We start from the raw sequence: 56,690 nt of genomic DNA on the forward strand, positions 1-56,690 counted from the left end.
GGTGGAGGGGCGGCCGATAGTCCTCGACGACGTGCCGGCCGGGTTCATCACCATCGACAGCGGGCTCAGCCAGTCCACGCCCGCGCAGATCGTCGTGCTGCCGATCCTGTTCGAGAGCCGCGTGCTCGGCGTGCTGGAGCTGGCCTCCTTCACCAAGTTCGGCGAGGTCCACCTCGACTTCCTGACCCAGCTCGTCGAGACCATCGGCGTCACGATGAACACCATCATCGCCAACTCCCGCACCGAGGACCTGCTGAAGGAGTCGCAGCGCCTGACCACCGAGCTGCAGGAGCGCTCCGACGAGTTGCAGCGCCAGCAGGAGGAGCTGCGCCGGTCCAACTCCGAGCTGGAGGAGAAGGCGGGGCTGCTGGCCAAGCAGAACCGCGCCATCGAGATCCAGAACTTCCAGATCGAGCAGGCCCGGCGCACGCTGGAGGAGCGCGCCGAGCAGCTGGCCGTCTCCTCGCGCTACAAGTCCGAGTTCCTCGCCAACATGTCGCACGAGCTGCGCACCCCGCTCAACAGCCTGCTCGTGCTGGCCAAGCTGCTGACCGAGAACGCCGAGGGCAACCTCACCTCCCAGCAGGTCGAGTTCGCCCGCACGATCCACGGGGCGGGCTCGGCGCTGCTGCAGCTCATCAACGACATGCTCGACCTGTCCAAGGTCGAGGCCGGGCGCATGGACATCCATCCCGCCCAGCTGTCGCTGCCGAAGCTGGTCGACTACGTCGAGGCCGCCTTCGCGCCGCTGGCGCAGGACAAGGGGCTCGCCTTCATCGTCGAGGTGGATCCCCGGGTGCCGCAGGAGCTGCGCACCGACGAGCAACGCCTGCAACAGGTGCTGCGCAACCTGCTGTCCAACGCGGTCAAGTTCACCCCCAAGGGCGAGGTACGGCTGCGCGTGGTGCCCGCGCCACGCGAGGTCGACTACGACGACGACACCCTGCGCCTGGCCGACGACCTGATCGCCTTCCAGGTGGTCGACACCGGCATCGGCATCGCGCCGGACAAGCTGGAGATCATCTTCGAGGCGTTCCGCCAGGCCGACGGCACCACCAGCCGCAAGTACGGCGGCACGGGTCTCGGCCTGTCGATCTGCCGGGAGATCGCCAGGCTGCTCGGCGGCGAGATTCACGTCGACAGCGAGCTCGGCGCCGGCAGCACGTTCACCCTCTACCTGCCGACCGACTACGCGGGCCCGCTGGTCGCTCGCGACGGCGGGGCGGCCCGCAGGCAGGTGCTGACCATGCAGGTCGAGCAGCAGAGCCCGATGGTCGTGCCCGAGCCGCCGATGCCGCTCGACCTGCCGCTGCCCGAGGTCGTCCAGCCGGCGAGCAGGCAGCAGTGGCAGGGCGACGACCCGCTCGACGGCGCCAAGATCCTCATCGTCGACGACGACATCCGCAACGTGTTCGCGCTGACCAGCGTGCTGGAGCGACACGGCTCCACGGTCGTCTACGCGGAGAACGGCCGCGAGGGGATCGAGCAGCTCGAGCGCAACGAGGACGTGGCGCTCGTCCTCATGGACATCATGATGCCGGAGATGGACGGTTGGGCCACGACGTCGGCCATCCGGCGCATGCCGCAGTTCGCCGATCTGCCGATCATCGCGCTGACCGCCAAGGTCATGCGGGGTGACAGGGAGAAGAGCATCGCGTCCGGCGCCTCCGACTACGTGCCGAAACCGGTCGACGTCGACCAGCTGCTCGAACGGCTGCGCGGTTGGCTCAGCCGAGGGCGGGTGTCCGACACGGCGGAAGAGGCGTAACACATGGCAGAACGGGCCAAGATCCTCCTGGTCGACGACCGCGAGGAGAACCTCATCGCCCTCGAGGCGATTCTCAGCTCGCTCGACCTGACGCCGGTGCGCGCCAAGTCGGGCGAGGAGGCGCTCAAGGCGCTGCTCGGCACCGAGTTCGCGCTGATCCTGCTCGACGTGCGGATGCCGGGCATGGACGGGTTCGAGACGGCGGCGCACATCAAGCGGCGCGAGCGTACCCGCAACATTCCGATCATCTTCCTGACCGTCGTCGACAGCGCCCCCGACTACGCCTTCCGCGGCTACGCGGCGGGCGCGGTCGACTACCTCACCAAGCCGTTCGACCCGTGGGTACTCAGGGCGAAGGTGTCGGTGTTCGTCGAGCTCTACAACATGCACAAGCGGCTGACCGAGCAGGCGGCGCTGCTGCGCGAACGGCTGGCGGGCGAGCTGCCGCCGGGCAACGGCACCGCCCAGCCCGCCGTGCTGCCCGAGCTGTCGAGGCGCCTGACGGCCGTGGAGGACGAGTTGGAGCGGGTGCGGGAGCTGGCCCGCAAGTCGGCCGACCCGTCGCTCTCCGCGCCGCTGTCGGATCTGTCCGAACGGGTGGCGCACCTGCGCGCGGGCTTCGACGCCCTCAGCTGAGGGCAGCGCCGGTCGTGGTCGCGCGGCCGGTCCCGCCGGATCATACCGTGAGCACGATCTTGCCGCCGGCGTTCCTCCCCTCGAGGAGGCGTAGCGCGTCGGCGGCCTCGGCCAGCGGAAGCGTCCGCGTGATCGCCGGGGCGATCTTCCCCGCCGCGACGAGTCCGGCCAGGTGGTCCAGGTCCTCGACGCTGCGCCTGACGATCAGCCCGCGCAGCTTCTGGCGCAGGAACGGCGAGGTGACGGCCACGGCGAGCAGCCGCGGCAGCGGGCCGAGCACCGCGCCCCGGGTGCCGTTGGAAGAGATGTAGACCCCCTCAGGGGCGAGCACCCGGCGGAAGGCCGACAGCGAGTGGTCGGCCGCCAGGTCGATGATCGTGTCGAAGCGGGTCGAGCCCCGCGTGACGTCCTCGCGCGTGTGGTCGATGACGTGGTGGGCGCCGAGCGAGCGCACCAGGTCCACGTTGCGGGTGCCGCAGACGCCGGTGACCTGCGCGCCGAGCGTCCTGGCCAGCTGGACGGCGAAGCTGCCGACCCCGCCGGAGGCCCCGTTGACCAGCACCGTCGTGCCGGGCCCCACCTGGCCGAGGCGTACCGCCTGGAGGGCGGTCGTGCCCGCGACCGGCAGGCTGGCCGCCTGCTCGAACGTCACCCCGGCAGGCTTGCGCACCAGGTTCGCTTCCGGCGCCGCCACGTACTCGGCGAAACCCCGCTGGTCCATCTCGCCGCACACCTCGTCGCCGACCTGGAAGCCGGTCACCTTGGCGCCGACCTGCTCCACGGTGCCGGCGATGTCGCGGCCCAGCACGGTCTTCCTGGGGCGGCGCAACCCGAACCAGGCGCGGGCGATGTACGGCGAGCCGCGCATGACCAGCCGGTCGGCGGCGTTGACCGAGGTCGCGCGGACCCGCACGAGCACCTGGTCGTCACCGATGGCGGGCCGGTCGACGTCGGTGTAGCGCAGGACGTCGGCCGGGCCGTACTTCTCGTAGACGATCGCTTTCACGGAGGCTCCTCTTGTCGGGATCAGCTCTCAGGACGGGACGGTTTCCGGGCAGGGGTGATCGCGCCGGCGGGCTCGCCCGGCGCGGCGGGAGTCGGGGCAGGGGTGGTCACGCCGGCCGGTCTTCCGGCGTGGCACGGGTCAGGACAAGTGGTCGCGCCGGTGGGCTCGCCCGGCGTGGCGGGGATCGGCTCGGGCGGGGTGGTCGCTCAGCGGCGGAGCGCTCGGGTGAGCCCTTCGACGACGGTGTGGATGATCGTGCCGACGGAGATCACGATGAGTCCGGTGTGGATCCAGCCGGGGACGCTCGACGGCCATCCCGCCGCCGCCACGAAGGCCGGGTTGAGCACCCGGTGGGTCGCCGCGAGCCAGATCAGCATGACGGCCGCGGGGACGCCGACGAGCGACCTCACGACGGCGACGGGAACGCTCCATTTCAGGTAGTACCCCGCGAAGGAGAAGCCGAGGCTCGCGATCACGAGGGCGATGAAGAGGTGGACGAGGCCGGTCTCCCACAGCCAGGGCGACAGCACGCCGACGGGGTGGCCGTTGGCGTCGGTCTCGGGGCTGACCACCGGCGAGAGCAGGATGAGCGTCGTGAAGAGGACCGTGAGCACGGTCTCGGTCACCAGCTCGCCGTAGCGGGCGCGGCGGCTGGGCGGTTCGGGGAGGGCTGCGGGGGTCCATCGCCGGGCCGCCGCCCGGCGGAGGGCGGGCGTGCGTTCGAGGATCGCGAAGACCAGCGTCGTCCAGAAGGCGATGTGGACGCCGGTGGTGAGCGCCGCGCCGAAGGTGTCGCCGAGCACGGTGAGAGGGGTGCCGCCGTTGAGTCCGCGCACGAGCCCGACGGTCGCGGCGACGACGGGCACGATGGTGGCGAGCAGGGCGGTCAGCAGCCGCGTGTAGTCGAGGAAGAGCGCGGGGCCGATGAGCTGGAGCGGGCGGTCGGCGTAGCCGGCGGCCAGCCGTACCGGATCGCCGAGCTCGGCCAGCACCGCGCGCTCGGCCTGGGCGGGATCGGCTCCGGTCTCCAGGTGGTCGTCGACGGCGTCGGCGATCGAGGCGCGCAGTTCCTTCTCGATGTCGGGGCGCTGCCGGGCGGGCAGGCGGCTCAGGGCCGCCTCGACGTAGCGGTCGGTGAGGCTGCTCGCGATGGTCATGACTCGCCTTTCAGGGTGCGCAGCGCGGTGTCGAGCTCGTCCCAGTCACGGCTCAGGGTGTCGGCGAGCGCGGTGCCGGCGTCGCTCGTGCGGTAGAACTTGCGCGGCCGCGACTCCTCGGTGTTCCAGTCGCTGGTCAGCAGCCCCTGCTTCTCGAGCCGGCGCAGGAGCGGGTAGAGGGTGTTGGCGTCGACGGCGAAGCCTTGCCGGTCGAGCAGGTCGAGCAGCGCGTACCCGTAGTTGGGTCGCTTGAGGATGAGCAGGCACGCGAGCACGACGGTGCCGCGCCGAAGCTCCTGCAGGTGCACGGAGAGCAGCTCATCGTCTAGCATGCGACTCACAATAGTGTGTGGCACACACTATTGCAACGCACGACCCCCCGGAGGGGGCGCAACGGGCCCCATCCCAGGGGTGGTGGTCTACCGGCGGGCGCGCTCCAGCGCATCCCAGAAGCCGCGGCGCAGCGCGTGGCGGACCTCGTCGTGCAGCAGGAAGTCGATCGGCAGCGAGGAGCCCTGCAACAACCGCGCCTCCAGGTCGGACGGCATGCGCGGCTTGCGGGCCAGCACGGCCTCCAGCCACAGCGCGGGCGCGTCGCGGGCTACGGACTCGCCGAAGTCGTGCCCCTCCTTGTGCGCCGCTTTCACCGCGTCGGCCAGGGTGGTCGCCCCGCCGGCGGCGGGGGCGGCCGTGGCGGCGACGGGGGCGGGCTGCGGCCCGGTGTACGGGCCGAGCTGCGACGGCTGGTAGGCGCCGGGCGGCGAGGAGTACTGGCCCGTGGTCTGCATCGGGCCGGTCGGGCCGTGCGAGACCGGAGGAGTGTGCGAGACGGGCGGAGTGTGCGACACCGTCGGACTGTGCGAGACGGCCGGCGCGGCGGGCGCGGCCGGCGCGGGCTGTACGGGCTGCACGGGCTGCACGGGCTGCGCGGGCTGCGGCTGCGGCGCGGACGGCGGCTCCGCCTGATAGCTCGGATAGGCGGGCAGCGCGGGCGGCGGCGTCTGCGCCAGGCTCGGCGCGGACGGCGCCGGCGCGGACGGCGTGGCCGGGGGCAGCTGCTGGCTCTGCGCGGGCGCGCCGGGCAGGTGCGCGGCGTGGTTGGCGGACTGCACGGCCGGCGCCGGAGACTGGGCCGGCGGTGCCTGCGTGCTCGGCGGAAGCGCGTGGGCGGCCTGGCCGTTGCTGACGGGTTGGGCGCCGTTGACGGCCTCGGTGGTGCCGGAGACGAGGTTGACGTAGGGCCGCAGGTGGACGCCACCGATCTCGATGAGGTCGTCGCTTTCCTGGCGCAGCGACCGCGACACCGCCCAGCCGCCGTCGGCGGCGATGTGGACGACGGTGACCCGGATGCCGAGATCCTGCGCGTCGCAGACCACCTGGGCCAGGTCCTCGTCGCCGCTGACCACGACCGCGTCGCAGATCGCGCTGTTGCGGGCCAGCGTCATCAGGTCGCGGTGCACCTGGGCGTCGACGCCCTCACGGCGGCCCGGCCTGATGCGCGAGAGGCGGAGCTTCAACCCGGGGATGTCGGCGAGCACGTCGTGCTCGGGCGTCCGCCTGCCCTCGACCGTGGCCTCGTACCAGTAGCACCGCAGCAGCGGCAGGCCCGTGCGCTCGCGCGACAGGTTGGTCATCAGCTGCAGCAGACCCGGGTAGTCCCACGAGACGGCCTCGCGATGGCGGGTCCCATGCACGGCCATCGCGCCGTCGGCCAGCAGATAGCCGGCGTCGACGAACAGCGCGCAGCGATCCACTGACACCGCCCCTTTCTTCTGGCCCGACCCCTACCGGCTCCGCACCGCCAGAGCCGGGCTCGGCGGCCCACTCTCAGGGTAATGAAGCATCTGATCGTTCGAGGGTGAATCCCGGCGAATCGGCGTGACGCCAGCGGATTCCCGCAGACCGTACCAGTTTGTCCAGTTCGCGGTCACGACCTGGCAGGCACGCTGACGGCCGCCACGCCGAACAGGACGACGTCGCGTTTCGTCGAGATCGTCAGTGCCGGGCGGTCCGGCAACTCGGAGCTGAAGGAGTCGACGTCGACACCGAACGTCATCCCCGCCGCGCCGTTGGCGGAGCTGTCGAAGACGTTGTCCGCGTCGCGGTCACCACCGGTGGAGGCGCCGGCCGACACCCGGTCGCCGTGGAGGTCGGCATCGCCCTCCCAGGTCACCAGCTCGATGTCGGCCGGGCTCGCCGCCGGGAACAGCCCGCCGAGCGGCAGCTCCAGTCGCGGCTGCGCACCGCCGACGACCGTGGCGGTGTCGAGGACCACCGCCTGGCTGTACGGCCGGCGCGGGTCGGTGGCGATCACCACGAGGCTCCACCCCGCGTGCTCGGAGACCCCCTCCCGCATCGGCGCGTCGGCCGCCCACCACGCCCCGGCACTCCTGCCGTCGCTGACCAGCTCCGTCACGTCGGCGAAGGCCTGGTAGGCCGAGCCTGTGGGCAGTTCCCGTTCCGTCACCTGGTCGGGGAGGACCGTCCGGTAGCGCCTGGACCCCGCCGCCCTGAACTTGATCGGGCCCGCCTGCCGCACGCTGGCCGACCAGTAGAGCCCCGCCCAGACGACCCGCCCGCCGTCCGGCAGCTCCAGCCAGGCACCGCTGGAGGAGTCCGTCGACGGCACGTCGTCGGCGTCGACGGACCGCATCGGCCACAGGTCGTTGTCGCGCCTGCCGCTCTCCCTTGCCAGCCGCGCCTCCCCGCATCCCTCGCGCTCGGGCGGGCAGGTCAGCAGCGTGTTGCCGACCGCCTTGACGACGACCTTGCCGTCCGTGGCGAACCGCGCGGCCGCCCCCTCAGCCTTCACCCCCGCGCTCGCGCGCGCGTCGACGTTGACGCCGCCCGAGGAGATCCGTACGGCCGGGCCCGTCCCCTCGGGAGCATTGGCGGACACCTGGACCCGTAGGAAGACGGCCGTCGACCGGCCCGCGGCCAGCGGGCCCCGCACGCACCTGGCGCCGCCGCCCGCCGGGGCGCACGACCAACCGTCGACCGTGCCGACGGGCTCGACGACACCGGCCGCGCTGCCCCTCGCCTGGGCGGGGACCAGCGTCACGCCTGGCGGCAGGTCGACCAGCGCGACGAGCTCGTCGCTGGCGGAGCCGCCGGTGTTGCGCAGCCGTACCGCGACGATGCCGGGCTCGGACTTGATCAGCGCGCCGAGCGGATGGATCGAGGCCCGGAGCCAGGGCGCGCCCTGCCGCTTGGCGGTGACGGGCGCGTCGGCGGGCGGCGGCACCAGCCGCGGCCGGAGTCTGGGCCTGGGCGCGGATGGTGCGGTCGGGGGTGGCGCCGGCGAGGACCTGACGGCGGCCGCCGGCTGCATGTGGGCGGCCGGCAGCGGCTTGTCGTCGGCGGCCAGGACCAGGACGGCCGCCGCCGCCACCGCCACGGTGGCGCCACCCGCCACCGCGGCCTGGCGGCCCTTGGGCACCCGCCTGATCCATCCGAGCGTGGACAGCAGACCGCTGTCCGTGGCGCCCGTCCTGGTCAGGCCCGCGACGTAGGCGGCGTAGGCGGGTCCGGCGACCAGGGGGCCGACGACGGTGCGCAGGCACTGGTCGATGTCGGCCAGGTCGAGCAGGATCTCCCGGCATTCCGCGCAGTCGTCGACATGGTGGTCGACGCTCCTGCTCTCCCGCTTGGACAACCCGCCCCGCACATGGACGTCCAGCCTGCCGAGCACGGGCCGGCACGGCTGGCGCGGTCGCCCCGCCAGATGCAGCTGCACGTACGCCTGGCGCAGCCCCTCCCTCGCCCGGTAGGCCAGCGCCGCCACTCCGTTGGCCGACAGGCCGAGCATCGGGGCGATCTCGGCGGGCTTGGCGCCCTCGACCTCGGTGTGCCAGAGCACGAGCCGCCAGCGTTCGGGCAGCGACTGGAACGCCCTGGCGACCAGTGACCTCTCCAGCCCGGCCAGCGCGGGATCGACGAAGGGCACGCCGGGGTCGAACGCCTCGATCTCCCCCGTGGTCACCTGGCGGCTCTCCACGCGACCCCTGTCGTAGACCGTGCGGCGCACGACCGTGAGCAGGTACGGCCGGAAGGCCGCCTCCGGCCCGCCGCCGCGCCCGACCAAATCAATGATCTTGGTGAAGGACTCCGCGACGACGTCCTCGACCGCGTCCTCGCCCCTGACCAGCTGGCGGGCCAGCGAGCGCGCGGCGCCGACGTGTCGCTGCCAGAGCTCGCCGAACGCGGCCGCGTTGCCCGCACGCGCGGTGCCAAGGAGATCCGCATCACTTCGCGGTGATTCGACACTCATAGTGACCTCACGATTACCTGGAGTTGCCGAACGCATCATTCCGCATTCCGCGTCATGACTAACCCCTAAGACCGTCTTTGACTGCGAGAGGTCTGCCGGAGAGGAGGAGTGGCGCTTCCGTCGGCCGAGCGCCGCGCATCAGATGGGTGAGAAGGATCCGCAGAGACTGTCCGTGCTGTGGCGCGCGGCCAGCATGGCCGCCGGCTGGGCCGTACCCGGCGACTGGTGGACGCCTGCCGTCGAGCAGACGATCAGGGCGGTGACCGGAGGGCAGGGCCTGGCCCGCGCCTGCATGGCCCTCGGTGACGCCCGCGCCCGCGCAGGCGTCGGCATCGCCGAGGGCATGACGGACCTCGCCGCGCTGTTCCACGCCCGCGGCGAGGCAGGGCCGCCGCTGGCCGCCCTGCGCTCCTTCGCCAGCGGATGGGTGGAGGCCGAACTGGCGCCCATGGCGGACCTGCGCTGCGAGGACCCGCTGACCGGCCTGGTCGGCCTCGCCTACCTGCGCACCCGGCTGGCCGAGGTCTACCGGGAGGGCGTCGCCCGCCGCCACCGCCTCGTCGTCGTCACCCTGACCGTCACCGACGCGTGGGACCGCATCGCCGCCATGCTGCGCCTGGCCGCCCTGCTGCGGGAGGTCTTCCCCCGCGGCGAGACCCTCGTACGGCTCGGCCCCGCCCGAGCGGGCGCGCTGACCACCAGGCCGGCGACCCGGCGGCTGCGGCAGGCCGGCGCCGTCGACGTCCTGACCCTCCCCGACCGCTATGGTGACGCGCTGGCGACCCTAAGCTTGTGGGCATGAGTGACCGCGAGAACCTGCTGGCCGAGATCCTGAAGAAGGCCGTCGTGCACGGCAAGGTCGTGCTCTCCTCGGGCATGGAGGCCGACTTCTACCTCGACCTGCGGCGCATCACGCTCGACGGCACGGCCGCGCCGCTCGTCGGCGGGGTCATGCTCGACCTCACGGCCGACCTCGACTACGACGCTGTCGGCGGTCTCACGCTGGGCGCCGACCCCGTCGCCGGTGCCATGATGCACGCGGCCGCCGCGCGGGGCCGTGCCCTCGACGCCTTCGTGGTGCGCAAGACGCAGAAGACGCACGGCATGCAGCGCCGGATCGAGGGCCCCGACATCGAGGGCCGCAGGGTCCTCGTCGTCGAGGACACCTCCACCACCGGCGGCTCCCCGCTGACCGCGGTCGCCGCGGCCCGCGAGGCGGGCGCCCACGTGGTCGCCGTCGCCACCATCGTCGAGCGCGGCGCGGCGGGCAGGATGGCCGAGGAGGGCATCGAGTACCGCAGCGCCTTCACCTTGCAGGACCTGGGACTGAACGGCTGAGGGAGCCCCTCTCCCGCGGGCCTCACCCCGCGGGGTCCTGGGCCGAGCGCGTGACGGAGAACGTCTCGCGCTGACCCGCCCTGCCCGGCGGGCGGGGTTCGCCGTTCACGGTGACCTTCACCGTGCCGGCGTCCTCGAGGGCGACGTCGAGCTCGGCCTCGAAGAACGAGATCTCCTCGCCGCTGGTCAGGTCACGGTCGTTGAGCACGTCACCGCCGGGCACCCTGACCAGCACCGGCGGGCAGGTCTGCGCCGCGCACACGATGGAGAGCGTCGGCACCCGGCCCGAGGCCGTGACCGTCTGCCGCGGCGTCGCCGACGGCCGCGGCGCGGGGTCGGCGACCGACAGCACGGCCATGAGCGAGCGGATCCCGAGGAACACCAGAGCCACCAGCAGGACGGCCCCCACGCCGATCAGCGCCAGGCGGGCCGTCCCCATCGGATCGGTTCGATGCCGTCCCACAAGGGGGAGGGTAGCCAACGAGGTGGCCGCCCTCCGAGCGGCATCACGGAATGCGGTGGTGTTTGCCCTGCGGCTCGGGAACCGAACGGCCGCCGGCCCTGCGGCTCTTCACGACCTCGACGATGATCGGGATCACCGAGATCAGCACGATGAGGAAGACGCCGGGCAGGATGTACTTGTCGATCTGCTCCGGGTCGACCTGGTTGCCGAGGAAGTGGCCGATGAACAGCATGCTCTCGACCCACAGCAGGCCGCCGACGACGTTCCACACGAAGAACGTGCGCGCCGGCATCTCCAGCACGCCCGCGACCGGGTTCATGAACGTGCGGACGATGGGCACGAACCTGGCGATCACCACGGCCTTGGCGGGACCGAACTTGTCGAAGTAGTACTCGGCCTTGTCGACGTGCTCGCGCTTGAACAACCGCGAGTCGGGCTTGTCGAACAGCTTGCGCCCGACCTTCGCGCCTATCAGATGGCCCAGTTGCGCGCCCGCCACCGCGCACAACGGGGTGCCGATGACCAGCACGGGAAACGACAGCGGCTCGATGCCGATGCCCTTGGCCGCCGCGGCGGAGCTGAAGATGCCCGCGGCCACCAGCAGCGAATCACCCGGCAGGAAGAAGCCGATCAGCAGACCCGTCTCCGCGAAGATGATGGCGAGCACGCCGATGGTCGCGAACGCGCCGAGCATGGTGAGCCACCATTGCGGGTCCACGAGGTCCAGGATCGATTCCACGGGGTGAGCCTACCTGGAGGGTGGCCTTCATCGGGCGTGCGTTGTCACTACCCCAGCGGGTAAGGAGCCGGAATACTGGGCACGCAGGCCGAATACATTCCAGGGAGCTGAACCATGCCTATCGCGACTCCAGAGGTCTACGCCGAGATGCTCGACCGGGCCAAAGCGGGCGGGTTCGCCTACCCGGCGATCAACGTGACCTCGTCGCAGACCTTGAACGCCGCCCTGCGCGGATTCGCCGAGGCCGAGAGCGACGGGATCATCCAGGTGTCCACCGGTGGCGCCGAGTTCCTCTCGGGCGCCACGGTGAAGGACATGGTGTCCGGAGCCGTGGCCCTGGCCGAGTACGCCAAAGTGGTGGCCAAGAACTACCCCGTCACCGTGGCGCTGCACACCGACCACTGCCCCAAGGACAAGCTCGACGGCTTCATGCGGCCGTTGATCGAGCTGTCCCTTGAGCGGGGTGGCGACCCGATCTTCAACTCCCACATGTGGGACGGCTCCGCCGTACCGCTGGAGGAGAACCTGTCGATCGCGCGCGAGCTGCTCGACAAGTGCCACCGGGCGAACATCGTCATGGAGATGGAGATCGGCGTCGTCGGCGGCGAGGAGGACGGCGTCGTCGGCGAGATCAACGAGAAGCTCTACACGACGGCCGAGGACGCGCTGGCCACCGCCGAGGCCGTCGGCATCGGCGAGAACGGCCGCTACATGCTCGCCGCGACCTTCGGCAACGTGCACGGCGTCTACAAGCCGGGCCACGTGAAGCTGCGCCCGACGGTGCTGAAGGAGATCCAGGAGGCGGTCGGCGCCAAGTACGGCAAGGAGAAGCCGTTCGACCTGGTCTTCCACGGCGGCTCCGGCTCGCTGCTGGAGGAGATCCACGAGGCGATCTCCTACGGCGTGGTGAAGATGAACATCGACACCGACACGCAGTACGCCTTCACCCGGCCGATCGCCGACCACATGTTCCGCAACTACGACGGGGTGCTGAAGGTCGACGGGGACGTCGGCAACAAGAAGGCCTACGACCCCCGCTCGTACGGCAAGACGGCGGAGGCCGGTATGGCGGCCAGGATCGTGCAGGCCTGCCAGGACCTGAAGTCGGCGGGCACCAAGCTCTGACGACCGGGCGGTGACGAGCCGGTCCGCGGGCGGACCGGTGCGGTGACCCGCTGACCCGCGGGCGGACCGCGGGCGTGCGAGGCGCCCGGCGCGTGACGCCGGGCGCCTGCGGGTCCTCGGTCAGGCGCGGACCAGGACGGTCTCGCTGCGGGCAGGTGATCCCCGATATGTGCGGCCGGCCCGCCGGTGCGCGCCTCGGCGGGTCCGAGCTGGTCGGCGGGTCGTGCGGCTGCCCGGATGTGCCGTTCTCCGCGTGCGATGTCCGCGTCGCACGACCCAGGTCTTTTATAGAGGTATTGGGTTACTTATCCCTTTCATCCGGCTTGCAGGGGCGGACCGTCACGCCTGCGGGGGCGGCGGGCCGGCCCACTGGTGGGCGCCTCCCCGGTGGACGGCGGCGTAGACGCGGTCGCGCAGCGCGCCCTAGCAGTCAAGATCTCCGCGCGTCGTGACCGCACGGACTCAGTCGAGCAGACCCGCCGCCCTGAGGTCGTCGAAGATCAACTGGTCGACGGGCGCGATCCGGTCGCGGTCGGCGTACGTCAGCCAGACGACCTCCTCGATCTCGCTGCCGGGCGCGAGCGTGCCGCGGTAGTCGCCGCTGTAGCAGGCCATGCGGACCAGCACGCCGTCGGGGTGTCCATGCGCCTGGGCCTCGTAGACGCCCAGGCCCGCGATGGTGTCGGGCTGGATCTCGACGGTGAGCTCCTCCTCGATCTCCCGCAGGAGCGTCTCGGTGTCGCTCTCGCCCTCTTCGCGCTTGCCGCCGGGAATGTAGTAGACGTCCTTGCCCCGGGAGCGTGTGCTGAGGATCCTGCCGCCTTCCAGCCGTACCCACGCCACCTTGTCGATGACCGTCGACATCATGCTCCCTCCCGTGCCCTGAGCCGCTTCACCGCACCTTACCGACCGATGATCGTCGCAGGGGTGAAGCCGGACAGATCGGCCCTATCCGAGCTTGACCTGGAGCGCACTCCACGTCCCAGACTCCCGTACAGGAGCCCGGACGAACGGGCCGTACCGGAGGAAGACCATGAAGTACCGCACCATCGGCACCGACCCGTCGACCCGTCGCGAGGTGAGCGTCCTCGCCCTCGGCGCGATGCTCTTCGGCTCGGTGACCGACGAGCAGACCTCCTTCGCCGTCCTGGACCGCTACGTCGAGGCCGGCGGGACGTTCATCGACACCTCCGACAACTACGCCTTCTGGGTCGACGGCGGGCAGGGCGGGCAGAGCGAGGAGCTGCTGGGCCGGTGGCGGCGCAGCCGCGGCATCGGCGAGGAGATCGTCATCGCCACGAAGCTGGGAGCGCGGCCCCTCGCGCCCGGCACCAGCTACGTCGACAACGCCGAGGGGCTGTCGGCGAAGGTCATCAGGGAGTCGGCCGAGCGCAGCAGGGAACGCCTCGGCGTGGACCGGCTCGACCTGCTCTACGCGCACATCGAGGACCGCGCGGTCCCGCTGCGCGAGACGGTCGAAGGCTTCGCCGAGCTGGTGGCGGAGGGCACCGTGGGCCTGCTCGGCGTCAGCAACCACGCGATCTGGCGGGTGGAGCGGGCCCGCGCCATCGCCGCGGCGGCGGGACTGCCCGGCTACGAGGTCCTGCAGTACCAGCACAGCCACCTGCGCCCGCGCTTCGACGTACCCGAGTCGATCTTCGTGGACGGCAGCCTGGGCCACGCGGGAGCCGAGTTGCTGAGCTACCTGCGGGCCGAGCCCGGCCTGACCCTGGTCGCCTACTCGCCGCTGCTCGGTGGCGCCTACGCCAGGCAGGACAAGCCGCTGCCGCGCGACTACGACCACCCCGGGACGCCCGCCCGGCTCGCCGTCCTGCGCGAGGTCGCCGAGGAGACCGGGGCGACGGTGAACCAGGTGGTGCTGGCCTGGCAGATCGGCGGCGGCTTCCCGGTGATCCCGCTGGTGGGGGCGTCGTCGGTGGCCCAGCTGGACGAGAGCCTGGCCGCGGTCGACCTCGAGCTGACCGAGGACCAGCGCGTACGGCTGGACGCGGTTCACTAGACAGGGAGGGGCGGCCGCGACCGTCACAGGTCCGGCCGGCCCCGCGCCGGTGAAGGTCCGTGTACTGCGACAAAGATCTCCTAGCCACTTCCGCCGCCCGACGGGTATGACTTGTCCTATGGATAACCTTCTCGCCGGGCCGCCCCCGACTCACCTGCCGGACGTGCCCGAGGCCCGAGAGGCGCTGGAATCCGGCGCTAAGGCGTCCGACGTGGCGGCGCGCTACCCCGCCTACCCGGCGGCATGGGCCGCGCTCGCGGACGAGTACTTCGCCAACGGTCACGCCGTCACCTCCTACGCCTTCGCCCGCACCGGCTACCACCGTGGGCTCGACCAGCTGCGCCGTCACGGGTGGAAGGGGCACGGGCCGATCCCGTGGGAGCACGAACCCAACCGCGGCTTCCTGCGCTGCCTGTATGCCCTGTCCAGGGCCGCCCAGGCGATCGGCGAGAAGGACGAGGCGGAGCGCTGCTCGCAGTTCCTGAAGGACAGCAGCGCCGAGGCCTACGACGCGCTCACCAAGAGTTAGCGCTTGGGACGTTTGGGCATACTCGGGTAGTCTCTCCACGCAAGAGCCCCTGTCGCGCTTGCGCCAGGGGTTTTCGTTTTGCTCGGGAGAGATACCATGCCGGCTGTCGTTGTCTTGGGCGCCCAGTGGGGCGATGAGGGCAAGGGAAAGGCCACCGACCTCCTCGGCGGTGCCGTCGACTACGTGGTCCGCTACCAGGGCGGTAACAACGCGGGGCACACGATCGTCATCGGCGACCAGAAGTACGCGCTGCATCTGGTGCCCACCGGCATCCTGTCGCCTGACGTGATCCCCGTGATCGGCAACGGCGTGGTGATCGATCCCGGCGTGCTGCTGTCCGAGCTGGACGCCCTGGCCGCGCGCGGCATCTCCGCCGAGCGCCTGCTGATCTCGGCGAACGCGCACCTGATCATGCCCCACCACAAGGCGCTCGACAAGGTGACCGAGCGCTACCTCGGCAAGGCCAGGATCGGCACGACCGGGCGCGGCATCGGCCCCGCCTACGGCGACAAGATCTACCGGATGGGCATCCGCGTGCAGGACCTGCTCGACCCGGGCATCCTCGCCAAGAAGATCGAGGTGGTCCTCGGCGAGAAGAACCAGGTGCTGACCAAGGTCTACAACCGGCGCGGCATCGACGCGCAGCAGGTGCTGGAGGAGTACCTCGGCTACGCGGAGCGGCTCAAGCCGCACATCGCCGACACCTCGCTGGTGCTGAAGAAGGCGCTGGACGAGGACAAGTTCGTGCTGCTGGAGGGCGGCCAGGGCACGCTGCTCGACATCGACCACGGCACCTACCCGTTCGTCACGTCGTCGTCGCCGACCAGCGGCGGGGCGTGCGCCGGCGCGGGCATCCCGCCGAACCGTCTCACGCGGGTAATCGGCATCCTGAAGGCGTACACGACCCGCGTCGGCTCGGGCCCGTTCCCGACGGAGCTGACCGACGAGGTGGGCGACTGGCTGCGCACGACGGGCGGCGAGTACGGCGTGACGACGGGGCGCAACCGCCGCTGCGGCTGGTTCGACGCGGTCATCGCCCGTTACGCCACCCGGATCAACGGCGTCACCGACTTCTTCCTCACCAAGCTGGACGTGCTGTCGGGCCTGGAGCGGATCCCGGTCTGCGTGGCCTACGACGTCGACGGGGTGCGCCACGACGAGATCCCGATGACGCAGACGGACTTCCACCACGCCAAGCCGATCTACGAGGAGTTCCCCGGCTGGCAGGAGGACATCTCCAAGGCCAGGTCGTTCGAGGACCTGCCGCCGAACGCCCAGGCGTACGTGCGGACGCTGGAGGAGCTGAGCGAGTCGCGCATCTCGGCGATCGGTGTCGGCCCCGGCCGCGACCAGACGATCGAGCTGCACTCCCTGGTCTGACCGGGCCTCCGGTCCCCGCCGTCACGCCGTCCCGAAGGGGGCGGCCGACGATCCCGGCGTGACGGCGGGGCGGCGGCGGCGCTGGAGCGGCGTGATGGACGGGCGCCGGCCGGTGACCACGGTGCGCCTAACTATGCGATAGCCGTACAAGATAGAAAGAAGCCGAGAGAGCGGGACAAACAGCTACCGGCGTGGCTGTCGCGCCAAGGTGCCGGACGGGCGGTAGGGTCCCGGTGTGCATGCCGAAATTCACGGTCACCGGGGTGCGAGAGGTCTCTGGCCCGAGAACACCCTGCCCGGGTTGAGCCATGCCATGGAGCTGGGCGTCCACGCGCTCGAGCTCGATGTCGCGCTCACCGCCGACCGGCGCCTGGTGCTCACACACGACCTCACCGTCTCCGCCGTGACGAGCGCGGACACGCGGCCGCTGACCGCACAGGACCCGCTGTTCCCCTACGTGGGCAAGCCGATCAACACCCTCACCCACGCCCAGCTGCGCATGCTGGACGTCGGCGTGCGGCTGCCCCGGCATCCCGACGACCCGTTCGCGCTCACCCAGAAGTCCATGCCGGACACGCGCATGCCGACGTTCGGCGCGGTGCTCGGGCTGGTGAACGCCTACGACGCCGCCACGGTGCGGCTGCACGTCGAGCTGAAGTCGGATCCGACCAGGCCCGAGCTGACGCCGGACCCGCTGGAGTTCACCGAGCTGGTGGTGGCCGAGCTCGACCGGCACGGCAGGCTCGGCAACGCGGCCGTCCTCAGCTTCGACTGGCGGATCATCGGGCACGCGGCCCGGCTCGCGCCCGAGACCCCGCGGTTCGCGCTGATCGAGCCCGACACCCTGCACTGGCACGACGACCTGGGCGACGACATCCCCGCCGCGGCGCGCGCCGCCGGCGGCACGGCGCTGTCGCCCGAGCACGTGATGGTGGACGAGACGCTGATGAGCCAGGCGGCGGCCGCCGGGCTGCCCGTCGTGGTGTGGACGGTGAACGACGCCAGGACGGCCGCGCGCCTGCTCGACCTGAACGTGGCGGGCGTCGTCACCGACTACCCGGACCGGATGCGCGCGTTGTGGGAGGAGCGCGGGCTCCCCCTCCCCCGCCCCGTCAGCCCTCTCAAGCCGGTGGGCGTCTGACCTTCGGCTCGGGCGCGACGCCCTCCGGCCGTTACGGCGGAGGGCACGCGCGGCTCAGAGCCAGCCGTTACGGCGGAAGCCGCGGTACAGCAGCGTGCAGGCCATGACCATGACGCCGATCACCACGGGGTACCCCCACGTCTGCCGGAGCTCCGGCATGACGTCGAAGTTCATCCCGTAGATGCCCGCGATCATCGTGGGCACGCTGATGATCGCCACCCAGGACGAGATCTTGCGCATGTCCTCGTTGGCGAGGGTGTTGGAGCGGGCGAGCGCCGCCTGCAGGATCGAGTTGGCGAGCTCGTTGCTCGACTCGACCTGCTCGCACACCCTGGCCAGGTGGTCGCTGACGTCGCGGAAGTACTCGCGCATCTCGCTCGGGATGACGCGGCGCTGGGGCAGGGTGGCCATCGGGGCCTGCAGCGGGGTGACGGCGCGCTTCATCTCCAGCATCTCGCGCTTGAGCTGGTAGATGCGGTTGATGTCGCGGGAGCTGACGTCGGCGAAGACGGTGGCCTCGACCTCTTCGAGCTCGAGCTGCATGAGGTCGGCGACCTGGAGGTAGCGGTCGACCACGTGGTCGGAGATGGCGTGCAGGACGCCGGTGGGGCCGCGGTTGATCAGCTTGGGCTTGTCCTCGAGCTTCTCGCGCACCTCCGACAGCGGGCAGTGGCGGCCGTGGCGCACGGTCACGACGAAGTCGGCGCCGAGGAAGACCATGATCTCGCCGGTGGCGATGATCTCGCTGGTCGCGGTCAGCTCGTCGTGGTCGAGGTAGGCGATCGTCTTCAGCACCATGAACAGGGAGTCGCCGTAGCGCTCGATCTTGGGCCGCTGGTGGGCCTTGACCGCGTCCTCCACCGAGAGGGGGTGCAGGCCGAACACCTCGGCCAGCCACTCGACCTCGGGCGCCTCTGGCTCGTGGAGGCCGACCCAGACGAACGCCTTGGGTCCGTCGCTGTCGAGGTTGTGCTGCCGGACGAGCTTGAGCGACTCGACGATGCCGTCAGCGTCGATCTTCTTGCCGTTGACGTAGGCGCCGTACTCGACGATGGAGTCAACGGGGGGAACGCAGGAAGCACCCAGCGGCTTGGCCAGCTGGCGCGCGGTGTGCACGGGCACGGGGTGACGGTTGATGCGACGGAAAATGGTGGACGAGCGCATGGCAGTCCCTTCCCGCCCGACCTGGCACGGTCCACGCAGGACGAAAGATCACCTCAATCTGGAGATGCGTGGAGGCACGATCAGGCTGCCGAATTGGAGTGGTCGGGGGTGCGCACGATGATCGTGCGCGGGCGAGTACTGCTCGGATCACCAGGATTCATCCCGGACCACCTCCAATCACACAAGACGCCGCAAAGCCGACCCAAACTACCACAGGCCGGTAACCCCCCACACCTTACTCGGGTCAGACCGGCTGATCGCGTAGAACGTCACAAAGATTCGTCCCGATTCCCGCACATCCGCTCCTCGACCACGTGGCCACGCCTCCGTCCGTCCCGTGGCGCGGACCGCCCCGGGGGGCGCTTCTCGACGGTTGCGGGAGCGGTGTCCCCGCGGCGGCGAGAAGGCCACGCGAGTGTGAGGGGCGCAGTGCGAGCTGGGAGAATGAGCGGGTGCGCGTTCTTGTGATTGGATCCGGCGGGCGGGAACACGCCCTGTGCCGCTCGCTCAAACTCGACCCCCAGGTTTCCGAGCTCCACTGTGCGCCGGGCAACGCCGGCATCGCGGAGATCGCGACCCTGCACGACATCGTCCCCACCGACTCCCAGCAGGTCGCCGGGCTGGCCGAGAAGCTCGGCGCCGACCTGGTCGTCGTCGGGCCCGAGGCGCCGCTGGTGGCGGGCGTGGCCGACGCGGTCCGCGCGAGCGGGATCCCCTGCTTCGGCCCCGGGCGCGAGGCGGCGATGATCGAGGGCTCCAAGGCGTTCGCCAAGGAGATCATGCAGGCCGCGGGCGTTCCCACGGCGCGGTCGCGCACCTGCGCGACGCGGGAGGAGGCCGAGGCGGCGCTCGCGGAGTTCGGCGCGCCGTACGTGGTCAAGGACGACGGGTTGGCGGCCGGCAAGGGCGTGGTCGTCACCGACGACCACGCCGCGGCGCTGGAGCACGCGGAGGCGTGCGAGCGGGTGGTGATCGAGGAGTTCCTCGACGGCCCCGAGGTGTCGCTGTTCGCGCTGTGCGACGGCGCGACGGCCGTGGCGCTGCAGCCGGCCCAGGACTTCAAGCGCGCCTACGACGGCGACCAGGGCCCGAACACCGGCGGCATGGGCGCCTACACGCCGCTGCCGTGGGCGCCCGAGGGCCTGGCGGAGCAGGTGATGCGCGAGGTCGTGCACCCGACCGTGAGCGAGCTGGCGCGGCGGGGCCTGCCGTACAACGGGGTGCTCTACGTCGGGCTGGCGCTGACGTCGAAGGGGCCGAAGGTCGTCGAGTTCAACGCGCGCTTCGGCGACCCCGAGACGCAGGTCGTGCTCGACCGCCTGGAGACGCCGCTGGCGGGGGTGCTCATGGCGTGCGCGACGGGCACGCTGGCCGAGCAGCCGCCGCTGGCCTACCGCGCCGGCTCGGCGGTGGCCGTCGTCGTCGCGGCGGAGAACTACCCGGCCGACCCGGTGAAGGGCGACGTGATCACCGGCCTGGAGCCGACGGAGCACGCCTACGTCCTGCACGCCGGCACGGCGGTCAAGGACGGGCGGACGGTCTCCGCGGGCGGCAGGGTGCTGGCCGTGGTCGGCACGGGTCCCGACCAGCAGAGCGCCAGGAACAACGCCTACGAGCTGGTCGGCAGGGTCAGGCTGCGCGGCTCCCACTACAGGACGGACATCGCCCGATGAAACACCTGCACTCCGGCAAGGTTCGCGACCTCTACGAGACCGACGAGGGCCTGCTGCTGATGGTCGCCTCCGACCGGATCTCGGCCTTCGACCACGTGCTGCGCCCCGACATCCCCGACAAGGGGGCGATCCTCACGCAGCTGTCGCTGTGGTGGTTCGAGCAGCTCAAGGACATCGTCCCCCACCACCTGGCCGGTCCCGCGCCCGACACGCGCAGCATGGTGTGCAAGCCGCTGCGCATGGTGCCGGTCGAGTGCGTGGCGCGCGGGTATCTGGCGGGCGGGGGCCTGGCCGACTACCGCCGCGACGGTGCCGTCTCCGGCGTACGGCTGCCGCAGGGCCTGGAGGACGGCTCGCGGCTGCCCGAGCCGATCTTCACCCCGTCCACCAAGGCCCCGGTCGGCGAGCACGACGAGCCGATCTCCTTCGACGAGGTGGTGGCGCAGGTCGGTGAGGAGACCGCGCACGAGATCCGCAGGATCACGCTCGCCGTCTACGAGAGGGGCGCGGAGATCGCCCGCGAGCGCGGCATCATCCTCGCCGACACCAAGATCGAGCTCGGCTGGGACGCCGACGGGGTGCTGACGCTGGGCGACGAGGTCCTCACGCCTGACTCCTCCCGCTTCTGGCCGCTCGACGAGTGGCAGCCGGGCCGCGCGCAGCCCTCATTTGACAAGCAATATGTCCGTGATTGGCTAACTTCGCCGGAATCTGGATGGGACAAATCATCCAGTGAAGCGCCGCCGCCTCTTCCCGCCGAAGTGGTCGAGCGGACGCGCCGGCGCTATGTCGAGGCGTACGAACGCCTCACAGGACTCTCCTTTACCGGGTAGTCACGGGGCGAATCGGCCGGGTCACGCGTCCACAGCGGCTACTGTGGGCGCGGTCGAATCACTTTTACCCAGATCACTTTTACCGAGGGAGAGCGGAAGCGAATGGTCCGTTACCGCGTGCGCGGTGGCAACGCACTGCGTGGAACCGCGTTCATCCAGGGCGCGAAGAACGCCGTGCTGCCCATGATCGGCGCCGCCCTGCTCGCGGCCGAGGGCCGTACGGTTCTGCGCAACGTCCCGATCATCGAGGACGTGCGCCGGGCGGTCGAGCTCGCCCAGGCCGTCGGCGCGCACGTGGAGCTCCACGAGGCCGAGCGCACGCTGGTCATCGACGCCTCCAAGCTGACCAGCCCGATCCTGCCCGCCGAGATCGCCAGGCGCTTCCGCGGTTCGGTCCTGTTCACGCCCGCGCTGCTGCACCGGCTGGGTGAGGCCGTGGTCGAGGGCGTCGGCGGCTGCAACCTCGGCAGCCGCAACCTCGACTTCCACTACCTCGGCTACAAGCGCCTGGGCGCGATCGTCGACGAGAGCGAGACCGTCATCCACGTCAAGTCCTCCGGGCTGACGGGCGCGACCCTCTACCTCGACACCCCCTCCCACACCGGCACCGAGAACCTCATCATGGCCGCCGCGTTGGCCAGCGGCACGACCGTGATCGAGAACGCCGCGCTCGAGCCGGAGGTGCTCGACGTGATCGACATGCTCACCAAGATGGGCGCGAAGATCAGCGGCGGCGGCACCGGGTTCATCACCGTCGAGGGCGTCAGCGAGCTGCGCGCGGTCGAGCACACCGTGATGCCCGACCGGCTCGACGCGGGCGTGTTCGCCATGGCGGCGGTCATCACCGGTGGCGAGCTCAACCTCGTCGGCACCGGCCTCGACCTCGGCGTGGTCCGCTACAAGCTCGAGCAGATGGGTGTGGAGTTCGCCACCCAGGGCGCCGTGCTCAGCGTCCGCTGCCACCACAGCCCGCTGAAGCCGATCAACGTCATCACCGACACCTACCCCGGCTTCGCCACCGACCTGCAGTCGCCGATGATGACCGTGGCCTGCTTCGCCGACGGCATCAGCTACATCCACGAGCGCATCTTCGACGGCCGGTTCGCGCTGGCCGGCGAGCTCAACAAGATGGGCGCCGACGTCAGGGTCAAGGACAACGCCGCCACCGTCCACGGCCACACGCCGCTCACCGGCACGCGGGTGACGGCCCACGATCTCCGCTCGGGAATCGCGCTCGTTCTGGCCGGGCTCGCCGCCGAAGGCGAGACGGTCATCGAGTCGGGCTATCTGATCGATCGTGGCCATGCGCATCTGGCCGAGCGAATGCGGGCCTTGGGCGCGGATATTATCCGCGAAGTTTCTCCGGCCTGAGCTGCTGAAACTCATTCCAGAGTCGCTTTCTGGAAAATTTGGGCGTGACATTATGGCCCTCGCGAGCGATCGTTCCAAAAGAGAGCACTGCAATGGACGGCAGGATGGGACGAACATTGGTCGAGCGGACCGAAGAGCCTCACCGAGTATCACGCCCGGGCGCCATGACACCGGACCTCACTATCGGTGTGGTCGGACCTCACGATCTGGTCGAGCGCGTGATGCTGATGGGTCATGCCGCGGCACCCCTTCCCTGCCGCCTCGTGGCCGCCGCCTACCGCGACGAGCAGGAGGCGGCGGACAAGGTCACCAGGCTTGGACCGGGGGTGGACGCGTGTCTGTTCGCCAGCCCGGTTCCCTATGACCTGGCAAGGCGGTCAGGGGTGCTGACGATGCCCGCGACGTATGTCCAGCTCGGCGGCGCCGCGCTGGTCGCCGCGCTGGCGAAGGCGGCGATCGACCCGCGGCTCGACCCGCAACGGGTGAGCATCGACGTGGTGTCACGCGCCGACGTCGAGGAGGCCTACACCGATCTGGGCATCCCGGCGACGGACGTGCACAGCCGCGACGAGCCGGGCGCCACCGGCACGATCGCGGCCTACCACGAACGGCTGGCCCGGCAGGGCGCGACGACGGGAGCGCTGACATGCCTTCCCGCGGTCGCGGACCGGCTGCACACCGCGGGCGTGCCCGTGATCAGGATCAGACCCACATCGGCGGCCGTGCGGTCCGCGCTGCATACCGCGGCGCTGCTCGGCGCCCACCACAGATTGGAGGAGTCACAACTCACCGTCGTACTCGTCGAAGTACCGACACTGCGGGAGCCCGTGCGCCGCGCGGCGCCCCGCTACTGGCGCGACGAACTGCGCCTGTCACTGCACCGCCTACTGGTCCAGGAGGCCAACAGGATCAACGCCACCGTCTGGCCCATCGACGACCACAGCTACCTGATCATCGCCACCCGTGGCTCGATCGCGTCCGCGACCGACGGCTTCCGGGTGCTGCCGTTCGCCGCCAGGGTGCGCGACGAACTCGGCCTGGCGGTCGAGGTGGGCGTGGGCATGGGCCGTACGACACATGACGCGGAATCCCACGCCCGTGCGGCGCTCGCGCGTTCGCAGGCGGGCAAGCAGGCACAGGGGTTCGCGGTCGATCGCGAGGGGAGAGCACTGATCCCCGCGCCGAGGATGCCCCCTCAGGGCTCGACGCCGCTCAAGCCGAAAGGCGTCGAGGTGCTCGCCAGGCTTGCGGCGAAACTGGAGGGGGGCGACACCGTGGTGGACGCCGAAGGGGCGGGGAAGATGCTCGGAGTCACTCCGCGCACCGCTCGGCGGTTGCTGCGCACGCTGGTTGACGAGGGACTCGCGTGGCCGCTTCCGCCGAACCGCACGCCCCAGCCGGGCCGTCCGCGCCAGCTGTACCGGTTGATCGTGGAGAAGCTCGGCCCGCGCTGACGTCACCACCAGTCCGGTCCGCCGCCCCCCTTCCCCTTCTCGGGGCGGCGGACCCCTACCTTTTTCTGGGTTTCGTACGGCACGCCCGGCCCCGCGCCACCCCTGGCACGGGGCCGGCGTCTGTCCAAGGGATACGCGTCACCGGGAGTGCGGGGCCGGGGTTTCCAACGGCGCATCCCCCGGGCTTGCGTGGGCGGCGCTGATCGCCTGGTCCGGCGGTCGTCCCCCCGGTGGGGGTGCCGTACACCGTCACATGGCCACTCGTTATTGTCAGTAGCTATGACACAGAACACCACTGACAAGCGGCTGCTCATCTGGGTGGCCCTGGGCATCGTCTACGTGGTGTGGGGGTCTACCTACCTCGGCATCGCCGTCGCCGTCGAGACCATCCCGCCCATGCTCAGCGGGGCCATGCGGTTCATCACGGCGGGCATCCTGCTGGGCGGGTTCCTGCTGGCCAAGAACGGGACCGCGGCGTTCAGGATGACCCGCAGGGAGTTGGCCGGCGCGGCGCTGGCGGGGCTGCTGCTGCTGACACTCGGCAACGGCCTGCTCGCCGTCGCCGAGCAGCACATCTCCACCGGCCTGGCGGCGCTGCTCGTGGCCTCCGTGCCGCTGTGGCTGGTGATGTTCCGGTTCCTGGTCAGGGACCGGCCCCAGGTGCTCACCCTGGCGGGCGTGCTGATCGGCCTCGTCGGCGTGGCGGCGCTGTCGCTCACCGGCGGGCACGGGGCGAACTCGACGACCGGCACCATCATCGTGCTGATCGGATCGCTGTCGTGGGCGGTGGGGTCGTTCCTGTCGAGCCGCATCTCGATGCCGGCCAACCCGTTCGCCGCCAGCACGGTCGAGATGATCGTCGGCGGCCTCGGACTCGCGGTGCTCGGCACCGGGCTCGGTGAGCGGATGGACCTGGCGGCGATCTCCGGCCGGTCGTGGGTGGGGCTGGCGTACCTGATCCTGGTGGGGTCGCTGGTCGGGTTCACCTCGTTCGTCTGGCTGCTGGGGAACGCGCCCATCTCGCTGGTGGCGACCTACGCGTACGTCAATCCCGCGGTGGCCGTCGCGCTCGGCGCGCTGGTGCTCAGCGAGCCGGTGACGCCGCGGATCCTCGGCGGCGGTCTCGTCATCCTGATCGGCGTCGCGCTGGTGATCTCAACCGAGCGGAAGCGACCCCAGAGCGTCGGCGAACGCGTCGACGATGGCGGCGACGTCCGCCTCGGCGTGAGCGGTGGCCAGGAACCATAGGCCGCGCGGCACCAGACCCTCCATGAGCTGCCTGCCACGCGGCACGAGACCCTCCGCCTGGAGTGACCACGCGAACCCGGGCCGCCTCCCGGCGGGACGGCCCGGACGGTCCCGTCAGGACTGGCGGAAGTCGGCCGCCGCCCGCAGGAAGGCGTCGTTGGCCTCGGGGCTGCCGATCGACACGCGCGCCCCCTCACCGGGGAACGGCCGCACCGCCACACCCTCGACCGCGCACGCCGCCGCGAAGTCCGTCGTGCGCTCGCCGAGCCGCAGCCACACGAAGTTGGCCTCCGTCGGCGGCACCGTCCAGCCCTGCGCGACGAGCGCCTCGCGGACCCTGGTGCGCTCCTTGACCACGAAGTCGACCCGGTCCAGCAGTTCCTTCTCGGCCTGCGTCTCCAGCGAGGCGACGGCGGCCAGCTGCGCCAGGTGGTTGACCGCGAACGGGACGATCGTCTTGCGGACGGCCGCGGCCACGGGCTCGTGCCCGATCAGGTAGCCCACGCGCAGCCCCGCCAGGCCGTACGCCTTGGAGAAGGTGCGCAGGACGCACACGTTGGGCCGGTCGCGGTAGAGGGTGAGCCCGTCGGGGACGTCGGCGTCGCGGACGTACTCACGGTAGGCCTCGTCCAGCACCACCAGCACGTCGGCGGGGACCTTGTCGAGGAACGCCTCGAGCTCGGCGCGCCGGATGGAGGTGCCGGTCGGGTTGTTCGGGTTGCAGACGAAGATCATGGAGGTGCGGTCGGTGACGGCCGCCGCCATGGCGTCCAGGTCGTGGTCCTCGCCGGCCAGCGGCACCCGGACGGAGGTCACCCCGGCCAGGTCCGCCAGCAGCGGGTACGCCTCGAAGGAGCGCCAGGCGTAGATCACCTCGACGCCCGGCTCCCCGAACGTCTCGAACAGCTGCTGGGCCACGGTGACCGAGCCCGCGCCGAGCGCCACGTGCTCGGCCGGCACCCCGTACCTGGCGGCGATCATCTCGGTGAGCTTGACCGCGCCAGGATCGGGGTAGCGGTTGATCTGCCTCGCGCCCTCGGCGATCGCCTCGACGACCGACGGCAGCGGATCGTAGGGCGACTCGTTGGAGGAGAGCTTGTACGACCTGCCGTCGGCGCTCACCACGGCCCTGCCCGCCTTGTACGGGGGCATAGTGTCAAGAATCGCACGGAATCGAGGCATGGCCTCATGTTAGTCGGCGGGAACGGCAGGCTTCTCGCTGGTCCGTCTCCGTACGGCAGGCCGCTACTCCTTGAGCGAGCGCAGCATCGGCGGGTGGAGCAGCTCGGCCGGCCCGCGGCGGTAGAGCTTGGCGGGACGGCCGCCGTCGCGGGTGGTGGTCCCACCCGTCTCGACGAGGAACCCCTCGGCCTTGGTCACCTTGCGGTGGAAGTTGCGCGGGTCGAGCGGGCGCCCCCAGACGATCTCGTAGACGCGCCGCAGGTCGGCCACCGTGAACTCGGGCGGGCAGAAGGCCGCGCCGAGCGAGGTGTACTCCAGCTTGGCGCGCGCCCGCTCGATGCCGTCGAGCATGATGCGCCGGTGGTCGAAGGCCATGACGTTCAGCTCGGAGACGGGCACCCACGCCATGTGCGCCTTCTCCGAGGCGGGCAGGTCGGGAGCCAGCCCCAGGTAGGCCACGGACAGGACGCGCTGGCGCGGGTCGCGGTCGGGGTAGCCGTAGGTCTGCAGCTGCTCCAGGTGGACGGGCGCGCCGGGCAGGCCCGCGCGTTCGGCCAGGATGCGGCGGGCGGCGTCGGGCAGGTCCTCGTCGAGTTGGATGAAGCCGCCGGACAGCGACCATCGGCGCAGGAACGGCGGGTTGTCACGGCGCCACAGCAGAGCCGAGAGCGCCTGACAACGGACAGTGAGGACGACGAGGTCCACGCTGACCGGAACGGTGGGGACCATGCCAGGCACGTTACACGCTGACGCGCACGTGCAACGGCTCGGTGGCCTCCAGGCCCGCCGGTGAGCGCACCCCGACCTTGACCCAGACGCCGAGGGGCACCTGCGACCAGTCGAAGGGCACCCAGGCGACCACGATGCGGTCGGCCATGGCCTCGTTGGGCGCGTCGGTCGCGGAGATCAGCAGCTCGGCCGACCCGCCCGGCCAGGTCATCGTGATGGTGCCGCCCGGCTCCAGGTTGTAGCCGCGGACCTCGATGCCGTCCTCCTCGTTCGGCGAGGTCCTGACCGCGTCGACCGCGATGGGCCGCCGGTGGTCGGCCGTGACCTGCTCCTTGAGCGGGGAGTCGCCGCAGGTGAAGAAGTCGCTCCACATGTAGGAGACGACCTTCTGCACGTACCTGCCGGTCATCGCGACCGCCGCGTCGAGGCGCTTCTTGTCGGTCGCGCCGCGGGTGCCCTGCGGCTGGCACGGGGTGACGGCCGAGGGCTCGAACGACTCGACGTTCGCCCACAGGTCGACCTCGAAGCCCTCCTCGACGAGTTGCTCGCGGGCGAGGGCCATCTCACGGTAGTAGTCGCGGGTCGAGCCGTGGTAGGCGGTGTCGTAGGTGGTCTCGCCGACGACCGGGCGCAGGCGCGGGTCGACCTCGTCGTACCGCTGGTCGGGCCAGAACAGGCCGACCTTGCCGGTGCCCCTGCTGTCCTGGGGGGCGATGATGCCGACGCCCGACTTGGCCAGCGCCTTGAAGCCCTCGGCGACCTGCTTCGGGGTCTGGCCGAACCCCACCCGCTTGCGGGCGTCCATGTAGGGACTGACCAGGATCGGCTTGCCGGGCAGCTCCTGCTCGATGATGACGTGCTGCTCGGAGTAGACCTGCAGGGTCGGGTTGGTGGCCATGGTGGCGCCCATCTGCAGCTCGAAGGGCTGGTAGAAGCCGCCGAGCGAGGCCCTGTCCTTGAAGCGGTCGCCGTAGTCCTGCAGGATCCTGCGGGTCAGCGTGACGAGCACGGGCATGTGCTTCTGGCTGGCCCTGGTCGCCACGTCCGAGTCGCGCGGCGCCATCGGCAGCGAGGGGAAGACCTGGATGCCGAACGTCTCGCCGAGGTCGAGCAGCTCCTCGAGGCTGTCCTTCTTCGCGCCGGCGATCAGGATCAGGTCGTAGGAGCGTCCCGTCTTGCTGAAGTCGCAGGTGGCGTCGTCGGAGCCGTCGGGCGCGGCGATGAGCCGGTAGTAGACGCGCTTGTGGCTCTCGATGGCGCGTTCCATCTGGGGGCAGCGGAACAGGCCCGGGCCGAACGCCTCGTCGGTCCGGTACACGAAGGTGCGGCCGATCCTGTTATCCGGGTTGGCCCGCCTGAGGTCGTCCTCCGCCTCGGTCCAGCACCCCTCGCAGTCGGTGTAGCGCGGGTCGACCTCGCCGTCCCTGGTCAGGATCTGGCCGTCCCTGACCGGCCGGTACTGCAGGCCGTACCCGATCCTGATGACGGTGTCGCCGCCGGCGGCGTGGATCTCCTCCATCTGGTGCCGCCACGTGCACGGGTTGCTCGACGGGGTGATCCAGTAGCCGGTGATCGCGTACGGCTTGACGTCCTGCAGGTCGAAGGTGCCGCAGGAGTCCCTGAACTGCTTGGCGGTCGGCTGCGGCAACGCCTTCTTCGACGCGGAGGGGGCGGCCGAGGTCCGGGTGCCGCCCGCGGTCGGCTCCTTAGCGGGAAGGACCATGACCACCGCCGCGATGGCGGCCAGGATCGCGGCACCCAGAAGCACAGTGAGCCAGCGCACGTTCAGGAACCTACCGCCCTCGTGATCAGCAGGGGATAAACGCTACTTCTTGACGCCGGCCCAGGACTCCAGCTGGGCGACGAACCTGCGTGCCGAGTTCGGCCAGTGGTGGTTGGCGCGGGCCGCGGCGTAACCGCGGGCCCCCATCGCGTGCCGTTCGCGCTGGTCGTCCCTGAGTGACAGGACGGCCTGCGCCACGGCCTTGGGGTCCTCCCACGGCACGACCACGCCGCTGGAGTACCGCTCGACCAGCTCCACCGCGCGCGGCGAGGGAGTCGTTATCACGGGGATCCCGTGCGCCATGTACTCCACGATCTTCGTGGGCATGGAGTGGCGGTAGTTGGGCTCGTCGTGCAGGAGCGACAGCCCGGCCAGCGCGCCGTCGAGCCGCTTCAGCGCCTCGTCGTTCGGCATGAAGTCACGCCACTCCAGCACGCCGTCGGCCACCGCCTGGTTGAGCGCGGGCCGCGACTGCGGGTCGGCGTAGCCGATCAGTTCGACCGCCACCTTGTACGGCTGCAGCAGGCGGCCGACCTCGATCGCCTCCTGGACGCCGCGCGCCCTGGACAGCCAGCCGAGGTAGACGACCCTGTCGTCGCCGGGCGGCGTCACGTCGTCGGGCACCCACGTCTCGTTGGGGACGATGAGGTGGGCGTGCTTGAACCTGCCCGCGTAGGCGGTCTCCGCCAGCAGCAGGTGCAGTCCCCGCTCGGCGGTGCCCTCCAGCAGGCGGGCCAGGAAGCGCACCGGCGGACGCAGGAACGACGGCAGCCAGGGCTTCAGCGACAGCGTGGCCGGGGTGTCCTCGTGCACGTCCCAGACCACGGGCGGCCTGCGGCGCATGCCCCAGACCGAGAACAGCAGCTCGGGGTCGTGGATGAGGACGAGGTCGACCTTGTCACGCAGGCGCTTGAACGCCCTTCGCGCCTCCCACACCGCCCGGACGCGCTTGCGCTGGGCCGCCCTGGGCAGGTCGATGGCGTTCACCCACGGCCTGGCGACCACGCCGTGGGCGGAGAAGGACGCCGCGTACGTGACCTCATGACCGGCATCCACGAGAGCGCGGATCTGCCGGTGCAGGATCCGGGCGTCCTCGGGGTTATGCACCACCGTCATGACGAGCACGTGCACTGCGCGCAGCCCCCTGTCGCTACAGCCGCTCGACGCGTTCACCCTCGGCGAGCACGCCGCGGGTGTCCAGCACGAGCTTGGCGTTCTCCTCGACCATGTCGAGGTCGAAAGCGGCGTGCTGCTGCAGCAGCAGCGTCACGTCCGCATTCACGACGGCCTCGGCCAGGTCCTCCTCACGCGGCACCGCGGTGCCGTCAACCGACCACTCCTTGACGTACGGGTCCACGAACGTGAGCTCCGCGCCCAGCTCCAGCAGCGCCCGGGCGACGGGCAGGGCGGGGGTCTCGCGCTCGTCGGCGATGTCCGGCTTGTAGGTGACGCCGAGCAGCACGACCTTGGCGCCGTTCACGGCCTTGCGGTGCCGGTTGAGCAGGCGCTGGACGCGGTTGACCACGTACGCGGGCATCCGCTCGTTGATCTCCTGCGCCAGCTCGACGAACCGGAACGGGTAGCCGAGCTTGCGGACCGTGTACGACAGGTAGCCGGGGTCCACGGGGATGCAGTGCCCGCCGACGCCGGGTCCGGGAAGGAACTTCTGGAAGCCGAACGGCTTGGTCGCCGCGGCCTCGATCGCCTCCCACAGGTCGACGCCGAGCTCGTCGCAGAAGATCGCCATCTCGTTGACGAGGGCGATGTTGACGTGCCGGTAGGTGTTCTCCAGCAGCTTGGCCATCTCGGCCTCACGGGTGCCGCTGACCGGCACGATCTGCTCGATGAACTGGCCGTAGAAGGCGGTGGCCCGGTCACGGCAGGTGTCGGTGTAGCCGCCGACGACCTTGGGGGTGTTGCGCAGGCCGTACTTGGGGTTGCCGGGGTCGATGCGCTCGGGAGAGAAGGCGAGCTGGAAGTCGACGCCGGCGACGAGGCCCGAGGTCTCGAGCAGCGGCCTGGCCACGCCGTCGGTGGTGCCGGGGTAGGTCGTGGACTCCAGGACGACGAGGGTGCCGCGGCTGAGGTTGCGCGCGACCGCCTTGGTCGCGCCCTCGACCGCCGACAGGTCGGGACGGTGGTCCTCGTCCAGCGGCGTGGGAACGCAGATGACGATCGTGTCGCTGGCTGCCAGCACCGACTCGTCGAGCGTGGCGCTGAAGCCGTTGGCCAGCATGTGCTCGAGGTCGGCGTCGGTCAGGTCGTCGATGTAGGACTGACCGGCGTTGAGCGCGTCGACCTTGCGGGGGTCGACGTCCACGCCGACGACCCGCAGGCCTGCCGCCACGGCCTCCTTGGCCAGCGGCATGCCGACGTAACCCAGGCCGATGACTGCCAGGTCGAAATCCGTCACGACATCGCCTTAGAACACTTCATGGTGGCAAAGGTTATCTCAAGTCCACCTAGCTCACGCCTAATGCGACTGAACCCGTCAGAACCGACAGCGAACTTGTAGGTCATCGTTCTTCAAGCGTTCGGTAAAGGTCACGATAAGTCTCGGCAACGCGGCTCCATGTCCGCTTTGCTGCCACTTCAGCCTTTCCAGCCTCACCCATCTCAGCTCGCCTGGCCGGGTCCTGTCGCAGGTCGGACAGCGCCTTGGCGAGCGCCTCCGGGTCGCCGGGCGGGACCAGCAGACCCGCGCCCTCGGAGCCGACGAGCTCGGACAGCGCGGGCAGATCGCTCAGCACGACGGGCTTGCCGAGCGCCATCGCCTCGACGGGTTTCAATGGCGTAACGAGCCGGCACACCCTCAGGTCCTCGCGGGGGCAGACGAAGATGTCGATCGCCGCCTGCGCCTGCAGCGCCTCCTCGGGGCCCACCCGGCCCGGCAGGATGGCGTTGTCGAGGCCGAGCTCCTCCACGAGCGCGAGCAGGTTGTCCCGCTCGGTGCCGTCGCCGACGATGAGGACCCTGACGTCCTTCCTGAGCAGCGCGCCCGCCCGCAGCAGGGTCGCGAAACCCTCGTAGGCCACGATGCTGGAGACCGAGCCGACCACGATCTCGTCGTCGCCGATGCCCATCGACCGGCGGAAGGCCGCGCCGTCGTAGTCGGCCGTCAGCAGCGAGTCGTCCACCGCGTTGGGCGCCAGACGGATCTTCTCGCGCGGCACGCCGCGCTCCACGATCTCCTGCGCCATGGTCTCGGCCAGCGTGACCACCGCGTCCGCCTCGCGCATCAGGAACGCCTCACGCTCGCGCTGGAGGACGTGCCGCTCGCTGCCGATGCGGATCGGGTCGCGCGAGGCCCAGGTCTCCTCCAGGAAGCCGCGCACCTCGTAGACGAACGGCGTGCCCGTCCGCTCACGGACCGCGTACGCCATCGACCCGTTGCGGTGGTCGGTGGCCGCGTGCAGCACCTGCGGCCGCAGCGTGGCGACCAGCTCGGTGACGCGCTCGGCGCCCAGGATGATGCGTCCCCGCGTCTCGAACGGCATCTCCTGCCGCCCGTCCGGCAGCAGCCGGTGGTACGGGATGCCGTCGAGCTCCTCGAACGGCGCGGCGTCCGCGTGCCCCTGCAGCATCGGCCAGCCCCAGCTGGTCACGACGTGCGGGTCGAGGCCCTTCGCCTTCTGCGCGGTCACGATCCGGTGCGTGCGCACCGTGTAACCCGCCTGCGTGTACGGCAGGGCGTTGGTGACCATGTGCAGCACCCGGCCGGCCACGCGCTCGGTGATCGCCACCTTGGGACGCGGCGGGATCGGGTCAGGGCTGATCGCGGCCAGCTCGCCCCGGTAGTAGGCGGCCCTGCGCTTCACGAAGGGGTACTTGGCGTGCGGCTCGAGGACCTCGGCCGCCTCGGTGACGCGTCCGGCGTCCCAGTGCGCCTTGGCCTCGTTCCACGGCGCCTTCACCACGCGCATGCCGACCTTGCGGACGGCACGCCGTACCTTGCGGGCGGCCGGCCAGGCGACCCGGCCCACGACGGGGCGCAGCCTCGGCGGGAGCGCGTCGGCGGCGGCTTGGGCGACCCGGACGGGGTCGGATTTCACCTTCGCGACGACGACGCGGGAAACGATGACCGGATGCTGGATGAAGCCCTTGAGAAGTCCACCGACTCCGGCCCTGGCCGACTTGGCGGAAACCTTTGGTCTGGCGTCGGATACCACGCGGTGACCGTACCATAGGCAACGTTTTTCCCCTTCCGCTATGAAAGGCGAGGTAGATGAGGGAGAACCCCCTGGTCCTCCATGTCCTCGGCGCCCGTCCCAACTTCGTGAAGGCCGCCCCCGTGGTCCGCGGACTCGACGAGCTGGGCGTGCGGCAGGGCATCATCCACACCGGTCAGCACTACGACGCGCTGATGTCGGACGTCTTCTTCGCCGACCTCGGACTCCCCGCACCCGTCGCGAACCTCGGAGTCGGATCGGGAACGCACGCCAAGCAGACCGCGGCCCTCCTCGTCGGCCTCGAGGAGGTCTTCCTGGCGCAGGAGCCCGACCTCGTGATCGTCTACGGGGACGTCAACTCCACGCTGGCCGCCATCCTCGTCTGCGCCAAGCTCGGCGTCGCCACCGCCCACGTCGAGGCGGGCCTGCGCTCCTTCGACCGCGGGATGCCCGAGGAGGTCAACAGGATCGTCACCGACTCGCTGTCGGACCTGCTGTTCGCCACCTCGCCCGAAGCGCTGTCGTACCTGGCCGCCGAGGGCGTGCCCGCCGCCAGGACGCATCTGGTCGGCAACCCGATGATCGACAGCCTCTTCGCCGCGCTCCCCTCGCTCGACCCCGCGCCTGTCGTCGAACGGCTCGGCATACCTTCTCGTTATGCCGTGGCCACGCTGCACCGCCCGGCGAACGTGGACACGCCCGAGGCCGCCCGCGAGCTCGTCTCCGCCGTCCTCGAGGTCGCCGCGCAGGTCCCGCTGGTCGTGCCGATGCACCCGCGCGGGCGCGCCCAGCTCGCCGCGGTCGGCCTGGTCGACGGGCCCGACGTCAAGGTCGTCGACCCGCTCGGGTACGTCGACTTCCTCTCGCTCGTGCGGGGCGCCGCGCTGGTCGTGACCGACTCGGGCGGCGTGCAGGAAGAGACCACGATGCTCGGCGTGCCGTGCCTCACCGTCAGGCCCAACACCGAGCGGCCGATCACCGTCACCCACGGCACCAACAGGCTCGTCACCCCCGCGGCGCTGGCCGCCGCCGCGTCCAAGGCGCTGTCCGACGGGGCCACGACCCCGGCCGGGGAACTGCCCGTGCTGTGGGACGGCGCCGCGGGGCCGAGGATCGCGCGGGTCATCGCGTCGTGGCTGAAGGGGGAGAACCTCTCGCCGGCCTCACGAAACGGGCGGCAGTAGCCGTACCATGACAGACCTCCTTTGACTTAGTGAGGACGAGCGGATGTCTTCAGAAGAGCCGACCTTCCAGCGACTCGGGCCGATCAACTGGCTCCCTGAGGAGCGCAAGCTCGTCGAGAGGTACGAAGAGGAGATCAAGGAGCTGCGGCGGCGGCTGGAGATCGCCGAGGCCCGCGCCGAGTACGCCACCTGGAAGCTGCAGGCCACGCAGACCAAGCGCGCGTTCAAGCTGGGCGAGGCGCTGACGTCCAAGAAGCCGGGCAAGGTCGTGGCGGCGGTGCGCTCGACCGAGAAGGCGCCCGCCGCGCCGACGCCGGTCTCGACGGTCACCGAGGCGGCGGGCAACCGCCCGCCGCTGGTCGAGGTGCCGACGGTCAAGTGGCCCACCGGGCCGATCAACCGGCCCGACCTGAAGGTCGCCGTCATCCTGGACGACTTCTCCAGGATGGCCTTCCGCTACGAGTGGGACCAGATCGAGTTCGGCCTGCGCGACTGGCCGGAGATCTTCGCCGAGAAGCGGCCCGACCTGCTGTTCTGCGAGTCGGCCTGGCACGGCAACCAGGGCCGCTGGCGTTACCAGATGACCGGCACCAACGCGCCCAAGCAGGAGCTGCGGGACCTGGTCGCGTGGTGCCGCGCCGAGGGCATCCCCACGGTCTTCTGGAACAAGGAGGACCCGCCCAACTTCGACTTCTTCATCGACACGGCGAAGCTGTTCGACTACGTGTTCACCTGCGACGGCGACATGATCCCGAAATATCGTGAAGTTCTGGGACATGACCGGGTGGACGTCCTGCAGTTCGCCGCCCAGCCCCGCGTGCACAACCCCATCCAGCAGAAGCAGGGACGCCTGCACGACGTGGTCTTCGCGGGCATGTACTTCCGCGACAAGCACCCCGAGCGCCGCGAGCAGATGGAGACCGTGATCGACCCGATCAGGGAGCTCGGCCTGCACATCTTCGCGCGCAACGGCTCCGTCGACGACAAGTACGCCTGGCCCGAGAAGTACCGGCCGCACATCGTGGGCGAGCTCCCCTACGACCAGATGCTCGCGGCCTACCGGATGTACAAGGTCTTCCTCAACGTCAACTCGGTACTCGAGTCGCCCACCATGTGCGCGCGCCGCGTCTTCGAACTGTCAGCGTGCGCCACCCCCGTCGTCTCCGGCTGGTCCCGCGCCATCGAGGAGACCTTCGGCCCGCTCATCCCCATCGCCCGCGAGCCCATCGAGTCCTTCAACCAGGTGCTCCACCTGATCAACAGCCCCGAGCTGCGCGCCCGCATGGGCCACCTCGCCATGCGCGAGGTCTTCGACAAGCACCTGTTCTCCCACCGCGTCGACCAGATCCTCGGCCTCATGGGCCACCCGGTCGAGTCGCGCTCGCGCGCCATCTCCGTCGTCCTGCCGACCAACCGCGCCGCGCAGATCGAACACGCCATCAGCTCCGTCGCCCGGCAGCGCCACCGGCCGCTCCAGCTCGTCATGGTCCTGCACGGCCTCGACATCGACCCCGTCGTCGTCGCCGACAAGGCCCGCATGGCGGGCATCTCCGACGTCGTCGTCCTGCCCGCCGCCGCCGACATGTCCCTGGGCGCGTGCATGAACCTGGGCATCGCCGCCGCCGACGGCGAGCTCGTCGCCAAGATGGACGACGACAACCTGTACGGCGAGCACTACCTGTCCGACCTGGTGCGGGCCTTCGACTACTCCGACGCCGAACTCGTCGGCAAGGGCGCCCACTACACCTACTTCGAGGGCACCAACACGACCATGCTCCGCCTGCCCGGCCTCGAACACCGCTACACGTGGCTGGTGCAGGGCGGCACGTTCCTCGGCAAGGCCGACATGTTCCGCTCGTACGGCTTCGCCGACATCACCCGCGGCGAGGACACCCACCTGGTGCGGCGGCTGAAGGAGGACAAGGTCAAGATCTACTCGGCCGACCGGTTCAACTTCGTGTACTGGCGCAGCGCCGACTCGGCGATGCACACGTGGCAGGCCGACGACATCAAGCTGAACCGGGTCGCCCAGTTCTCCTTCGTGGGCCACCCGGAATCCCACGTCATGCTCTGACCCGCACGAGCGCCCGACGGCAGGGGCCGCCACGTCGGGAGACGCCCACGCCGTCGACCTCGGCCGCTCCACGCGGCCGACGCACGTCCGGGGACGTCACACTACGGCGTACGGCGTCGGCGCGGACGCGGGCCGTACGGCTCGGCGTGGGCGTGGGCTGTACGGCTCGGCGCGGACGCGGGCCGTACGGCTCGGCGCGGACGCGGGCCGTACGGCTCGGCGCGGACGCGGGCCGTACGGCTCGGCGCGGACGCGGGCCGTACGCGTGACGTCGCATCAGCGGGTGGTAGAGGGGCCCCGTCGCCGAGCGAGCCCCTCCAGCACGATCGGTCAGCGCTCGTCCGGCGGCCTGAACAGGACTCGTTCTTCCACGTAGCAATCGCAGTTGCCGCAGCCTGGGACCACGTCGATCTCCCCTCACCCGTCTTCCTCGACCGTACGACAGGCGGCCGTCTCCCGGGCTGACCGCGAGGGTCAGACTCGCGTTCTCACCCTCGCGTCGATCGGCAGGACGGTGCGTGGGGCCGGCCGACCGTGGCAGCACCGTCAACGGGACGCCGCTGGTGCTGTGGGACTGCCACCTCGATCTCACGCTCGTCCGGGTGACTCCCGGGCGGGCCCTGGGAGGACCTGCTGAAACGGCGCGTGCGCATGGGGGTGAGCTTCTACGTCGCCCCGAAGGGCGCGGGCCCCAGCATGATCGGGCTGGCCGGGGCGACGGCGGAGGGAGAACCGCTCCTGACCAGGTGCATGGCGCCGGCGCCCGACTCACCGGTGATCAAGGGCGGCTACACCCTGGAGGAGAAGGGGCCGCTCGGCTGATCCCACGCCTCGGCGCCCGCGAAGACGAGACCGAGCTCGTAGGCGAGAACCGCCGCCTGGGTGCGGTCGCGGGCGCCGAGCTTGTCCAGGACGTTGCGGACGTGCGTCTTGACCGTCTCCTTCGACACGTACAGCGCGGCCGCGATCTCGGCGTTGTTCTGGCCGTGGGCGATCTGCCGCAGGACGTCCAGCTCGCGCGGGGTCAGCTCCACCGGCGCCCGCCACGTCGCCCCGGCGCTCCCCGCCGAACCGCGCCACCATCCACGCCCCGGCAGCCGATCGCCCGCACGCCCGCCCAGTCCTGATCGGCGGTTCCCAGCACGCCCGCGCCCCGCCTGGCCGGCCCGGCCCAGGTCGCGTCCCGTCTGACCGGGTGGTCGCAGGTCAGGTCCCGCCGGCTCCTTCACGGTCGAGCCGCTGGTCCCCTGTCCCGGAACGCGTCCGGGTGTACGGGGGCCTGCCGTACCGAGATGGTGGGTGGCGATGCGGCGCAGCGCGTCGGGGAAGAGCACCGCGTCGCGGGAGTGGACCAGCCGGACGGCGTCCACCAGCTCGCTCGCCGGGGCGCGTTTGAGCACGTAGCCGGCCGCGCCGGCGCGCAGGGCACCCCAGACCAGCTGGTCGTTCTCGAACGTCGTGACCACCACGACCCGGGTCGCGGGCGAGCGGCGGGCCAGCTCCTGGGTGGCGGCGAGGCCGTCCATGCGGGGCATGCGGACGTCCATGAGGACGACGTCCGCGCCGAGACCTGCCTCGACGGCCTCGCGACCGTCGGACGCCTCGCCGACGACCGCGATGTCGTCGTGGAGGGAGAGCATCGCGGCCCATCCCGAGCGGATCAGCTTCTCGTCGTCGGCCAGGACGACCCTGATCACAGCGGCAGCGTCGCCTGGATGCGCCACGTGCCGTCCACCTCCTTCTGATGGGTACAGGTGCCGCCGACGAGGCGGGCCCGCATCCGCATGCCGGTCAGGCCGCGCCCGGCCCTGCCGGAGGACCCTGGCACCCCCGGCGCACCTGGTGGATCCGACGCCCTCAGCCCGCCCGACGCACCGGACACCCCCGGCGAACCCACCACGCCAGGCGCGCCCGGCGCACCGGAAACGCCCGAGACGTCCGGGATGACCGCCACTTCCGGGATGACCGCCACGTCAGGGGTGCCCAGCGCGTCAGGGGTGCCCGGTACCTCCGGGATACCCGGCGCGTCCGGGATGCCTGGCATATCCGGGATGCCCGGAGGGGTCGCAGTGCTGCGGGGAGCCGTGGCGGCCGTAGGAGCCGATGTCGCGTTCTCCACGGTCAGCACCAGGGTGTCGGTGACGGCGATGTCGAGGGTGATCGGCCCGTGCCCGTGACGGAGGGCGTTCGTGAGCGCCTCCCTGGTGATCGCGTAGGCCGCACGGGAGGTCGCCCCCGGCACCCGGTCGAGACGATCGACGCTCGCCCGCACGTCCACACCACGGGTGAGCGTGCCGAGCGCGTCCAGCGTGGGCCCCTGCCCGGCGTCGCCGTCGTCGAGCACCCCGAGCAGCACGTCGAGGTCCTGCTGGGCGTCGCGCGCGGTGGCCATCAGGTGCTCGAGCGACCGGCCGGCGGTGGCGACGTCCGTCTGCCTGCGCTGCAGCGACGCCTGGGCGGCCATGGCCTGGACCAGGACGACGCTGAGGGCATGGCCGACCGAGTCGTGCAGTTCCAGGGCGAGGCTCTCGCGCCGGCCGAGCTCCTCGATCGTGCGGGACGGCTCGGCGCGCAGGAGGCGGCGCGCCGCCCACCGCTGGGCGAACCCGGCGGCGACCAGCGCGGCCAGCGTGGCGGCGGCCAGGAGAGGTATCGGGGCCATCGCGCCGGGATTCGCGGTCCAGAGCCCCAGGTCGCCGAGCTTGACCAGCCCGGGTGCCAGCAGCAGGACGCCCGCGCTGAGCGTGGCGCCGCCGTACAGGTGCAGGCTCGTCAAGGCGAGGAGGTAGAGGCGGTCGGCCCGCTCGGGCACTTCGACGCCGAGCAGTTCCGACAGCGCGGCCGCCTCGATGCGCCGCGTCAGCGGCACCGTGGCGAGCAGCACCGAGGCGGGCAGGCACGCCGCCCACAGCGCCAGGACGCGTCCCGGCGTCACCTCGGCCATGATCACTATGCCGAGCGCCACGGCCGCGGGAGTCAGCAGCGCGGCGCCCAGCAACTGGTAGGTGCCCGCTCCGACGGCGCGGGCGATACGGCCTCTCACGTGGAGCGACGCTAGCCGACGCGGCGTGGCGTGGCCTCCCTCGTCAGGGGGAGGTGTGCCGGTGCGGGCGTTCCTAGCGTGAGCGGCATGACGAGAAGGGATCGCATCCTGGGCGCGGCGCTGTCGCTGGCGGTGACCGCTGTCGGGATTCTGTGGTGGACGACTCCGGCGAGCTACCCGTTCGGCGCCGGAGACCGCGTCAAGGTGTCGCTGTCGCACCTCATCGAGCACGGGGTGGCCGGTCCGATGACCGTCGCCGCCGGGCTCGCGGGGCTGGTGACGATCTTCGGGCCGCGGCCGGTGGTGCGAGTGGGGGCGGTCGCGCAGTTGCTCTTCTTCGGCGTGGTGATGTCCGACGCCGGCATCATGTCCCTCTTCGCGTACGGCCTGGCGGTGCTGGGGCCCGTCGCCATGCTCGGCGTCGTGGTCATGGCCGGCCTGCGCGGCAAGCCGTACGGCGTGGCGGGCCTGGCCGCGCTGGCCGCCCTGGTGGTCGCCGACGTGCTCACCGGGGCGGGCGCGCTGACCACGGTGGCGACCTACCTGGGCAACGTCGCCGGAAGTTTCGCCTCCTACGGCGGGCGGCTCGCCTGGACGCTGGCCAACGCCGCCGCGTGGGCGGTGTGGGCGGTGATCGCGGTGAGGTCCTTCCGGCCGGCGGAGCCGCCGCGGTGGACGAGGCCCGAGTCGGTCGCCCGGTGGGGGCGCGTCGTCACGATCGGGGCGGCGCTGTGCCCGCTGCCGTACGCGCTCTACCGGCTGACCTGGCTGACGCCCTGGGCGACCGACTCCGACGTCACCGGGCCGAACATGGACGCGGCCCTCCGGATGCAGGGCCTGCTGCTCGCCTTCGCCGGACTGATCGGCGCCGTGCTGACGCTGGGGCTGATCAGCAGGTGGGGCGAGGTGTTCCCGCGCTGGGTGCCGATCTACCACGGGCGTCCGGTTCCGGTACGGCTGCCCGTCATCGCCGGTGGCCTGATCACGGGGGTCTGCTTCCTGGCCTCGCCGGGCCTCGCGATCGACGCGGTCCTGCGGGGGCAGCCGCTCACGCTGCTGCTGTGGCCGTACCCGCTGTGGGGGGCGCTGCTGGGCGCCGCGGTCCTCGCCTACTGGCTGCGCCGCCGGTCAAGCACCGGCACAGCCCCCGCCCGAGCAGCGGCATAGCCGCCCACCCGGTACGCCCCGGCAACGGCAGGAACAGGGGTGCGGCCGCCCATCCGGAACACCGCAGCGCAACCCTCGCTCACAGCCCCCGGTCGCGACGCTTCCTCACAGCACCCCCGGTCGCGACGCTTCCTCTCACAGCACCCCCGGTCGCGACGCTTCCTCTCACAGCACCCCCGGTCGCGACGCTTCCTCTCACAGCACCCCCGGTCGCAAACGCTCCTTCATAGTGCAGCTGCGCGTAGCGCGGCGCGGGCCTGGGACATGGCCGCCAGCCGTTCCGCCACCTGGTCACCGGGTGGTGCGGCGCCGCGCTCGGCCTGGCGGCTCAGGATGACCAGCTCGGTGGCGGCCCGCTGGTAGTCGGCCATCGCGGGCCCGGCGCCGAGCCGCCGGGCGTGGTGGAGGGCCTGCCAGCGGCCGTGCGGGGAGGAGAGCATGGCGATGTCGCGCGGCGTGACCAGGCCCGTCGGCTGGTAGCGGGGCAGGTGGCGGCCGATCGCGGCGACCAGCCCGCGGTGCTCGGCGGTGATCGCGCCGGCCAGGACGATGACGGCCGCGGCGCACGCCACGGAGACCGCCCTCTCGCCGGCGACGGGGGCGTGTCCGGTCGGGACGGAGAGGATCGCGTGGTTCCACAGGCTGTGGAGAAGGACGGCGGCCGTGCCGTACAGGGGGACGATCAGGACGCTCGTCCGGCTCCGCGAGACGGCCGCGTAGCCGGCGCCCAGCCCGAGCAGCGCGCTCCACAGGGGGTGGGCGATCCCCGACCCGAGCCCGTGCTGGACGAACGCGTGCAGCAGGTCGCCCTGCCCGCCCCGCGCGAACACGGCGAGGTGGTGACCGGCGCTCTCCACGGCCGCGAACCCCAGCCCGGCCATGGCGGCGTAGACGATGCCGTCGGTCAGCGTGGTGATCGCGCCCTTGCGCCGCCACAGCAGCCACCCGAGCACGGCGCCCTTGGCCACCTCCTCGACCGCCGGGGTCAGGACCGCCCGGCCGTCGGGGGTGAGCCACCCCGTCACGACGACGCTCGCCACCAGCGCGGTCCCCGCGCCACACACGAAGGCGAAGGCCAGGTGCAGCCGCGGTTTCTGCGCCAGCTGGTCGATCGCGAGCACGACGCCGAGCAGGACGGGCAGCGGCGCCAGCCCGGCCGCGAGCCCCAGGGCCAGGTCGGCGACGGTCGCGCCGTACGACGGGACCAGCGAGCCGAGGTAGCCGACGGCGCACAGCACGGAGATCACCATGACGGCGACCATGCTCCTGTCCCGGCTCCTGCCCTGCCCGGACGGCGGCGGCGGCTCCGAACACGGATCCAGGCACGGATCCAGGCACGGATCCTGGCACGGCTCCGGCCGCGGCCTCGGCAGCTGTCGGGTCTGGGTCGTCATGGTGGTGGCCTCACCTGCGGATGTCGGTCCGGCGGGGAGAGCGGCGAGGCACGGGACGCGCCACGCCCCTCGCCGGGCGTTTCATCCGTTTTCTAGAGGTTTCTGATTGCACGTCCCTTTTAACCGGCTTGCCAGGGCGCGCGACGGCTTCAGCGAACGGCCAGCAGGTCCCCGCCGAGCGTCACCTGGTCGGGACCGACGAGCACCAGCGTCTGCTGCTGGACCGGCCGGTCGATGAGCTCGGGGGCCGACATGGCGCGGGTGCCCATCACCACCTCGTAGTGGGCGAAGGCGGCGCGCAGCCGGACCGTCGCCGGGACGATCAGCCCCAGGCGCCCGCCACCTGGCGGGTGGCGGCGTTGAGCCTGTTCCACAGGTTGACCGTGGCGATCGCCAGGATGAGAGCCGCGAGCTGCGGCTCGTCGTAGTGCTTGGCGGCATCGGCGTAGATCTCGTCGGACACCGCCTCCGGCCGGTCACTGAGCCGGGTGACGGCCTCGGCGAGCGCCAGGGCGGCCCGCTCGGCGTCGGTGAAGTAGGGGGCGTCCCGCCACCCGGCCACCGACCAGAGCCGCTCGTCGCTCTCGCCGGCCTTCTTCAGCGCGCGGGCGTGCATGTCGACGCAGACGCTGCAGCCGTTGATCTGGCTGGCTCGCAGGTTGACGAGCTCGACGAGCTGCTTCGACAGGCCGCTCTGGTCAAGGGTCGCGCCCACGCTCAGCAGGGCCTTCATCGCGCCGGGAACCGTCGACGCCGGGTGGCTCATACGTGCTTCCATGATCGTTCTCCTCCGTCATCGGATGGTCATCGGTGACGGTCCGCGGTGCGGGGGCCGCGCCGGGGCCGTCACTTCCATGACGACCCCCGGCGGAGAAATGTGACAGCGGGACGGGACGGGTTCCGGATGAGCGACGACGCTGACGGCGCGGTGGCCCGCAAGCCGTCATCCCGTCCCGCGTCAGGACGTGCGGGAGTCCGTCCACTCGGCGCGTACCACCGTGGCGGTGTTCCAGACGGTGCCGGGCGCCAGGCCGGCCTGCATGCCACCCGGCTTCACCACGACGCTCTCCCTGGCGAGCGCCACCCCTGCCGCCTCGTCGATGATCAGCCGGTCCTGCAGGATCCCGTGATCCGCGTCCCGCGCGCTGACCCGGGACTCGGTCTCGATGGCGATCGCCGTACCCGATCGGCCCTGCCCGTCGGTCACCTGTCCGACGGCGGTCACGGACGGCAGCGCGGCGAGCATGCGGAAGGCGGCGCCGCGCACCTTGGCGCTGACCGGCATGTCGGTGATGAGCCCCGCGGTGACCTGGAACAGCCACGCGTCCTCGGCCATGGGCCGGTCGGACTCGGTGTCCTTGCCCTCGTAGTTCCGCAGGAGCCAGGCCTTCAGCCCCGCCTCGTCGTCCGGGAGCCCGGCCAGGTCGTCGAGGGTGACGTTGCGTCCCAGCCAGAACACCTCCTTGCCGGAGTGGTGGTCGCTGTACGGCTTGCCGGCCGCGAGCGGGAGCCGCCTGTCCCTCGTGCCCTTGCCCGGCATGGAGATCCGGACCTCGGCGGGCGATCCGGCGGCTTCCCACTTCGCCCTGTCGTCAGGCGTGGCGGGCTCGGCGCCGAGGTACTGGCCACGGGACCACTGACCGTTCTTGCCGACCCACATCTCGCTGCGCTGCTCCGAGGCCATCGTGTAGCCGTCGGAGGTCGTGACCAGGCCCCTGGCGAACGTCTCGGTGTGCCAGAACCGGCCCGAGGCCGGCGGCCGCCGCTCGGCGCTGGTGGCGGCGACCAGGAGCACCTGCTGGGCGGACAGCCTCACGGGGGCGCTGGAGGCTGGAGTGCTGGAGGCGGGGGTGCCGGACCCGATGGCGGCCGACGGCGGGCGCGGAGCCGTACCCGCTCCGGTGCTCGTGGCCAGGACGGCGACGGCGGTGACGCCCGCGGCGGCGCCCGCCAGGCCGAGCCCCCACGCCAGGCGGGGCTTGCGGCGGCGTCTGGTGGGCCGGTCGTGCGACATGGCGTAGGCGAGCTCGGACCGCCTGGTCCGCTCGTCGGTGGGGACGTCGCCGAGGTGGGCGGGCCGGGCGGCGCGCAGTTCCTCGATCGGGTTCATGACCACTCCTCCTTGAGGCCGAGCCGGGACACGGCGGGTGCGGGGGGCTGTTCCAGCTCGCGTCGCAGGCGCCTGCGCGCGCGGTGGAGACGGACCTTGAAGGCGGGCACCGAGCAGCCGACGACCTTGGCGGCGTCGCGGGTGGACAGTCCCTGCCAGGCGACCAGGATGAGCAGTTCGCGCTCCTCCTGGGTGAGCCCGGCCATGGCCCTGAGGACTCCGAGCCGCTCGGCCACCTGGTCGGCCACGTCGCCCGCGACCCATTCGCGCAGCTCGCGGGCGAGCCCTTCGCGCCTGGCCTCGTCCCTGATGGTGTCGCGCAGGACGTTCTTGGCGATCCCCAGCAGGTACGGCAGCGCGTTGCCCGGCACCTGGTCGAGCTTGCGCCAGGCGATGGCGAAGGTCTCGCTCACCACCTCGTCGGCGACCTGCCGCCCCGCTCTGGTGACCACGTAGGCCCACACGCGCTGCCGGCATTCGTCGTAGATGGTGGTGAACCGTTCTCGCTCATCCGTCACCGCCCAACTCCCTCATGTCTCGGGTGTGCTGACACGGAGTAGTGGTCCGGGAGGCGCGATGGTTACACGGCATAGTCCTTGAGCCTGATGGAGTTGGCGGCCTTGGTGGTCATCCGGTCGAGGAGGCCGACGAGGAGACCCGAGCTCAGGATCTTGTAGACGCGGTTGCGGCGGCGCACGTTCCTGGGCGCGAAGAACCCGCCCGCCCCGTCGGCGACCCGCTGGCAGGCCTTGGCGTAGCCGCGGATCTGCTCCTCGTAGCGGGGGAAGGCGACCGTGTGGTCGCCGCCCGCGGCGGCCAGCTCGCCGGCGAGCACGTAGGAGGCGATGAGGGACATGCCCGCGCCCATGCCGCCCATGGTGGCGCCGTATCCCGCGTCGCCGATGAGCGCGACGCGGCCGCTGGTGTAGCGGTCCATGTGGATCTGGCCGATCGCGTCGAAGTAGAAGGCGCCGGTGTCGTCGAGGTGGGACAGCAGCGTGGGCAGTTCCCAGCCCGCCCCCGCGTACGCCTCGGCCAGCAGCCGCTTCTGGGCGGCGACGTCGCGACGGTGGTAGTCGACGGCGTCCGCGGCGAACACGCACATGACCGTCAGGGTGTCCTGGTCCCGCTCGGCGGGGTAGACGAGGCAGCCGCGGCCGGGCTCGCTGTACATGAGCGACCGGCCGCTGAGCCCGAGGTGGTTGGGCGCGTCGAAGAGGGCGGCGTGGTAGCCCGACCGCTTCAGGAAGCGCGACTCCGCGCCGAAGGTGAGCCCGCGCACGTTGGAGTGCAACCCGTCGGCGCCGATCACCAGGTCGAAGCCGCGTCTCGCGCCGCTGTCGAAGGCGACGTCGACGCCGCCGGCGGTCTCGGACATGGCGGCGACGGAGTCGCCGAACAGGTACTCCGCGCGGTCCTTGGTCAGGTCGTGCAGCAGGTGTGACAGGTCGCCGCGGGCGATCTCGACGGCGCCGCCGGTGAAGGAGGCGGGCAGGCGCAGTTGTTCGGTGCCCTCGGCGTCGATGATGACCAGGGGGCCGCCCTCGGTCCTGCGGCGGCGGACCTCGTCGAGGATGCCCATGCGCTCCAGCATGGTCATGTGCGCCTCGCCCCGGAAGTCGACCGCCTGCCCGCCGTCGCGGATGGCCGGGGCGCGTTCGACGACGGTGACGTCGTGGCCGTCGCGGAGGAGCCAGTGGGCCATGGCGGGCCCGGCGAGGCCGGCGCCGGAGATCAGGACGCGCTTGGTGGTGTTCGTCATGGGGCAAGGCTCGCCGGGCCCGCTGACGGGCCGCGCACCGCTCACGCACCGCGCGGTGACCTGACCGGCGGCGGCCGGTGCGCGGGTCGCCCGCGTCTCGCCTGTCTCCAGGACCGCCGTCGGGTTCTGCCCGACCAGCCGCACCTCGTCGGCAGCGGCCGCTCAGCTCCGCGTCATGTTCCGTCGCTATTCATGGCGAGAGTCAGCCTTTCGTAAGCTTCGCGGCATTGGTCACCCAGCTCGGCATTATTTACTTTTCGCGCGACCACGAGCAGGCTCATCACCACCCTGCCCGCCCTGATCACCACGGAGCCCACCTCCAGGCTCTGGCCGCCGCCCGTGACGGCCGTCACATAGGCGCGCGACTGGTCGCCCAGCGGCGGCAGCTCGAGCTTCCTGGTGACATAGCTGACCCGGGCGCCCTCCACGACCGCCGCGTAGGAGGCGCACGCCGCCGGCAGCTCCCCGGGAAAGGCGGAGGGCAGGTCGACCAGCACCTGGGTGAGCGATCCTTCGTCGGAACCGTAGGCCACGACGGCGGCCGGTGCGGCGCTCACGTCGGGAAGGTCCAGGTCGAGCCGCGGCGCGCACGCGCTGCCCCGCCGTACGGCGGCCATTCCCTGCCGGGTGGCGCCGAGCGCGCCGTAGGGGCCGGTCTCGGGACCGTAGGCGACCCGCATGCCAGGCGGCGCGGGAAGGAGGGCGGCGCCGAGATCGCGGGCGGCCGCCGGGGACCGCGCGGCACTCGGGCGAGGCTCGGGCGAGGCGGCTCCGCAGCCTGCGACCAACATGACCGCCGCACATATCCCGGAAAATGATTTCACCATGCTTTCTCCATTTCCCTGACTCCCTCCTTTCTAGGGCACCGGAAAAGACCTGCGCGGAGTTCGGGGAATACGCGTAAAATGTTCGCCGAAATGCGCGTGCCATAGCACGGCATTTCCCGCCCCTCGCCATGATCGGGACATGGAGATCGATCGGCACAGGGCACGCGAACTCGGCATGGGCCGGCCCATCTCGCGCCGCGACTTCTTCGACGGCGTGGCCATGGCCGTCGGAGCGGCCGCGCTGGGATCGCTGGCCGGCTGCGGGGCCGCCGCCACCCACGGCGCGATCGGCACCGACCTGCTGGAGGTCCCGCGGGAGGCGCGGTTCCCTCCGGGGCTGACCGGGCTGCGGGGCGACACCCCGGCGGCGATGAGCGTCCCGCACGCGCTGCGCGACGGCAGGTTCTGGCAGTACGCGGGCGCGCCTCGGCCCACGGGCGAGAGCTACGACCTGGTGGTGGTCGGCGGCGGCATCAGCGGCGTGAGCGCGGCCTTCGAATGGCTGAACAACGACCCGGACGCCGGCATCCTGATCCTCGACAACCACGACGAGATCGGCGGGCACGCGCGCCGCAACGAGTTCGCCCCGCGCGGGCGCGCCGGATCGCTCATCGGGTACGGCGGCTCGCAGTCCATCGAGGCGCCCTCGGCGTGGACGGCCGAGGGCCGGATCCTGCTCGCCCAGCTCGGCGTCGAGCTGCGGGCGCTGGCGTCGTCCTTCGACCGCAAGCTCTACCGCGACCTCGGGATGACCGGCGGCGTCATGTGCGACAGGGAGAGCTTCGCCACGGAACGGCTCGTCAGGCTCACCGGGGGGCTCACGCCCGAGGAGCTGGCCGCCCGGCTGCCGATGGCCGAGCCGGCCAGGAAGGACCTGGTCAGGCTCTACACGAACCCGCCCGACTACCTGGCGGGCCTGTCGCGGGAGGAGAAGGAGGAGCGCCTGGCCGCCCTCACCTACTCCCGCTACCTCCTCGAGGTCGCCGGGGTCCATCCGGACGTGGAGCGGTTCTGCCGGACCATGTCGTGCGACGAATGGGCCTACGACACCACCGTCTTCGGCGCGATCGACGCCTGGGGCAGCGCGGACGGCTGGGACTACCCCGGCTTCCAGGGCCTCGGGCTCGACCGCGGCAAGCCGTCCAGGTTCAACTCGCCGAGCGTGGTCAAGGGGTGGGGCGCCGAGGACCCGGCCGTCCACCACTTCCCCGAAGGCAACCAGGCGCTCGTGCGGATGATGGTCGGCAGGATGATCCCCGGCTTCGCCACCGCGACGGACATGGACGGGATCACCACGGCCACCTTCGACTACGGCAGGCTCGACCTGGCGGCCAACCGGGTGCGCTTCCGGCTGTCCAGCCCCGTGGTCTCCGTCGCCAACGACGGCGACGCCCGCACCGCCGCCGGCGCGGCGGTCGGCTACTTCGACGGCACGGCGGTCAGGACCGTCCGCGCCGGCGCGGTGATCATGGCCTGCTGGAACGCGGTGATCCCCTACATCGTCAGGGACCTGCCCGCCGACCAGCGCGCCGCGCTGCGCGAGGCGGTGAAGATGCCGCTGCTGTACGCCACGGTCCAGCTGCGCGACTGGACGGCATGGCAGCGCGTGGGCGTCCACCACGCGCGCTGGACCGGCGCCTACTGGTGCGTCTCGGAGCTGGACCACCCGGTCAGCACACCGGGCTACGCCTGCCCGAGGGATCCCGGCGAGCCGATCAACGTCCACCTCGTCGCCACCCCGGCAAGCTCCGGCATGGCGCCCGCCCACGCCGCGGTCGCCGGGAGGCACGCCCTGCTCAGGACACCCTTCAGCTACCTGGAGTACACCGTCCGCGACCAGCTGGCCCGGCTCCTCGACTCCGGCGGCTTCGACCCCGCCCGCGACATCGAGGCGATCACCGTCAACAGGTGGGGCCACGGTTACGCGCCTGAGTACTGCCGGCCGTGGAACGCCTTCCATCCCGACGGGCCCTTCCCCGCCGAGACGGCGCGCAGGCGGTTCGGCAGGATCGCCATCGCCAACTCCGACTCCGTTCCCGCGGCCTACGCCGACGCGGCGATCACCGCCGCGCACCGCGCCGTGGGGGAGCTGCTGGTGTGAGGGCGTGGCTGCGCGTTTCGTCGCCGGGTTCGCCCGGCGTCGTCACCCCGCCGCTCCGGCTGCGCGCTACCGCACGGGCCGCCGCAGGGCCGTGAACGCCCAGGACATCCGGGGCTCGACCGCCCAGCCGAAGGCCGCGCGGACCGGTGGCGTGCACAGCACGGTCGCCACGGCCACGCCGAGCGCGATCGACAGCGGCACCCCGAGGTCCAGGTGTTCGGCCACCTTCACCACGAACCCGTGCAGCAGGTAGGCGTACATGGTGGCCGCCCCGAGGCCCGAGAACCAGGTCCGGCCCCGGGGGGTGACCGCCATGAACGCCGCCACCAGCACCGCTCCCGCCGCCAGCATCCCGAGCCTGATCAGGCTGCCGGTGACGTCGTCCACGCCGATCGCGGTGTTGGCGTGGCGCCACCTGATCCACTCGGTGGGCACGACGTCGTGCAGGAGCAGCGCGGCCGCCAGCCCGGCCGCGAGCGTCACCGCTCCGACGATCCTCATGGACGGCCTGCGCAGCAGCTCGACGTGTTCGGGCCTGAGCATGAGGCCGAGCACGTAGAACGGCAGCAGGCCCAGGGTGCGGTTCATCGACAGCTCGTCGGGCAGCGCGCTCGTGCCCGACAGCAGCGACAGGCCGAGCGCGACGGCCAGCGGCCGGCGCAGCTGCTGCCAGACCGGCGTGGACAGCCGCCAGAGGAAGAGCGACATCAGGAACCACGTCAGGTAGTACGGGTCGAGCAGGCTGAGCTCCAGCTTGCCGTACAGCAGCAGCCTGGGCACCGCGTAGGCCAGCTCGAACAGCACGTACGGCACCGCGAGCGTGGCGATCAGCTTGCGCGCCTTACCCGACGAAAAGGTGAAATTTCGTGACAAATAGCCGCTCAGGGTGATGAAGAGCGGCATGTGGAAGACGTAGACGTAGAAGTACAGCGCGTGGGCGATCGGGTCGTCGCGCAGGTCCTCGATCATGTGCCCGCAGACGACGAGCACGATGGCCAGATACTTGGCGTTGTCGAAGTACGGATCCCTGTCGCTCACAGCCCACGGACCCTAGCCAGGCCACGGCGAACTCCGGGTGTCCGGCGACCGAACCCTTGTCGGCGGAACGACTTCGGGAAGAGCTGTCAGCGACCGGATCCGGAGCGTGACGCGAAAGCACAGGTCAGGGACGGCCAGCCCGGATACCGGCCCGGCGGAATCCGGCGTCGGCCCCGATAATCACACTAATCATCAGGTTCCTCCACTGCGCCACCACCATAATCGGTGCTAGTCTCCTGTGCGATCTTCCGAGGCATATTTACACAAAGCGTGGAAATCGCCGCGGTACTCCGAGGTTGGGACATGGGCTCGAGAAACCGGTCGATTCGGTTCAAGATCTTTCTGTTGCTGCTCCTGCCGCTCCTGTCCCTGAGCGCGCTCTGGGGCTTCGTCCTCAACCTGACCGTGAGCGACGGCCAGGCCCTCCTCCGCGCCAACACGCTCTACGAGACCATCGGCGTCACGTCCACCGAGCTCGGGCTCCAGCTCCAGGCCGAACGGGCCGCCTCCGCCACCGCGCCGGCCAGACGCGGCCGGGAACTCAGCGCCCAGCGCGAGCGCACCGACACCGCGCTGGCCGCCTTCACCACGGCCGTCGCCGCCACCGACGACGACAAGCTGCGCCAGCCGCTGCGCGACACCGCCGGCGAGCTGGCCAGGCTCGACTCCATCCGCGCCGCGCACGACGCCGGGCTGGAGACCCGCCTCCACACCATCAACGCCTACAACCACCTGCTCGACACGCTGTTCCGCCTCTACGAGCAGCTGACCGCGGTCCCCGACCTGCCGATCTTCCAGCAGGCCGCCGCGCTGCAGGCGATGAGCAACGCCCGCGAGATCATCGCCAGGGAGAGCGCGCTGGTCGGCGCCGTCCTGGCCAACGGCAAGATGGCCGAGGCCGAGGCGGCCGCCTTCACCGAGTACGTCGCCACCCGCACGTTCCTGCACACCCGCGCGCTGGCGACCCTCGACACCGAGCTGCGCGCCCCCTACGACCGCTTCTTCTCCGGCCCCGGCTACTCCAGGTTCGCGCGGGCCGAGTCGCGGATCGCGATCACCGGCGCGGCGCCGCCCGACCCCGAGCAGTGGACGGAACCGGTCGCCGAGGTCACCAAGCAGCTCGACAAGCTCGGCGCCGCCTCCGCCCGGATCCTGGCCGAGCGGTCGGCGGACGTCTCGACCACCGTCATGGTCCGCATCGCCGTCGCGGGCGGCGTCGGCCTGCTCGCCGTCATCGCCTCGATCATCATCTCCGTGAGGTTCGGCCGCCGCCTGTCCTCCGAGCTCGCCGGGCTCAGGTCGGCGGCGCTCGACCTGGCAGAGGTACGGCTGCCGCGCCTGGTCGCCCGGCTGCGCGCGGGCGAGGAGGTCAACGTCAGGAAGGAGGCGCCGCCGTTCAAGGTCAGCGGGGCCGCCGAGATCCTCGACGTGGCCAAGGCGTTCGCCTCCGTGCAGCGCACCGCCGTCGAGGCCGCGGTCGGCCAGGCGAACCTCCGGCACGGCATCAGCCAGGTCTTCCTCAACCTCGCCCGGCGCAAGCAGGGCCTGCTCCACCGCCAGCTCGGCCTCCTGGACGGCATGCAGCGCCGTACGGACGACGCCGACGAGCTGGAGGACCTCTTCCGCCTCGACCACCTGACCACCCGCATGCGGCGGCACGCCGAGGGCCTGATCATCCTGTCGGGATCGGCGCCCGGACGGGTGTGGCACGAGCCGGTGCCCGCCCTCGACGTGGTCAGGGCCGCCGTCGCCGAGGTCGAGGACTACACCAGGATCGCCGTGGAGCACATGCCGCAGGCCGCGGTCGACGGCGCCGCCGCCGCCGACATGGTCCACCTGGTGGCCGAGCTGCTGGAGAACGCCACCATCTACTCGCCGCCCAACACCACGGTGCAGGTGCGCGGCGACTCCGTCAGCAACGGTTACGTGATCGAGGTCGAGGACAGGGGGCTCGGGCTCTCTCCCGAGGAGTACGCCCGGCTGAACGGCCTGCTCCTCAACCCGCCCGAGTTCGACCTGGCCGACAGCGACAGGCTCGGGCTGTTCGTGGTGGCCAGGCTCGCGGCCAGGCACGGCGTGAACGTGTTGGTCCGGGCCTCGCCGTTCGGCGGGACGACCGCTATCGTGCTGATCCCGCGCGGTCTGCTGGTGGAGCGGTCCGCCCTGCCTCCGGCCGAGCCGCCCAAGCGCGACAGGAAGCCCCTCGCGCTGGTCGGCGGCACGACCGCGACCCACAAGGGTCTGCCGAGGCGGGTCAAGCAGGCCAACCTGGCACCGCAACTGAAGGCCCCCGAGCCAGAGCCAGAGACACACCCGGAAAGATCGCCAGACGAGGTACGCGACCTGTTCTCCGCCTTCCAGCGGGGCACCGAGCGCGGCCGAGAAGTAGAAGCCCAGGAGGGGGACCTATGACGACACCCACTGCGAACACCGGCGAGCTGAACTGGCTCCTCGACGATCTCACGACCAGGGTGGGCGCCGTCAGACAGGCGGTGATCCTGTCCACCGACGGCCTGGCCGTCGGCTACTCGAAGGGGCTGTCCCGTGAGGACGCCGAGCACCTGTCGGCCGTCGCGGCCGGGTTCCAGAGCCTGGCTCGCGGCGCCGGACGGCACTTCGGCGGCGGCGACGTGCGCCAGACCATCGTGGAGATGGAGGCGGCGTTCCTGTTCGTCACGGCGGCGGGGCAGGGCACCTGTCTCGCCGTCCTGGCCAACGCCGACGCCGACGTCGGCCACATCGCCTACGAGATGGCGATGCTGGTCAAGCGGGTCGGCCAGCACCTGTCGACTAATCCCCGTGTGCCATGAGCCAGTGGATGGACGAGGAGGCCGGACCCTTCGTCCGGCCGTATGCTCTGATCCGGGGTAGAACCCGCTCGTCAGGCGCTAACCTCGACCTGATCACGCTGGTGACCGCGACGGACCCCGCCTCAGGCGAGGGGCCCGTCGCGGGGCTCGGGCCCGAACAGGAGGCGATCCTGCGCGCGGCCCGCACCCCCATCTCGGTGGCCGACGTGGCCGCCGAGCTCGACCTGCCGGTCGGCGTCGTCCGGGTCTTACTCGGCGACCTGCGCGACAACGGACTCATCTCGGTGGCCGCCTCGGCAGGGCCACGTCCGAGTGAGCGCATTCTCAAGGAAGTGATCAATGGACTCCGGGCTCTCTGAGGACCCCGTCGCGCTGAAGATCCTCATCGCCGGCGGATTCGGCGTGGGGAAGACCACGCTGGTCGGCGCCATCAGCGAGATCAAGCCGCTGCGCACCGAAGAGGTACTGTCCGACGTCGGCGTCGGCATCGACGACCTCGAGGGCGTGGAGGGCAAGACCACCACCACGGTCGCCATGGACTTCGGCCGGATCACCATCCGCGAGGGCCTGGTCGTCTACCTGTTCGGCACCCCCGGGCAGGAGCGCTTCTGGTTCATGTGGGACGAGCTGTCCTACGGCGCGCTCGGCGCGGTCGTGATCGCCGACACCCGGCGGCTGACCGACTGCTTCCCCTCCATCGACTACTTCGAGCAGCGCGGCACGCCGTTCGTGGTCGCCGTCAACTGCTTCGACGGCACGGCCACCCACAGCGTCGAGGACGTGCGGATCGCGCTGGACCTGGACGACGACGTGCCGGTGCTGCTGTGCGACGTGCGCAGGCGCGCCTCGGCCAAGGAGGTCATGATCTCGCTGGTCGAGCACTCCCTGAAGACGCTCACAGCGCCCGGAGCCCGTTGATCACCTCACGCAGCAGGCTCTCCGTGGGAGAGGCGGCCGCCGGCACCGGCGGCCGCACCAGAATGAGCCCGTGATCGAGCAGGTCCCCCAGCAGTACCCGCACCACGCCCACCGGCAGTCCCGTCTCGGACGCGACCTCGACCACCGGTCCCGTACGGCTCTGCGCCACGCACTCGAGCAGCCGCCGGTGCTGCGAGCCCAGATGGGCCTGCGAGGGCACCGGCCTGCCCGTCGAGGTGACCACCGCGAGCAGGTCGAGCGATGACGACGAGGGCCTGGTGCGCCCCCTGGTCATCGCGTAGGGCCTGACGACGGGCCCCGCGTCCTCGTCCACCCATTCCATCTCGGCCCCCCTGCCGTGATCGTCGATTGCCTCGCTCGGCTCGGTCATGACCCATCCTGTCCGCTGTCCTGACGGCCGCGCTGCCACCCCGACTGCAAGGACGACAGCAACGCCCTGGTCTCCTCGGGAGAGCGCTCGTCGGCCTGCTGTTCTTCGGGCGGGGGGCTGGGTTGCGCCAGACGGGGCGGCAGGTTGGCCTGCCTGGTCCGGCGGGGAAGCACGGCGGGAACCTCGTCAAGGCCGGCCTGCCGCGTCCGGCCGGGAAGCACGGCGGGAGCGTCGTCAGGATTGGCCTGCCTGGTCCGGCGGGGAAGCACCGCGGGAACCTCATCGAGGCCGGCCTTCCGCGTCCGGCCGGGAAGCGCCGCGGGAGCCTCCTCGACGGGCTCGGCGAGCACCGGAGCGGCCAGCGGCCGCACCTTGACGGCCTCGAAGGGCCCTCGGGGCTGGGCGTCCTCGAACGGCCCCCTGACGGCGGGCTGGGGCGCCGGCACGTCGATCCGTTCGACGCTGACGTCCACCCTGCGGGAGGTCCGCGTCCTGCGCGGCAGGTCGGCCGCGCCGTCCTTCTTGATCGGGCGCACCCTGTCCTGGATCGCGGGGCCGTTCACCGGCTTGAGCGGCTCGATGAGCGCGCTCGGGACGAGCACGACCGCCGTCGTCCCCCCGTACGGCGACTGCTTCAGGGTCACGCTGATCCCGTGCCGGGCGGCGAGCATGCCGACGACGGCGAAGCCGAGCCGCTCGGTCTGCGAGGCGTCGAACTCCTGCGGGCCCGCGAGACGGTCGTTGATCGCCTGCCGGTCCCGGACGGACAGGCCGAGCCCGCGATCCTCGATCTCGATCGCGTACCCCTTGGCCACCAGCTCGCCCCTGATCGACACCTCGTTCTCCGGCGAGGAGAAGACGGTCGCGTTCTCGATGAGCTCGGCGAACAGGTGCATGAGGTCGGCCACCGCGCCGCCGGAGACGCCCTGTTCGGGCATCGGGTAGACGCGGACCCTGGTGTAGTCCTCGACCTGGGCGGCGGCGCCGTTCAGCACGTCCTCGACGGGGATGGTGCCGCGCCACTTGCGGCCTGCCGTACCGCCGGACAGCAGCACCAGGCCCTCGGCGTGGCGGCGCATGCGGGTGGTGAGGTGGTCGAGCTTGAACAGGCTCTCCAGCGCCTCCGGGTCCTCGGCTTCACGCTGCATGCCGTCCAGGAGCTTGAGCTGGCGCTGGAGCAGCCCCTGGCTGCGGCGGGCGAGGTTGCGCAGCGCCAGCGCGACGCCCTCCCGCAGCCTGGCCTGCTCGACCGCGGCGTGGACGGCGGTGCTCTGCACGCTGTCGAACGCCATGGCCAGGTCCTTGATCTCGCTGGTGGCGCGGGGCGCGACGACGATGGGCGGCGCCTCGGCCGCCACGTCCACGCTCTCGCCGCCGCGCAGCCGCGCGACCACGCCCGGCAGCCTGATCTCGGCCAGCTCCAGCGCGGTACGGCGGAGCGTGGCCAGCTCGCCGGTCACGACGCGGCCGACCCTGATGGAGATGAAGATCGAGAAGCCGACCGCGATGAGGCCGAGCACGCCGGCGACGGCCGCGCGCACCAGGATGGCCATGCCCGCGGGCTCCATCCTGCTCAGCAGGATGGAGCCGGTGTCCCAGGTGCCCTGCTGGAAGGTCTTCAGCACGGGGTCGGCCGAGCCGCGCCAGTCGGCGACGTCGGCCCTGCCGCCCGCCAGGATCGAGGTGATCGCGCCCTGCAGGACGAGGTACTGGGGCGAGCCCGCCAGCGTGTCGAACGGGCGGCGCAGCTCGCCGTCCAGTTCGGTCCGCGCCTTGTCGAACTGCAGGACGCGGGCGCCCTCCAGCCTGGCCAGCAGCTCGCGGTCGCCGGGCATGATGGCGCCGCGCGAGGCGACGACGAGCGTGTGCTGGCGGTGCAGCAGCTCGCGCGCCTGCTCGGCCGCGATCAGGCCGCCGGCCTGCTGGTAGAGGGTGATGTCGGTGCTGAGGGCGAAGGTGCCGTAGAGACGGTAGATCGCGTCGGAGATCGCGGCGTAGTCGGTCACCAGCCGGGAGGGGGCCAGCAGGCCCTCGTCGGCCAGCCGGCGGATCTCCTCCAGCCGTTCGATCTGCGCGAAGACCACTCTGAGCTGGGCCTTCATGTCGGGAGAGAGGACGGCCTGCGTCTCGTCGGCGTTCGCGCCGGCGGCGAGCACCCTGCGCGCCTTGTCGGTCTCGGTGCGTGCGGCGGCCAGCGCGCTGGGGCCGGACGCGCTGCGCGCCAGCTTCTCGGCGGTGGCCAGCCGTTCGCGCTGGAGGTTGTACACCATGCCGTCGGCGCCGTTGATGACGCCGCTCCAGATGGTGTCGACCTTCAGGAGGTTCATCGCCTCACCGGCGGTGGTGCTGGCCGCGAATCCCCAGAGCGCGATGAGAGACACCAGGGGGACGACGAGCAGGGTAGCGATCTTGAATCGTATGGATCTGCTCGATGCCATGACACCCGCTCCCGTAGAGAGATCGCGGGAGAGAATAGCACCGAGCTTAGGAGAAAATCTTCTCCCATTCGTGAGAAAGTTGTGACATGTCAGGAAATTGGGGCAAGTGAGGCGGCTCGTGTCCTGACCCACTGCAGACGGACCAGCCGCGCCGCCAGCACCGCCAGCAGCGCGACCTCGGCCGCCAGCAGACCCCTCTCGACCAGGCCGATCATCACCCGGTCACCCGGCAGCGCCACGTAGGTGATGGCCAGC

The 56,690-nt window shown here is 71.2% G+C and carries 51 protein-coding genes (1 of these 51 running past the window's edge); 23 read left to right on the forward strand and 28 right to left on the reverse strand.

Features of this window, described 5'->3' with window-relative positions:
* Together ABZX22_RS39350 and ABZX22_RS39355 are read left to right on the forward strand one after the other, a co-directional pair.
* Positions 1-1,768, forward strand: a 1,768-nt coding sequence (locus tag ABZX22_RS39350) for an ATP-binding protein (RefSeq protein WP_354920304.1), incomplete at its 5' end; no start/stop codon positions are given.
* Between the two features lie 3 nt (positions 1,769-1,771).
* Positions 1,772-2,404, forward strand: a complete 633-nt coding sequence (locus ABZX22_RS39355) for a response regulator (protein ID WP_354920307.1) — start codon at positions 1,772-1,774, stop codon at positions 2,402-2,404.
* A gap of 40 nt (positions 2,405-2,444) precedes the next feature.
* On the opposite strand, the gene ABZX22_RS39360 is transcribed toward ABZX22_RS39355, so the two are convergent.
* From ABZX22_RS39360 to ABZX22_RS39380, 5 genes are all read right to left on the reverse strand, one after another.
* Positions 2,445-3,410 (reverse strand): NAD(P)-dependent alcohol dehydrogenase, encoded by a 966-nt coding sequence (locus ABZX22_RS39360; protein WP_354920310.1) that lies wholly within the window; start codon positions 3,408-3,410, stop codon positions 2,445-2,447.
* 206 nt (positions 3,411-3,616) lie between these two features.
* Entirely contained in the window at positions 3,617-4,567 is a 951-nt protein-coding gene (locus tag ABZX22_RS39365) for a permease prefix domain 1-containing protein (protein ID WP_354920313.1), read from the reverse strand.
* Positions 4,564-4,899, reverse strand: a complete 336-nt coding sequence (locus ABZX22_RS39370; RefSeq protein ID WP_354920316.1) for a PadR family transcriptional regulator — start codon at positions 4,897-4,899, stop codon at positions 4,564-4,566. Before ABZX22_RS39370 ends, ABZX22_RS39365 begins: the two co-directional genes overlap by 4 nt.
* A gap of 87 nt (positions 4,900-4,986) precedes the next feature.
* The gene (locus ABZX22_RS39375; protein WP_354920552.1) at positions 4,987-6,321 is read right to left on the reverse strand and encodes an NYN domain-containing protein; all 1,335 of its coding nucleotides are present in this window, start codon (positions 6,319-6,321) and stop codon (positions 4,987-4,989) included.
* A gap of 173 nt (positions 6,322-6,494) precedes the next feature.
* Positions 6,495-8,837, reverse strand: coding sequence for a sigma-70 family RNA polymerase sigma factor (locus ABZX22_RS39380; RefSeq protein ID WP_354920319.1), 2,343 nt, complete (start codon positions 8,835-8,837; stop codon positions 6,495-6,497).
* Between the two features lie 142 nt (positions 8,838-8,979).
* Here ABZX22_RS39380 and ABZX22_RS39385 point away from each other — a divergent pair, with 142 nt between their 5' ends.
* Entirely contained in the window at positions 8,980-9,639 is a 660-nt protein-coding gene (locus ABZX22_RS39385) for a hypothetical protein (protein WP_354920322.1), read from the forward strand.
* The gene (locus ABZX22_RS39390; RefSeq protein ID WP_354920325.1) at positions 9,636-10,175 is read left to right on the forward strand and encodes an orotate phosphoribosyltransferase; all 540 of its coding nucleotides are present in this window, start codon (positions 9,636-9,638) and stop codon (positions 10,173-10,175) included. The genes ABZX22_RS39385 and ABZX22_RS39390 overlap by 4 nt, the downstream gene beginning before the upstream one ends.
* Before the next feature lie 22 nt (positions 10,176-10,197).
* Here ABZX22_RS39390 and ABZX22_RS39395 read toward each other — a convergent pair whose 3' ends face one another.
* Together ABZX22_RS39395 and ABZX22_RS39400 are read right to left on the reverse strand one after the other, a co-directional pair.
* Complete coding sequence (locus tag ABZX22_RS39395; RefSeq protein ID WP_354920328.1) at positions 10,198-10,638, reverse strand: hypothetical protein; 441 nt, start codon at positions 10,636-10,638, stop codon at positions 10,198-10,200.
* Between the two features lie 43 nt (positions 10,639-10,681).
* Positions 10,682-11,377 (reverse strand): VTT domain-containing protein, encoded by a 696-nt coding sequence (locus ABZX22_RS39400; RefSeq protein ID WP_354920331.1) that lies wholly within the window; start codon positions 11,375-11,377, stop codon positions 10,682-10,684.
* Positions 11,378-11,491: 114 nt separating this feature from the next.
* On the opposite strand from ABZX22_RS39400, the gene fbaA reads away from it, so the two are divergent.
* Complete coding sequence (gene fbaA, locus ABZX22_RS39405; protein WP_354920334.1) at positions 11,492-12,502, forward strand: class II fructose-bisphosphate aldolase; 1,011 nt, start codon at positions 11,492-11,494, stop codon at positions 12,500-12,502.
* Positions 12,503-12,964: 462 nt separating this feature from the next.
* On the opposite strand, the gene ABZX22_RS39410 is transcribed toward fbaA, so the two are convergent.
* Positions 12,965-13,369 (reverse strand): NUDIX domain-containing protein, encoded by a 405-nt coding sequence (locus ABZX22_RS39410; protein WP_354920337.1) that lies wholly within the window; start codon positions 13,367-13,369, stop codon positions 12,965-12,967.
* A 166-nt stretch (positions 13,370-13,535) separates the two neighbouring features.
* On the opposite strand from ABZX22_RS39410, the gene ABZX22_RS39415 reads away from it, so the two are divergent.
* From ABZX22_RS39415 to ABZX22_RS39430, 4 genes are all read left to right on the forward strand, one after another.
* Entirely contained in the window at positions 13,536-14,522 is a 987-nt protein-coding gene (locus ABZX22_RS39415) for an aldo/keto reductase (protein WP_354920340.1), read from the forward strand.
* 118 nt (positions 14,523-14,640) lie between these two features.
* Positions 14,641-15,051: a DUF3151 domain-containing protein gene (locus ABZX22_RS39420; protein ID WP_354920343.1), complete on the forward strand. Its 411-nt coding sequence runs from the start codon at positions 14,641-14,643 to the stop codon at positions 15,049-15,051.
* A gap of 96 nt (positions 15,052-15,147) precedes the next feature.
* On the forward strand, positions 15,148-16,431 hold the full coding sequence (locus ABZX22_RS39425; protein WP_354920346.1) for an adenylosuccinate synthase: 1,284 nt from the start codon (positions 15,148-15,150) through the stop codon (positions 16,429-16,431).
* 235 nt (positions 16,432-16,666) lie between these two features.
* Positions 16,667-17,572: a glycerophosphodiester phosphodiesterase family protein gene (locus ABZX22_RS39430; protein ID WP_354920349.1), complete on the forward strand. Its 906-nt coding sequence runs from the start codon at positions 16,667-16,669 to the stop codon at positions 17,570-17,572.
* A 54-nt stretch (positions 17,573-17,626) separates the two neighbouring features.
* On the opposite strand, the gene corA is transcribed toward ABZX22_RS39430, so the two are convergent.
* On the reverse strand, positions 17,627-18,694 hold the full coding sequence (corA, locus tag ABZX22_RS39435) for a magnesium/cobalt transporter CorA (RefSeq protein WP_354920352.1): 1,068 nt from the start codon (positions 18,692-18,694) through the stop codon (positions 17,627-17,629).
* Between the two features lie 494 nt (positions 18,695-19,188).
* Here corA and purD point away from each other — a divergent pair, with 494 nt between their 5' ends.
* The 5 genes from purD (at position 19,189) to ABZX22_RS39460 (ending at position 25,315) form a co-directional block, all read left to right on the forward strand.
* Positions 19,189-20,409, forward strand: coding sequence for a phosphoribosylamine--glycine ligase (gene purD, locus ABZX22_RS39440; RefSeq protein WP_354920355.1), 1,221 nt, complete (start codon positions 19,189-19,191; stop codon positions 20,407-20,409).
* Complete coding sequence (locus ABZX22_RS39445) at positions 20,406-21,242, forward strand: phosphoribosylaminoimidazolesuccinocarboxamide synthase (protein WP_354920358.1); 837 nt, start codon at positions 20,406-20,408, stop codon at positions 21,240-21,242. The genes purD and ABZX22_RS39445 overlap by 4 nt, the downstream gene beginning before the upstream one ends.
* 102 nt (positions 21,243-21,344) lie before the next feature.
* Positions 21,345-22,613 (forward strand): UDP-N-acetylglucosamine 1-carboxyvinyltransferase, encoded by a 1,269-nt coding sequence (gene murA / locus ABZX22_RS39450; RefSeq protein WP_354920361.1) that lies wholly within the window; start codon positions 21,345-21,347, stop codon positions 22,611-22,613.
* Between the two features lie 164 nt (positions 22,614-22,777).
* A complete protein-coding gene (locus tag ABZX22_RS39455; RefSeq protein ID WP_354920364.1) occupies positions 22,778-24,067 on the forward strand; it encodes a transcriptional regulator in 1,290 nt (429 codons plus the stop codon).
* Between the two features lie 279 nt (positions 24,068-24,346).
* Positions 24,347-25,315 carry an EamA family transporter gene (locus ABZX22_RS39460; protein ID WP_354920367.1) on the forward strand — a complete coding sequence of 323 codons (969 nt, stop codon included), beginning with the start codon at positions 24,347-24,349 and terminating at the stop codon, positions 25,313-25,315.
* A 114-nt stretch (positions 25,316-25,429) separates the two neighbouring features.
* Here the strand turns inward: ABZX22_RS39460 and hisC are convergent, their stop codons facing one another.
* The 6 genes from hisC to ABZX22_RS39490 form a co-directional block, all read right to left on the reverse strand.
* Positions 25,430-26,497, reverse strand: coding sequence for a histidinol-phosphate transaminase (hisC, locus tag ABZX22_RS39465; protein ID WP_354920370.1), 1,068 nt, complete (start codon positions 26,495-26,497; stop codon positions 25,430-25,432).
* A gap of 63 nt (positions 26,498-26,560) precedes the next feature.
* On the reverse strand, positions 26,561-27,226 hold the full coding sequence (locus ABZX22_RS39470) for an NUDIX domain-containing protein (RefSeq protein ID WP_354920373.1): 666 nt from the start codon (positions 27,224-27,226) through the stop codon (positions 26,561-26,563).
* A 10-nt stretch (positions 27,227-27,236) separates the two neighbouring features.
* Complete coding sequence (locus ABZX22_RS39475; RefSeq protein ID WP_354920376.1) at positions 27,237-29,009, reverse strand: DUF4434 domain-containing protein; 1,773 nt, start codon at positions 29,007-29,009, stop codon at positions 27,237-27,239.
* Between the two features lie 42 nt (positions 29,010-29,051).
* Positions 29,052-30,140: a glycosyltransferase gene (locus tag ABZX22_RS39480; protein WP_354920379.1), complete on the reverse strand. Its 1,089-nt coding sequence runs from the start codon at positions 30,138-30,140 to the stop codon at positions 29,052-29,054.
* Positions 30,141-30,159: 19 nt separating this feature from the next.
* Complete coding sequence (locus tag ABZX22_RS39485) at positions 30,160-31,422, reverse strand: nucleotide sugar dehydrogenase (RefSeq protein ID WP_354920382.1); 1,263 nt, start codon at positions 31,420-31,422, stop codon at positions 30,160-30,162.
* Positions 31,423-31,525: 103 nt separating this feature from the next.
* Positions 31,526-33,178: a glycosyltransferase family 4 protein gene (locus ABZX22_RS39490; protein ID WP_354920385.1), complete on the reverse strand. Its 1,653-nt coding sequence runs from the start codon at positions 33,176-33,178 to the stop codon at positions 31,526-31,528.
* A gap of 56 nt (positions 33,179-33,234) precedes the next feature.
* Here ABZX22_RS39490 and wecB point away from each other — a divergent pair, with 56 nt between their 5' ends.
* From wecB to ABZX22_RS39505, 3 genes are all read left to right on the forward strand, one after another.
* Positions 33,235-34,362 (forward strand): UDP-N-acetylglucosamine 2-epimerase (non-hydrolyzing), encoded by a 1,128-nt coding sequence (gene wecB / locus ABZX22_RS39495; RefSeq protein ID WP_354920387.1) that lies wholly within the window; start codon positions 33,235-33,237, stop codon positions 34,360-34,362.
* A gap of 43 nt (positions 34,363-34,405) precedes the next feature.
* Positions 34,406-36,436: a glycosyltransferase gene (locus ABZX22_RS39500; protein WP_354920390.1), complete on the forward strand. Its 2,031-nt coding sequence runs from the start codon at positions 34,406-34,408 to the stop codon at positions 36,434-36,436.
* 645 nt (positions 36,437-37,081) lie between these two features.
* Positions 37,082-37,258 carry a hypothetical protein gene (locus ABZX22_RS39505; protein ID WP_354920393.1) on the forward strand — a complete coding sequence of 59 codons (177 nt, stop codon included), beginning with the start codon at positions 37,082-37,084 and terminating at the stop codon, positions 37,256-37,258.
* Here ABZX22_RS39505 and ABZX22_RS39510 read toward each other — a convergent pair.
* Both ABZX22_RS39510 and ABZX22_RS39515 read right to left on the reverse strand, forming a co-directional pair.
* Positions 37,225-38,133 carry a response regulator transcription factor gene (locus ABZX22_RS39510; RefSeq protein ID WP_354920396.1) on the reverse strand — a complete coding sequence of 303 codons (909 nt, stop codon included), beginning with the start codon at positions 38,131-38,133 and terminating at the stop codon, positions 37,225-37,227. The two genes, ABZX22_RS39505 and ABZX22_RS39510, sit on opposite strands and share 34 nt — an antisense overlap.
* Positions 38,130-39,479, reverse strand: a complete 1,350-nt coding sequence (locus ABZX22_RS39515; protein ID WP_354920399.1) for a histidine kinase — start codon at positions 39,477-39,479, stop codon at positions 38,130-38,132. The genes ABZX22_RS39510 and ABZX22_RS39515 overlap by 4 nt, the downstream gene beginning before the upstream one ends.
* 87 nt (positions 39,480-39,566) lie before the next feature.
* Here ABZX22_RS39515 and ABZX22_RS39520 point away from each other — a divergent pair, with 87 nt between their 5' ends.
* On the forward strand, positions 39,567-40,646 hold the full coding sequence (locus ABZX22_RS39520) for a hypothetical protein (RefSeq protein ID WP_354920402.1): 1,080 nt from the start codon (positions 39,567-39,569) through the stop codon (positions 40,644-40,646).
* A gap of 224 nt (positions 40,647-40,870) precedes the next feature.
* Here ABZX22_RS39520 and ABZX22_RS39525 read toward each other — a convergent pair whose 3' ends face one another.
* From ABZX22_RS39525 to ABZX22_RS39555, 7 genes are all read right to left on the reverse strand, one after another.
* Positions 40,871-41,896: a PrsW family glutamic-type intramembrane protease gene (locus tag ABZX22_RS39525; protein ID WP_354920405.1), complete on the reverse strand. Its 1,026-nt coding sequence runs from the start codon at positions 41,894-41,896 to the stop codon at positions 40,871-40,873.
* A 293-nt stretch (positions 41,897-42,189) separates the two neighbouring features.
* Positions 42,190-42,414 (reverse strand): hypothetical protein, encoded by a 225-nt coding sequence (locus ABZX22_RS39530; protein WP_354920408.1) that lies wholly within the window; start codon positions 42,412-42,414, stop codon positions 42,190-42,192.
* Positions 42,363-42,818 (reverse strand): carboxymuconolactone decarboxylase family protein, encoded by a 456-nt coding sequence (locus ABZX22_RS39535; protein ID WP_354920411.1) that lies wholly within the window; start codon positions 42,816-42,818, stop codon positions 42,363-42,365. The genes ABZX22_RS39530 and ABZX22_RS39535 overlap by 52 nt, the downstream gene beginning before the upstream one ends.
* A 180-nt stretch (positions 42,819-42,998) precedes the next feature.
* Positions 42,999-44,150, reverse strand: coding sequence for a CU044_5270 family protein (locus ABZX22_RS39540; protein ID WP_354920414.1), 1,152 nt, complete (start codon positions 44,148-44,150; stop codon positions 42,999-43,001).
* Complete coding sequence (locus ABZX22_RS39545) at positions 44,147-44,668, reverse strand: sigma-70 family RNA polymerase sigma factor (RefSeq protein WP_354920417.1); 522 nt, start codon at positions 44,666-44,668, stop codon at positions 44,147-44,149. The genes ABZX22_RS39540 and ABZX22_RS39545 overlap by 4 nt, the downstream gene beginning before the upstream one ends.
* A gap of 62 nt (positions 44,669-44,730) precedes the next feature.
* Complete coding sequence (locus tag ABZX22_RS39550) at positions 44,731-45,912, reverse strand: FAD-dependent monooxygenase (protein WP_354920420.1); 1,182 nt, start codon at positions 45,910-45,912, stop codon at positions 44,731-44,733.
* A gap of 173 nt (positions 45,913-46,085) precedes the next feature.
* A complete protein-coding gene (locus ABZX22_RS39555; RefSeq protein WP_354920423.1) occupies positions 46,086-46,703 on the reverse strand; it encodes a hypothetical protein in 618 nt (205 codons plus the stop codon).
* A gap of 175 nt (positions 46,704-46,878) precedes the next feature.
* Here ABZX22_RS39555 and ABZX22_RS39560 point away from each other — a divergent pair, with 175 nt between their 5' ends.
* Positions 46,879-48,840 (forward strand): NAD(P)-binding protein, encoded by a 1,962-nt coding sequence (locus tag ABZX22_RS39560; RefSeq protein WP_354920426.1) that lies wholly within the window; start codon positions 46,879-46,881, stop codon positions 48,838-48,840.
* A gap of 66 nt (positions 48,841-48,906) precedes the next feature.
* Here the strand turns inward: ABZX22_RS39560 and ABZX22_RS39565 are convergent, their stop codons facing one another.
* The gene (locus tag ABZX22_RS39565; protein WP_354920429.1) at positions 48,907-49,878 is read right to left on the reverse strand and encodes an acyltransferase family protein; all 972 of its coding nucleotides are present in this window, start codon (positions 49,876-49,878) and stop codon (positions 48,907-48,909) included.
* 345 nt (positions 49,879-50,223) lie between these two features.
* Between ABZX22_RS39565 and ABZX22_RS39570 the strand changes: the two genes are divergently transcribed.
* The 4 genes from ABZX22_RS39570 to ABZX22_RS39585 are packed head-to-tail and all read left to right on the forward strand — an operon-like array spanning position 50,224 to position 53,606.
* Complete coding sequence (locus ABZX22_RS39570; RefSeq protein ID WP_354920432.1) at positions 50,224-52,290, forward strand: nitrate- and nitrite sensing domain-containing protein; 2,067 nt, start codon at positions 50,224-50,226, stop codon at positions 52,288-52,290.
* Complete coding sequence (locus tag ABZX22_RS39575; RefSeq protein ID WP_354920435.1) at positions 52,287-52,688, forward strand: roadblock/LC7 domain-containing protein; 402 nt, start codon at positions 52,287-52,289, stop codon at positions 52,686-52,688. The genes ABZX22_RS39570 and ABZX22_RS39575 overlap by 4 nt, the downstream gene beginning before the upstream one ends.
* Positions 52,689-52,696: 8 nt before the next feature.
* On the forward strand, positions 52,697-53,047 hold the full coding sequence (locus tag ABZX22_RS39580) for a DUF742 domain-containing protein (RefSeq protein WP_354920438.1): 351 nt from the start codon (positions 52,697-52,699) through the stop codon (positions 53,045-53,047).
* Positions 53,028-53,606 carry an ATP/GTP-binding protein gene (locus ABZX22_RS39585; RefSeq protein ID WP_354920441.1) on the forward strand — a complete coding sequence of 193 codons (579 nt, stop codon included), beginning with the start codon at positions 53,028-53,030 and terminating at the stop codon, positions 53,604-53,606. Before ABZX22_RS39580 ends, ABZX22_RS39585 begins: the two co-directional genes overlap by 20 nt.
* Here the strand turns inward: ABZX22_RS39585 and ABZX22_RS39590 are convergent.
* The 3 genes from ABZX22_RS39590 to ABZX22_RS39600 form a co-directional block, all read right to left on the reverse strand.
* Positions 53,584-53,997 carry a DUF742 domain-containing protein gene (locus ABZX22_RS39590; RefSeq protein ID WP_354920444.1) on the reverse strand — a complete coding sequence of 138 codons (414 nt, stop codon included), beginning with the start codon at positions 53,995-53,997 and terminating at the stop codon, positions 53,584-53,586. The genes ABZX22_RS39585 and ABZX22_RS39590 overlap by 23 nt on opposite strands.
* Positions 53,994-56,435: a nitrate- and nitrite sensing domain-containing protein gene (locus ABZX22_RS39595; protein WP_354920447.1), complete on the reverse strand. Its 2,442-nt coding sequence runs from the start codon at positions 56,433-56,435 to the stop codon at positions 53,994-53,996. Before ABZX22_RS39595 ends, ABZX22_RS39590 begins: the two co-directional genes overlap by 4 nt.
* An 89-nt stretch (positions 56,436-56,524) precedes the next feature.
* Positions 56,525-56,690 carry the 3' portion of a DUF998 domain-containing protein gene (locus ABZX22_RS39600; RefSeq protein ID WP_354920449.1) on the reverse strand. It continues 482 nt past the right edge of the window, so the window shows 166 of its 648 coding nt (coding positions 483-648); its start codon lies off the right edge, out of view; its stop codon occupies positions 56,525-56,527.

This window comes from Nonomuraea sp. NPDC003804 (assembly GCF_040610675.1).
Classification (GTDB): Bacteria; Actinomycetota; Actinomycetes; order Streptosporangiales; family Streptosporangiaceae; genus Nonomuraea.

Excerpts from the sequence above, each read along its gene's own strand:
- ABZX22_RS39445 (WP_354920358.1), top strand. The coding sequence starts at position 20,406 with ATGAAACACCTGCACTCCGGCAAGGTTCGCGACCTCTACGAGACCGAC.
- ABZX22_RS39425 (WP_354920346.1), top strand. The coding sequence starts at position 15,148 with ATGCCGGCTGTCGTTGTCTTGGGCGCCCAGTGGGGCGATGAGGGCAAG.
- ABZX22_RS39470 (WP_354920373.1), bottom strand. The coding sequence starts at position 27,226 with ATGGTCCCCACCGTTCCGGTCAGCGTGGACCTCGTCGTCCTCACTGTC.
- ABZX22_RS39535 (WP_354920411.1), bottom strand. The coding sequence starts at position 42,818 with ATGGAAGCACGTATGAGCCACCCGGCGTCGACGGTTCCCGGCGCGATG.
- ABZX22_RS39585 (WP_354920441.1), top strand. The coding sequence starts at position 53,028 with ATGGACTCCGGGCTCTCTGAGGACCCCGTCGCGCTGAAGATCCTCATC.
- ABZX22_RS39520 (WP_354920402.1), top strand. The coding sequence starts at position 39,567 with ATGACGAGAAGGGATCGCATCCTGGGCGCGGCGCTGTCGCTGGCGGTG.
- ABZX22_RS39355 (WP_354920307.1), top strand. The coding sequence starts at position 1,772 with ATGGCAGAACGGGCCAAGATCCTCCTGGTCGACGACCGCGAGGAGAAC.
- hisC (WP_354920370.1), bottom strand. The coding sequence starts at position 26,497 with ATGCCTCGATTCCGTGCGATTCTTGACACTATGCCCCCGTACAAGGCG.
- fbaA (WP_354920334.1), top strand. The coding sequence starts at position 11,492 with ATGCCTATCGCGACTCCAGAGGTCTACGCCGAGATGCTCGACCGGGCC.
- ABZX22_RS39540 (WP_354920414.1), bottom strand. The coding sequence starts at position 44,150 with ATGAACCCGATCGAGGAACTGCGCGCCGCCCGGCCCGCCCACCTCGGC.
- ABZX22_RS39410 (WP_354920337.1), bottom strand. The coding sequence starts at position 13,369 with ATGATGTCGACGGTCATCGACAAGGTGGCGTGGGTACGGCTGGAAGGC.
- ABZX22_RS39420 (WP_354920343.1), top strand. The coding sequence starts at position 14,641 with ATGGATAACCTTCTCGCCGGGCCGCCCCCGACTCACCTGCCGGACGTG.
- ABZX22_RS39385 (WP_354920322.1), top strand. The coding sequence starts at position 8,980 with ATGGGTGAGAAGGATCCGCAGAGACTGTCCGTGCTGTGGCGCGCGGCC.
- ABZX22_RS39500 (WP_354920390.1), top strand. The coding sequence starts at position 34,406 with ATGTCTTCAGAAGAGCCGACCTTCCAGCGACTCGGGCCGATCAACTGG.
- ABZX22_RS39415 (WP_354920340.1), top strand. The coding sequence starts at position 13,536 with ATGAAGTACCGCACCATCGGCACCGACCCGTCGACCCGTCGCGAGGTG.
- ABZX22_RS39460 (WP_354920367.1), top strand. The coding sequence starts at position 24,347 with ATGACACAGAACACCACTGACAAGCGGCTGCTCATCTGGGTGGCCCTG.
- ABZX22_RS39365 (WP_354920313.1), bottom strand. The coding sequence starts at position 4,567 with ATGACCATCGCGAGCAGCCTCACCGACCGCTACGTCGAGGCGGCCCTG.
- ABZX22_RS39525 (WP_354920405.1), bottom strand. The coding sequence starts at position 41,896 with ATGGTGATCTCCGTGCTGTGCGCCGTCGGCTACCTCGGCTCGCTGGTC.
- ABZX22_RS39370 (WP_354920316.1), bottom strand. The coding sequence starts at position 4,899 with ATGCTAGACGATGAGCTGCTCTCCGTGCACCTGCAGGAGCTTCGGCGC.
- murA (WP_354920361.1), top strand. The coding sequence starts at position 21,345 with ATGGTCCGTTACCGCGTGCGCGGTGGCAACGCACTGCGTGGAACCGCG.
- ABZX22_RS39550 (WP_354920420.1), bottom strand. The coding sequence starts at position 45,912 with ATGACGAACACCACCAAGCGCGTCCTGATCTCCGGCGCCGGCCTCGCC.
- ABZX22_RS39580 (WP_354920438.1), top strand. The coding sequence starts at position 52,697 with ATGGACGAGGAGGCCGGACCCTTCGTCCGGCCGTATGCTCTGATCCGG.
- ABZX22_RS39455 (WP_354920364.1), top strand. The coding sequence starts at position 22,778 with ATGACACCGGACCTCACTATCGGTGTGGTCGGACCTCACGATCTGGTC.
- ABZX22_RS39380 (WP_354920319.1), bottom strand. The coding sequence starts at position 8,837 with ATGAGTGTCGAATCACCGCGAAGTGATGCGGATCTCCTTGGCACCGCG.
- ABZX22_RS39590 (WP_354920444.1), bottom strand. The coding sequence starts at position 53,997 with ATGACCGAGCCGAGCGAGGCAATCGACGATCACGGCAGGGGGGCCGAG.
- ABZX22_RS39575 (WP_354920435.1), top strand. The coding sequence starts at position 52,287 with ATGACGACACCCACTGCGAACACCGGCGAGCTGAACTGGCTCCTCGAC.
- ABZX22_RS39390 (WP_354920325.1), top strand. The coding sequence starts at position 9,636 with ATGAGTGACCGCGAGAACCTGCTGGCCGAGATCCTGAAGAAGGCCGTC.
- ABZX22_RS39555 (WP_354920423.1), bottom strand. The coding sequence starts at position 46,703 with ATGTTGGTCGCAGGCTGCGGAGCCGCCTCGCCCGAGCCTCGCCCGAGT.
- ABZX22_RS39595 (WP_354920447.1), bottom strand. The coding sequence starts at position 56,435 with ATGGCATCGAGCAGATCCATACGATTCAAGATCGCTACCCTGCTCGTC.
- wecB (WP_354920387.1), top strand. The coding sequence starts at position 33,235 with ATGAGGGAGAACCCCCTGGTCCTCCATGTCCTCGGCGCCCGTCCCAAC.
- ABZX22_RS39560 (WP_354920426.1), top strand. The coding sequence starts at position 46,879 with ATGGAGATCGATCGGCACAGGGCACGCGAACTCGGCATGGGCCGGCCC.